General features: G+C 34.2%; 46 protein-coding genes and 2 pseudogenes (1 of these 48 cut by a window edge). 19 read left to right on the plus strand and 29 right to left on the minus strand.

Going from position 1 to position 52,119, the window contains the following annotated elements; all coding sequences use genetic code 11:
• The 5 genes from coaBC to EKL98_RS11030 form a co-directional block, all read right to left on the minus strand.
• Positions 1-154 carry the 5' portion of a bifunctional phosphopantothenoylcysteine decarboxylase/phosphopantothenate--cysteine ligase CoaBC gene (coaBC, locus tag EKL98_RS11010; RefSeq protein WP_126462930.1) on the minus strand. 1,064 nt of this gene lie to the left of the window's left edge, so only the first 154 of its 1,218 coding nucleotides appear in the window; the start codon lies at positions 152-154; the stop codon falls past the left edge of the window.
• Between the two features lie 8 nt (positions 155-162).
• Positions 163-480 (minus strand): DNA-directed RNA polymerase subunit omega, encoded by a 318-nt coding sequence (locus tag EKL98_RS11015; protein WP_026709525.1) that lies wholly within the window; start codon positions 478-480, stop codon positions 163-165.
• 8 nt (positions 481-488) lie between these two features.
• Positions 489-1,289 (minus strand): outer membrane protein assembly factor BamD, encoded by an 801-nt coding sequence (locus tag EKL98_RS11020; protein WP_126553631.1) that lies wholly within the window; start codon positions 1,287-1,289, stop codon positions 489-491.
• A 175-nt stretch (positions 1,290-1,464) separates the two neighbouring features.
• Complete coding sequence (gene dapA, locus EKL98_RS11025) at positions 1,465-2,346, minus strand: 4-hydroxy-tetrahydrodipicolinate synthase (RefSeq protein ID WP_126462933.1); 882 nt, start codon at positions 2,344-2,346, stop codon at positions 1,465-1,467.
• A gap of 6 nt (positions 2,347-2,352) precedes the next feature.
• Positions 2,353-2,871 carry a DUF6913 domain-containing protein gene (locus EKL98_RS11030; protein ID WP_126562408.1) on the minus strand — a complete coding sequence of 173 codons (519 nt, stop codon included), beginning with the start codon at positions 2,869-2,871 and terminating at the stop codon, positions 2,353-2,355.
• A gap of 47 nt (positions 2,872-2,918) precedes the next feature.
• On the opposite strand from EKL98_RS11030, the gene EKL98_RS11035 reads away from it, so the two are divergent.
• Both EKL98_RS11035 and EKL98_RS11040 read left to right on the plus strand, forming a co-directional pair.
• Positions 2,919-3,728 carry a 5'-nucleotidase C-terminal domain-containing protein gene (locus EKL98_RS11035; RefSeq protein ID WP_126462935.1) on the plus strand — a complete coding sequence of 270 codons (810 nt, stop codon included), beginning with the start codon at positions 2,919-2,921 and terminating at the stop codon, positions 3,726-3,728.
• 139 nt (positions 3,729-3,867) lie between these two features.
• Positions 3,868-4,779, plus strand: a complete 912-nt coding sequence (locus EKL98_RS11040; RefSeq protein WP_126462937.1) for a bifunctional metallophosphatase/5'-nucleotidase — start codon at positions 3,868-3,870, stop codon at positions 4,777-4,779.
• Between the two features lie 268 nt (positions 4,780-5,047).
• On the opposite strand, the gene ligA is transcribed toward EKL98_RS11040, so the two are convergent.
• From ligA to rpsF, 6 genes are all read right to left on the minus strand, one after another.
• Positions 5,048-7,066 carry an NAD-dependent DNA ligase LigA gene (gene ligA / locus EKL98_RS11045; RefSeq protein WP_126562461.1) on the minus strand — a complete coding sequence of 673 codons (2,019 nt, stop codon included), beginning with the start codon at positions 7,064-7,066 and terminating at the stop codon, positions 5,048-5,050.
• A gap of 73 nt (positions 7,067-7,139) precedes the next feature.
• Positions 7,140-7,613: a DUF6495 family protein gene (locus EKL98_RS11050; protein WP_126452452.1), complete on the minus strand. Its 474-nt coding sequence runs from the start codon at positions 7,611-7,613 to the stop codon at positions 7,140-7,142.
• 110 nt (positions 7,614-7,723) lie between these two features.
• A complete protein-coding gene (locus EKL98_RS11055) occupies positions 7,724-10,888 on the minus strand; it encodes a TonB-dependent receptor (protein WP_126562410.1) in 3,165 nt (1,054 codons plus the stop codon).
• Positions 10,889-10,982: 94 nt separating this feature from the next.
• Positions 10,983-11,426, minus strand: a complete 444-nt coding sequence (rplI, locus tag EKL98_RS11060; protein WP_126462941.1) for a 50S ribosomal protein L9 — start codon at positions 11,424-11,426, stop codon at positions 10,983-10,985.
• Positions 11,427-11,492: 66 nt separating this feature from the next.
• Entirely contained in the window at positions 11,493-11,789 is a 297-nt protein-coding gene (gene rpsR, locus EKL98_RS11065; RefSeq protein WP_007138295.1) for a 30S ribosomal protein S18, read from the minus strand.
• A 5-nt stretch (positions 11,790-11,794) separates the two neighbouring features.
• Complete coding sequence (gene rpsF / locus EKL98_RS11070; protein ID WP_035671622.1) at positions 11,795-12,136, minus strand: 30S ribosomal protein S6; 342 nt, start codon at positions 12,134-12,136, stop codon at positions 11,795-11,797.
• A gap of 166 nt (positions 12,137-12,302) precedes the next feature.
• On the opposite strand from rpsF, the gene EKL98_RS11075 reads away from it, so the two are divergent.
• The gene (locus tag EKL98_RS11075) at positions 12,303-12,998 is read left to right on the plus strand and encodes a LytR/AlgR family response regulator transcription factor (RefSeq protein ID WP_126553621.1); all 696 of its coding nucleotides are present in this window, start codon (positions 12,303-12,305) and stop codon (positions 12,996-12,998) included.
• 10 nt (positions 12,999-13,008) lie between these two features.
• On the opposite strand, the gene priA is transcribed toward EKL98_RS11075, so the two are convergent.
• From priA to nadC, 4 genes are all read right to left on the minus strand, one after another.
• On the minus strand, positions 13,009-15,489 hold the full coding sequence (priA, locus tag EKL98_RS11080; protein ID WP_126562413.1) for a replication restart helicase PriA: 2,481 nt from the start codon (positions 15,487-15,489) through the stop codon (positions 13,009-13,011).
• A gap of 77 nt (positions 15,490-15,566) precedes the next feature.
• Positions 15,567-15,995, minus strand: coding sequence for a DUF2147 domain-containing protein (locus EKL98_RS11085; protein ID WP_126553617.1), 429 nt, complete (start codon positions 15,993-15,995; stop codon positions 15,567-15,569).
• A gap of 101 nt (positions 15,996-16,096) precedes the next feature.
• Complete coding sequence (locus tag EKL98_RS11090) at positions 16,097-17,005, minus strand: YihY/virulence factor BrkB family protein (protein ID WP_126462949.1); 909 nt, start codon at positions 17,003-17,005, stop codon at positions 16,097-16,099.
• Positions 17,002-17,859 (minus strand): carboxylating nicotinate-nucleotide diphosphorylase, encoded by an 858-nt coding sequence (nadC, locus tag EKL98_RS11095; protein ID WP_126562415.1) that lies wholly within the window; start codon positions 17,857-17,859, stop codon positions 17,002-17,004. Before nadC ends, EKL98_RS11090 begins: the two co-directional genes overlap by 4 nt.
• A 284-nt stretch (positions 17,860-18,143) precedes the next feature.
• On the opposite strand from nadC, the gene EKL98_RS11100 reads away from it, so the two are divergent.
• The 3 genes and pseudogenes from EKL98_RS11100 (at position 18,144) to rlmH (ending at position 19,794) form a co-directional block, all read left to right on the plus strand.
• Positions 18,144-18,578 carry a hypothetical protein gene (locus EKL98_RS11100; protein WP_126553613.1) on the plus strand — a complete coding sequence of 145 codons (435 nt, stop codon included), beginning with the start codon at positions 18,144-18,146 and terminating at the stop codon, positions 18,576-18,578.
• 204 nt (positions 18,579-18,782) lie between these two features.
• A pseudogene (locus EKL98_RS18575) lies at positions 18,783-19,109 on the plus strand (CIA30 family protein).
• A 211-nt stretch (positions 19,110-19,320) separates the two neighbouring features.
• Positions 19,321-19,794 (plus strand): 23S rRNA (pseudouridine(1915)-N(3))-methyltransferase RlmH, encoded by a 474-nt coding sequence (gene rlmH / locus EKL98_RS11110; RefSeq protein WP_126462955.1) that lies wholly within the window; start codon positions 19,321-19,323, stop codon positions 19,792-19,794.
• Between the two features lie 463 nt (positions 19,795-20,257).
• Here rlmH and EKL98_RS18075 read toward each other — a convergent pair whose 3' ends face one another.
• Together EKL98_RS18075 and folP are read right to left on the minus strand one after the other, a co-directional pair.
• Complete coding sequence (locus tag EKL98_RS18075; protein ID WP_233589320.1) at positions 20,258-20,446, minus strand: hypothetical protein; 189 nt, start codon at positions 20,444-20,446, stop codon at positions 20,258-20,260.
• A 2-nt stretch (positions 20,447-20,448) separates the two neighbouring features.
• On the minus strand, positions 20,449-21,273 hold the full coding sequence (gene folP / locus EKL98_RS11120) for a dihydropteroate synthase (RefSeq protein WP_126562418.1): 825 nt from the start codon (positions 21,271-21,273) through the stop codon (positions 20,449-20,451).
• 109 nt (positions 21,274-21,382) lie between these two features.
• Here folP and EKL98_RS11125 point away from each other — a divergent pair, with 109 nt between their 5' ends.
• The 5 genes and pseudogenes from EKL98_RS11125 (at position 21,383) to tpiA (ending at position 25,426) form a co-directional block, all read left to right on the plus strand.
• Positions 21,383-21,928, plus strand: coding sequence for a DUF1599 domain-containing protein (locus EKL98_RS11125; protein ID WP_126562421.1), 546 nt, complete (start codon positions 21,383-21,385; stop codon positions 21,926-21,928).
• Between the two features lie 104 nt (positions 21,929-22,032).
• Positions 22,033-23,133, plus strand: a complete 1,101-nt coding sequence (locus EKL98_RS11130; protein WP_126562423.1) for a BT_3928 family protein — start codon at positions 22,033-22,035, stop codon at positions 23,131-23,133.
• Positions 23,134-23,205: 72 nt separating this feature from the next.
• Positions 23,206-23,828: pseudogene (locus EKL98_RS11135) on the plus strand (ABC transporter permease); the annotation flags it as partial.
• 263 nt (positions 23,829-24,091) lie between these two features.
• Positions 24,092-24,586 carry a TlpA family protein disulfide reductase gene (locus EKL98_RS11140; RefSeq protein ID WP_126562426.1) on the plus strand — a complete coding sequence of 165 codons (495 nt, stop codon included), beginning with the start codon at positions 24,092-24,094 and terminating at the stop codon, positions 24,584-24,586.
• 87 nt (positions 24,587-24,673) lie between these two features.
• Positions 24,674-25,426: a triose-phosphate isomerase gene (gene tpiA, locus EKL98_RS11145; RefSeq protein ID WP_126462964.1), complete on the plus strand. Its 753-nt coding sequence runs from the start codon at positions 24,674-24,676 to the stop codon at positions 25,424-25,426.
• Between the two features lie 51 nt (positions 25,427-25,477).
• Here the strand turns inward: tpiA and EKL98_RS11150 are convergent, their stop codons facing one another.
• Positions 25,478-26,701: a porin gene (locus tag EKL98_RS11150; protein WP_126562428.1), complete on the minus strand. Its 1,224-nt coding sequence runs from the start codon at positions 26,699-26,701 to the stop codon at positions 25,478-25,480.
• Positions 26,702-26,796: 95 nt separating this feature from the next.
• On the opposite strand from EKL98_RS11150, the gene prmA reads away from it, so the two are divergent.
• The 4 genes from prmA to EKL98_RS11170 all read left to right on the plus strand — a co-directional run bounded on the left by prmA (position 26,797) and on the right by EKL98_RS11170 (position 29,991).
• Entirely contained in the window at positions 26,797-27,630 is an 834-nt protein-coding gene (gene prmA / locus EKL98_RS11155; RefSeq protein WP_126462968.1) for a 50S ribosomal protein L11 methyltransferase, read from the plus strand.
• 45 nt (positions 27,631-27,675) lie between these two features.
• Positions 27,676-27,951 (plus strand): ATP-dependent Clp protease adaptor ClpS, encoded by a 276-nt coding sequence (locus EKL98_RS11160; protein WP_126553601.1) that lies wholly within the window; start codon positions 27,676-27,678, stop codon positions 27,949-27,951.
• A gap of 92 nt (positions 27,952-28,043) precedes the next feature.
• Positions 28,044-29,315: a sterol desaturase family protein gene (locus EKL98_RS11165; protein WP_126562431.1), complete on the plus strand. Its 1,272-nt coding sequence runs from the start codon at positions 28,044-28,046 to the stop codon at positions 29,313-29,315.
• A gap of 7 nt (positions 29,316-29,322) precedes the next feature.
• Positions 29,323-29,991, plus strand: coding sequence for a lysoplasmalogenase (locus EKL98_RS11170; protein WP_126562433.1), 669 nt, complete (start codon positions 29,323-29,325; stop codon positions 29,989-29,991).
• 44 nt (positions 29,992-30,035) lie between these two features.
• Here EKL98_RS11170 and EKL98_RS11175 read toward each other — a convergent pair whose 3' ends face one another.
• A complete protein-coding gene (locus tag EKL98_RS11175; protein ID WP_126462976.1) occupies positions 30,036-30,452 on the minus strand; it encodes a DUF6691 family protein in 417 nt (138 codons plus the stop codon).
• Positions 30,453-30,489: 37 nt separating this feature from the next.
• Positions 30,490-31,050: a YeeE/YedE family protein gene (locus EKL98_RS11180; protein WP_126463087.1), complete on the minus strand. Its 561-nt coding sequence runs from the start codon at positions 31,048-31,050 to the stop codon at positions 30,490-30,492.
• 192 nt (positions 31,051-31,242) lie between these two features.
• Between EKL98_RS11180 and EKL98_RS11185 the strand changes: the two genes are divergently transcribed.
• The 4 genes from EKL98_RS11185 to EKL98_RS11200 all read left to right on the plus strand — a co-directional run bounded on the left by EKL98_RS11185 (position 31,243) and on the right by EKL98_RS11200 (position 35,526).
• The gene (locus EKL98_RS11185) at positions 31,243-31,695 is read left to right on the plus strand and encodes a 2-dehydro-3-deoxyphosphooctonate aldolase (RefSeq protein ID WP_126562436.1); all 453 of its coding nucleotides are present in this window, start codon (positions 31,243-31,245) and stop codon (positions 31,693-31,695) included.
• Positions 31,696-31,891: 196 nt separating this feature from the next.
• A complete protein-coding gene (gene kdsA, locus EKL98_RS11190; RefSeq protein WP_126562439.1) occupies positions 31,892-32,710 on the plus strand; it encodes a 3-deoxy-8-phosphooctulonate synthase in 819 nt (272 codons plus the stop codon).
• A gap of 18 nt (positions 32,711-32,728) precedes the next feature.
• Entirely contained in the window at positions 32,729-33,571 is an 843-nt protein-coding gene (locus EKL98_RS11195; RefSeq protein WP_126553591.1) for a hypothetical protein, read from the plus strand.
• An 878-nt stretch (positions 33,572-34,449) separates the two neighbouring features.
• Entirely contained in the window at positions 34,450-35,526 is a 1,077-nt protein-coding gene (locus EKL98_RS11200; RefSeq protein WP_126562441.1) for a PAS domain-containing sensor histidine kinase, read from the plus strand.
• A 28-nt stretch (positions 35,527-35,554) separates the two neighbouring features.
• Here the strand turns inward: EKL98_RS11200 and EKL98_RS11205 are convergent, their stop codons facing one another.
• The 9 genes from EKL98_RS11205 to EKL98_RS11245 all read right to left on the minus strand — a co-directional run bounded on the left by EKL98_RS11205 (position 35,555) and on the right by EKL98_RS11245 (position 51,701).
• Positions 35,555-36,934, minus strand: coding sequence for a M28 family peptidase (locus tag EKL98_RS11205; RefSeq protein WP_126562444.1), 1,380 nt, complete (start codon positions 36,932-36,934; stop codon positions 35,555-35,557).
• Between the two features lie 140 nt (positions 36,935-37,074).
• Positions 37,075-39,171 carry a glycoside hydrolase family 97 protein gene (locus tag EKL98_RS11210; protein WP_126562447.1) on the minus strand — a complete coding sequence of 699 codons (2,097 nt, stop codon included), beginning with the start codon at positions 39,169-39,171 and terminating at the stop codon, positions 37,075-37,077.
• A gap of 142 nt (positions 39,172-39,313) precedes the next feature.
• Positions 39,314-41,614 (minus strand): beta-glucosidase BglX, encoded by a 2,301-nt coding sequence (gene bglX, locus EKL98_RS11215; RefSeq protein ID WP_126562449.1) that lies wholly within the window; start codon positions 41,612-41,614, stop codon positions 39,314-39,316.
• Positions 41,604-41,864 carry a hypothetical protein gene (locus EKL98_RS18080; RefSeq protein WP_233579310.1) on the minus strand — a complete coding sequence of 87 codons (261 nt, stop codon included), beginning with the start codon at positions 41,862-41,864 and terminating at the stop codon, positions 41,604-41,606. Before EKL98_RS18080 ends, bglX begins: the two co-directional genes overlap by 11 nt.
• 3 nt (positions 41,865-41,867) lie before the next feature.
• Entirely contained in the window at positions 41,868-43,256 is a 1,389-nt protein-coding gene (locus tag EKL98_RS11225; RefSeq protein WP_126462991.1) for a glucoamylase family protein, read from the minus strand.
• A gap of 73 nt (positions 43,257-43,329) precedes the next feature.
• Positions 43,330-44,232 (minus strand): LamG domain-containing protein, encoded by a 903-nt coding sequence (locus tag EKL98_RS11230; protein WP_126562451.1) that lies wholly within the window; start codon positions 44,230-44,232, stop codon positions 43,330-43,332.
• Between the two features lie 17 nt (positions 44,233-44,249).
• Entirely contained in the window at positions 44,250-45,704 is a 1,455-nt protein-coding gene (locus EKL98_RS11235; protein ID WP_126562453.1) for a RagB/SusD family nutrient uptake outer membrane protein, read from the minus strand.
• A gap of 4 nt (positions 45,705-45,708) precedes the next feature.
• The gene (locus EKL98_RS11240) at positions 45,709-48,717 is read right to left on the minus strand and encodes a SusC/RagA family TonB-linked outer membrane protein (RefSeq protein ID WP_126562456.1); all 3,009 of its coding nucleotides are present in this window, start codon (positions 48,715-48,717) and stop codon (positions 45,709-45,711) included.
• A gap of 239 nt (positions 48,718-48,956) precedes the next feature.
• Positions 48,957-51,701 carry a helix-turn-helix and ligand-binding sensor domain-containing protein gene (locus EKL98_RS11245; protein ID WP_126562458.1) on the minus strand — a complete coding sequence of 915 codons (2,745 nt, stop codon included), beginning with the start codon at positions 51,699-51,701 and terminating at the stop codon, positions 48,957-48,959.
• Positions 51,702-52,119 lie beyond the last annotated feature (418 nt).

Here is a 52,119-nt window from a genome sequence, read left to right on the forward strand (position 1 = left end):
TAAGAGGGGTTACAAAATCCTTAGAAGCAGGTGTCATTATCACTTGGACATGTGCACCTGCTTTTATGAAAAGTCGTACTAATGAAGCGGTTTTATAGGCTGCAATTCCACCAGAAATTCCTAGTAAAATTTTCTTACCGTTTAAAACTGACATAGCATTTATTATTTATTAGAGTCTCTGTGGTAAATTTTACCATCTAACCATTCTTGAACTGCTAAAGCGTGTGGTTTAGGCAGTTTTTCGTAAAATTTTGAAACCTCAATTTGTTCTTTGTTTTCAAAAACTTCTTCAAGACTATCATTATATGTTGCAAACTCTTCTAATTTCTCTGTCAATTCTTTTTTAATTTCTGAATTGATTTGGTTTGCTCTTTTAGCCATAATGGTTATTGCTTCATACACATTACCAGTAGGTTCTTCAATAACAGTTTTATTATATGTTATTGTATTTACTGGAGCATTCGTCTTTTTTAAATCCATGACTTTATTTATTTAGTAAATTTTTGTAAATCTTTTTCTATTTGAGCTAACATTTGGTTCGCTACTTTTATATATTTCGTTTCAGCATTAAATTTTATCAAATTTGCTTGCGCTGTTTTTGCAACATTCAAACGTTCTTCCATTTTTGCAGGAACACTATTTATTGCCAGTTGGTAAGCTGAATCTAATTTAAAAAACAATGCGTCCTCTTTTAGTGGTGTTCCTGGATAATCTGCAACAAAATTATCTAAAGCAATTATCGCTGATTTAAAATCAGAAATCGTATGGTATCCTTTAGCATTTTCAAAGACTTTTTTTTGTATTTTCTCGCTAAGCATTTTAACGGAAGCATTGGCATCAGCCAGATATTCTGAGTTTGGATAACTATCAATAAACAGTTGTAATTTATCCAATGCTTTGTTCGTGTCCGTTTGATCTAGACTATAAGAAGGAGAAAGCATCGAGTAACTTTTTGCCCCTAAATAAGCTGCTTCTTGTATTTTTTCGCTTTTAGGATATCCTGAAACAAAGCTTTCAAATTGATATCCTGCTAAATAATATTGCTTTGTCTTGTAATAGGATTGCGCAAACATATAAAACAATTTTTCTGCTTGAGGCTTTCCTCTGTATGCTGGGCCAATCTGCTCAAAAATACGAATTGCTTTAGAAAATTTTCCTGTATCGTATAATTTAGTCGCCATTTCAAACTTGACAGCTACATCTTCGGTTTTTAGTGCTCTTTGGTATTCGTTACAAGAACTAAAAAAAACTACAAGAAGCAATAGAGATATTATTTTTTTACTCAACATTTAATATTGTTTTTTAGATTTCGTGAATCTTTGATTTCATTTTTTTGCTTTTTTCATGATTCCTTTGGCTGAAACAACCTAGCAAATCATACCGAAGTTTCGGTGGCAAATTTAGTTATTAATTTAGCGACTTCAAAATATATTTTTTGTTTAAAAAAATGCTACTTTTTCATCCTTATTTATTCATTTTTTTTACAAACTGATCAATTCTATTTGCTAGTGAATCATCTACTTTTACCAGTGGCAAACGCACTGTATTTTCAGAAATCCCTAGTGATAGAAAGACTTGTTTAATTCCTGCTGGATTTCCCTGCTCAAAAATCATGTCAATACAATCTGATAAAAGATACTGTGTTTTGAACGCTTCATCTGTCTTTCTGTTTAAGCCCAATCGAATCATTTCAGAAAATTCTTTAGGGAAACCTTGACCAATAACTGATATCACACCTGCTCCACCTGCTAAAACCATTGGTAAAGCTATCATATCATCACCAGAAATTACAAGAAAATCTTTTGGTTTGTTTTTCAATAATTGCATTGCCTGAACAAGATCTCCTGCTGCTTCCTTTATGGCTACGATATTTTCGAAATCATTTGCCAAACGCAGAACAGTCGAAGGCAACATATTACTTGCCGTTCTTCCCGGAACATTATATAAAATCACTGGAATGGGAGAGGCTTCAGCAACAGCCTTGAAATGCTGGTAAATCCCTTCCTGAGTAGGTTTGTTATAGTACGGAGAAACGGAAAGTATTGCCGTAAACGCAGTTAAATCTCTTGTTTTTAACTCTTCAACAACTTTTAAGGTATTATTACCTCCTACTCCAAGCACTAAGGGCAAAGTGCCATTATTAGCTTCGATTACAGTACGGATGACCAATTCTTTTTCCTCTGGAGACAAAGTTGCATTTTCTGCAGTGGTACCCAATACTACCAAATATTCAATTCCTCCATCGATAGAAAAATGTACAATTCTTTTTAAAGCTTCGGTATCTATTGAAAAATCTTGTTTAAAAGGAGTTACAAGAGCAACACCTGTTCCTATTAATAATTGCATATTATTTTATATTTTGTTTAATAATTTTAAATATTTGAATAACTCACTTGAAAAAATACGGTAACTATTAACCTCTGTTTTAATCATGAAATGATTTAATCTTTGGTCTATGGATGAAAAACCAACCTTGAATTGTGCTTTTGAATTATGGGTAACTTGCAATAAAATTGCTTTTTCTATATCGTAATAGCTTATTAATAAATCGGATTTTTCATTGCTAAAAGCATTAACCTCCGTGGATGCAATTTGTCCTTTCCAATTGAGATCTCGAGCACTAAATATAGGATATTTTTTTTCGCTAATTCGTTTTAATTTATCGTTATAAACAATAATTTTGATATTTTCAGGCAAAATTCCATAGGATAAAATTTCCTTTACCAGCAATTCAGTCTCAGCAAAACCAGTAGTATCAACGACTAAACCAATTGTTTGCACACCAGCCACAGATCCATTACTTTTTAAATTCTGAAAGCTGTTTTTTAATGTTTTTTTTACAAAAAAATTCTTTATATAATTTAAAAACATAGTACTTTTACTTGATTACAAAATTAATTAATTAAGTTGCATTTAAAATGGTAAATCTAAAAAAGTATAACGACGTTTCTAAACTTTTTGTTATATTCTTAACATTTTTATTTGTTGCTTCGTGCAGCAAACAAAATTACTATGTTACTAAAATTGAAGGAAAACGAATTCCTGTCACTGAAAAAGAAAATCAAGTCTCTACTACAGACCCCATAGGAAAACAAGCCCTGCAAATTGAAAATTTCATCAAACCGTATCGGGAACACATCAATAAAGATTTAGATAGTGTCCTTGCGTATTGTCCGGAAACATTAGACAAGAGTTCTGGAAAATGGCAAACTACAATTGGTAATCTGATGGCCGATGTCACATTAAAACGAGGTAATGTTGTGTTTCAAGCTAGAGAAAAAAAGAATATCGACATTTGTTTGCTGAATAGCGGAGGGATTCGCTCTATACTTCCAAAAGGGAATGTCACCGCCCGAACGGCTTTTGAAATTATGCCTTTTGAAAACAGTCTGGTCGTTATTGCGCTAAAAGGAGAACAAATCCTTGAAATCGTTTCCTACTTTATTGCTGAAAAAAAACCGCATCCATTAGCTGGATTAACCTTTACTATTGACAAAAACAATCTTCCAAAAAATATATTGGTTCAAGGAAACCCTGTTCAGCAAGAAACTATTTATTATGTAGGAACCAATGATTATTTATCAAATGGTGGTGACAATATGAATTTCTTTAAAAAAGGAGTTCAAAAATTTGATTTAGAGTACAAACTACGAAATATACTGATTGATTATTTTAAAGAAGTGGATACTATTCCTGTGATAAATGATGTTCGGATTACGGTTGAATAAAAAAGGGTAATAAACAATCCAAAGTAATTTTGAAAACATAAAGCATAGCCCCGATTAAAGTGAAAATCCTTTTTTATCGTTTTTTAACGATAAAAAAGATTGCAACGAAAAGCGGGAAATAGCTCCAAAAAAATATAAAATGAAAAGAAGAGAATTTATTGAGAAAACAGCTGCTGGATCAGCTTTATTAGGTTTAGGTGTATCCTTGAGCAGTTTTGAGTGGTCTAAAACCAAACAACTAACAATTTTACACACCAATGATGTACACAGTTATATTGATCCTTTCCCAGCAGATCATCCCAGAAATGCTAATATGGGCGGTGTGGCCCGAAGAGCCGCTTTGATTGAAACGATTCGGAAAGAAAATCCAAATGTATTATTGCTGGATGCAGGCGATATTTTTCAGGGAACCCCTTATTTTAATTATTACGGAGGTGAATTAGAATTCAAATTGATGAGCATGATGGAGTACGACGCTTCTGCAATAGGGAATCATGATTTTGACAATGGTGTAGAAGGTTTGCATGCGCAAATGCCACACGCTAAATTTGAGTTCCTATCTGCCAATTATGATTTTAAAAACACGGTGATGGATGGTTTTGTAAAACCCTATAAAATATTCAACAAAAACGGAATAAAAGTAGGTGTTTTTGGACTCGGGATAGAGCTTGCTGGCTTAGTAGACAAGGCAATGTATAAGGAAACGGTGTACAATGATCCGATTGAAACGGCTCAAGATATGGTTCGGATTTTAAAGAAAGAACAGCAATGTGATATCATAATTTGTTTGTCTCATTTAGGGTATAAATACAGAGACGAACCTGCCAAAATATCTGATTTAAAATTGGCCGAGCTGACTCAGGATATAGATTTGATTATTGGTGGACATACCCATACTTTTCTGGACAAACCAACGGTTATAAAAAATCTTGTAGGCAAAGAAGTTTTAGTAAATCAGGTAGGTTGCTATGGTATAAATCTGGGTAGAATTGATTTTTATTTGGATAACAATAAAGCAAAAGCTTTTGAAGGAAAATCGATCATAGTGTAACTGTAATCGATTTTTTCGATGAAATTAAACCATTTTATACCAATTATTTTTTGAACAAAACCAACCGTTATTCTATTCATTGTTTATTTTTAAGTCCGGATTTAAACTTTGGGCATTAATTCCAAATTTATAAAAACAGATTAGCGTGCTATAAATAAGACCAATTGTTTAATAACATAGAACATTACTATGTAAAAACACCTTTACAAGAATTTCAAACAATACATCAAAAAACAGACAATTAATATTCTGGCAAAAAAATATATTTTTAATCAGTCTCTGCAGTAGAACTATGAATTAAATTGATAAAATCATCTTCTGAAATTATTGGGACATTTAGTTTATTGGCTTTATCTAATTTAGCAGGCCCCATATTGTCTCCAGCTACAACATAATCCGTTTTTGCTGAAATAGAATTCCCTATTTTGCCTCCATTATCTTCAATTGCTTTTTTCAAATCGTCTCTGGAAAATTTCTCAAAAACTCCTGAAACTACAAAAGTCTTTCCTGAAAGTTTATCCGTGGCATTTGGATTTATTTTTTCAAAAATTTCAAATTGTACGCCATGTTTTTTTATTCTCTCAATGATACTTCTATTTTCTTGATTTTCGAAAAAATCAATTACGCTTTGTGCAATTCGGTCTCCAATTTCATCCACTAAAATCAAATCCATCAAAGTCGCCTGACCCAAGGTATCAATGTTTTTATAATGTTTAGCCAATTTCTTCGCTACTGTTTCTCCTACAAAGCGAATTCCAAGTGCGAACAAAACGCGTTCGAAAGGAATATTTTTCGAATTAGCAACACCATTCACTAAATTTTCAGCTGATTTTTGTGCCATTCGCTCCAATGGTAAAATCTGATCTACCGTCAATTCATACAAATCGGCATAATTATGCACTAATCCATTATTAAAAAGTAAAGCTATCGTTTCTCCGCCAAGACCTTCAATATCCATGGCTTTTCTAGAAATAAAATGCTGAATTCTTCCAATGATCTGCGGTGGGCAACCATAAAAATTTGGACAATAATGATTGGCTTCACCTTCACTTCTCACTAATTTTGTATTGCATTCCGGACAATGCGTGATGTATTTTGTAGGCTCCGAGACATCGGATCGTTTTGTTAAATCGACTGCTATAATTTTGGGAATAATCTCTCCTCCTTTTTCTACAAAAACAGTATCTCCTTCACGAATATCTAGCTTTTCTATTTGATCTGCATTGTGTAAAGAAGCCCTTTTTACAATGGTTCCAGCTAATTGAACGGGTTCAAGGTTAGCCACGGGAGTTATAGAACCAGTGCGTCCTACCTGATACGAAATAGAATTTAATTTTGTTGAAACTTGTTCTGATTTGAATTTATAAGCGATGGCCCAACGAGGCGATTTAGCAGTAAAACCCAGTTCCTCTTGATAATGAAAAGAATTTATTTTAACTACTACGCCATCCGTTTCATAAGGAAGAGTATGTCTATGAGTGTCCCAATGATTAATGAATTCAAAAACTTCTTCTAGATTACGAGCCAGTTTTGCTTCTTTGGGTGCTTTAAAACCCCAATTTCTTGCCGTTTCTAATCCTTCAAATTGCGATTTAAAAGGCAAATTATTGCCAATTAAAAAATACAACAAACAATCCAAAGGTCGTTTTGCCACTTCAGCACTATCTTGCAATTTTAGACTTCCTGAAGCCGTATTTCGAGGATTTGAATAGGGAGTTTCTCCAATTTCTATTAGTTCCTGATTCATTTTATCGAACCCGGCAAAGGGCAAAATGATTTCACCGCGAATATCAAATGTCGCAGGGAAATTTCCTTTCAACTTAAGCGGAATTGATTTTATGGTTTTAATATTATTAGTCACATCGTCCCCTTGAAAACCATCGCCACGCGTAACAGCACGTTTTAATTTTCCGTTTTCATACGTAATACTGATAGAAGCTCCATCGTATTTTAGTTCACAAGTATATTCTAATGGAACATCTCCTAAAACCTTCTGAACACGTTTTTCCCAATCGATTAATTCTTCTTTGGAATAGGAATTATCCAAAGAATACATTCTATATTCATGCGGAACGGTTTGGAAGTTTTTTGTTATTGTTCCCCCAACTCGTTGCGAAGGTGAATTCTCATCAAAATATTCCGGATACTGGCCTTCAAGTTCTTGTAGTTTTTTTAATTTCAAATCAAAGTCATAATCAGAAATTATTGCATTATCTAACACATAATAATTATAGTTGTGCTGATTTAATTCCTCCCTTAATTTTTGAATTGTATTCTGAATATCCATAGAAAATAAATTGGCCATTTTAGTTTTGAAAAAGTGTACTAAAATAACCAATTAAAAATAAATAGCAATACAATTACGATGCTATAATAGTATTTATTTGTTGGTACAATAGACCATCACTCAAAAACGAACCTTGCTGTATTAATTCAAAAATTGAAGAATTTCGTTCTTCTGTAAACTCTTTTTTACCCACTTTCATTTCAATAGTATCCGTAAACATATTATCGCTAAGCCATTGCAATCCTTGTTTGGTCAAGAAATCAGTTTCTGGAACTAAAGATTTCAAGACAATTGATTGCACATGAGTATCAAAACAATGAAAAAGGAAAATATGATTTTTAGAAAAATGTTCTAAGTAGGTTGCTTTTGAAAGTACTCCTTCCCAAACCAAATCAGAAAACACATCTAATTCTTGTTCGGCAACTTCCGGTTTTTCTGCTTTTATTTTATCCCACTCGGCTTTATCGATAGTCTGCGTTGCTAAAAAAGTACTGAATTCCTGATTCAATTCCTCAAATTGTTCTTTTGTTAATCTTGAGTATTTCATTATTGCGTTTTAATATTTAACTTTTGTTTTTTAGCTGTTTTTTGAATTTATAAAACAAAAAAAGCCCTCTCAAACGAGAGGGCAAATTTAATCTATATTTTTATCTTTTTTTAGAAAATATATCTAATTCCAAACTGTGCCTGCCATCTTGATAATAAACTTGCATCATAGTTGAAGGTTTTGGTTTGAGTACCGTTAAAAGTATAGGTTGGTATTTTTGTAGTTTTATCAACAGATACTCCAATTGGCTGTACACTTGTTGGTACTTGAACCAATCCCCAATCCGAATTAATCAAATTACCCAAGTTCAGTACATCAATACTAAATTGAATGGTATTCGTTTTATTAGAAGCTGAAGAAATTTTAAAATTATAATCTTGCATTATTTTAAAATCCCATTTTCCTCTCCATGGAGACAGCGCACCATAACGCGCTGCGTACTGACCTCTTCTATCACTCAAATAGTTATCCTGCTTGATAAAGGCATCAAATGCGGCACCTTGACTAACTCCTCCTGTAAATAGCATAGTACTTATTTCGGCTGAAGTTGGTATATAAATTAAATCATTTCCAGTTGCCCCATCATTGTTAATATCTCCACCATACGTATAATTAAAACGGCCTCCTTGTGCGTATTCAAAGAAAGTCGATACAGTAGTGGCCCATTTGTCATTAGTACCGTACTTCCATTTTTTTGAAGCTACGCCTATAAAACGGTGCGTATCGCCATACTTAGAATCAGATAAAACCGCATCATTCACATTCCCCAAAGCCGGATTAAAAGCAAAAGCATCACCCGTAATTTCTGCTTCAATAGAATTAACATCCTGTGACTTCAAATAGTTGTAAGCTAAACTTGCGAACAATCCATTGTCAAAAGTCTTTTGTACTTTGACAGAAGAGTTGAATGCACTTCCTTTATTGGTATTCGTCAATACATATCCATTAGTTCTCGCCGGAAAACCATAATCTGTCCAAGTACCATAATCCGCACTACCGTATATTGCTCTATTATCAACACCTGTCAATTGACTTGTTGGTCTTTTTAATCCCCAATTTTGTATATGAACCCCATTTAAATCTTTATTATAAGACATGTCTATGGTTACAATATAATCATTTTCGAATTTGTGATCAAATCCTAAACTCGTTCTCCAAACCTGTGGAAATTTAAAATCTTCGTCTACTACTTGATAGAAAAATGGGTCTATACCACCTACTTGATTTCCAATCCATACAAAAGGAAGCTTACCGGTAAAGATTCCAGTACCTCCGCGTAACTGTTGTTTTTTATCTCCATTAATATCCCAATTGAAGCCAACTCTTGGCGACCAAAGTAAATTATTATTAGGTAATTTAGTTGAATCAAAATTCTTTATACTTCCATCAGCTGGGTTGTAATAATCAATATTTGGCAAATATCCTTCTGAATTATCTGTGTCAATAAATTTTTGAGCTAATTCAGATGTATTGAAATACAATGGTTTATCAGCTCTTAATCCATAGATTAATTTGAAATTATCACTGATATTCCATTCATCCTGAACGTAAAAAGCTAATTGTCCTACTGTCGTTTCAGCTAAATTCCAACCCCCATCAACACCGTCTTTCAATGCATTTTTTGTATCAAAAGTTGTTTGTGCGTTTTTTATTGCAGTGCTGTAATAACCATTTGCAATATTCGCATCAAAACCTGCCATATTTGTACTTCCAAAAACATCAAAACCATACCCTTTTAGGTTAAATGAATTTTTGAAAATGAACTTTTCGAATGAGAAGCCTACTGTATAGGTATGATTTCCTCTGACAATATTTAAATTATCAGTAATTTGAATTACTTTTTGATCTAATTTATTATTGATAGAGAAAGGCTCATGACCTGCTATAATGTAAGGCGAACCATCTTTAGTAATTGTAATTACAGGCGCAGGAGTAGAAAAAGGATTTCTAAAATCATTAAAATGAGTATAACCTGCTTGTAATTTATTAGAAACCGTCTCACTAAATTTAGAATTTAATTCTACTAAAAAAGAGCTAATTTGGTTGTTAATTTGGTACCCTGAATTTTCAAATTGTAACGTATTTACATCAATTCCTCTACGAATAATAGCGGTAGGATGTGCAGGCTTATCTTTTGAAGCATCTAAAAAATTATAAATAACAGCTAGTTTATGGTTGTCATTAATATTCCAATCCAACTTTACAATTCCTTTACTTGAATTAGAATTATGTGTAAATCCTTGATAAGCTCCCGTATTATAACCTAGCTTTCCTAACTCAGTAGATACATGCATTAAATCAGTTTCTAATACTCTGGATTCATTCACTCCAGTAGTTCCATTTCCATCATTAGCAACAAAATTTGATCCTGAATCGCTTCTTTTATCAATTTCAAAATTGGTAAAGAAAAACAATTTGTTTTTAACAATTGGACCACCAAGACTAAAACCGGTTTGTGTTTGCTCTAATGAGGGCACAAATATTTTTTCTCCTTTAATTTTATTACCTGTCATATCCTGATTTCTATAAAAACTATAGGCAGTACCATGGAATTCATTTGACCCTGATTTAGTGACTGCATTTACAGAAGCTCCAGTAAAACCAGATAATGTAACATCATAAGGAGCAGTGGCAACTTGAATTTGTTCGATTGCATCCAATGAAATAGGCTGAGAGCCAGTTTGTCCACCCGGAGTTGCTGCATCTAAACCAAAAGGATTATTAAAAACGGCACCATTAAGCGAGTAACTATTGTATTGATCGTTTCTACCTCCAAAAGAGCCTCCACTTGCTGTTGGTTCTAAACGGGTAAAATCATCAGCTGATCTAGAAATTGAAGGCAGCGCTGATAATTCTCTTCTACCGATAGTGGTTTCTGCACCAGTTCTTCCACTTTGAAAAACTCTATTTTTAGAACCTACTACTTTTACTTCCGCTAATTTCTGACTTTCATCTTTCAAGACAACATCTAAACTGAATACTTTACCTAAATCAAGGTAAACATCATTATATTCTTCACTTCTATACCCTACATAGGATACGACAATTTTGTAAGGACCACCAATTCTCATATTCAACATACTGATTCTTCCATCCGCATTAGATAACGCAGAATACTTAGAACCTGTTGGAATATGTATTGCCTGAACCGTCGCTCCAGGAAGCGTCTCATTGCCTGAACCTCGCACAATCCCTTTGATGCTAGAAGTTGTAGTTTGCCCAATGACAGCACTGAAACTACATAAAATTAATAATAAAGTAATGATTTTTTTCATTTGTGTAAATGTGTTATTTTGGGTGCAAAAATAAACAAAAAAAAATCACTCCTAAGAGTGATTTTAATAATTTATTAACAATATGTTAACAAATTTATGCTTTTTCAGCAACAATTTCATAATCCAATTCAACTATTACATCTCTATGCAAACGAACGTTGGCAGTATATTTACCAGTACGTTTAACAATTCCGCTTGTGATGAATTTTCTATCAATTTGTTGTCCACCTTTAGCTAAAGCTTCAGCGATATCAATATTCGTGATTGAACCGAATAATTTTTCACCACCTGCTTTTGCAAAGATTTTAATTTCGATAGCTTTCAATGCTTCAGCCAATGTTTTTGCATCATTAACTACTTTAGCTTCTTTATGAGCTCTTTGTTTTAGGTTTTCAGCTAATACTTTCTTTGCAGAAGATGTTGCTAAATGAGCGTGTCCTTGTGGAATTAGAAAATTACGTCCGTATCCGTTTTTTACAGAAACGATATCATCTTTAAATCCTAAATTTTGAACGTCTTGTCTTAAAATAAGTTCCATGTTGTTGTCCTTTTATATAGAAGTTAGGTTTCGTATTTCAGAAAACCAACAACTGTTAATTTTTTATTATTTTAGTAAATCAGCCACATATGGCATTAATGCTAAGTGACGTGCTCTTTTTACAGCAACAGACACTTTTCTTTGGTACTTCAATGAAGTTCCTGTTAAACGACGAGGAAGTATTTTTCCTTGCTCATTAACAAATTTCAATAAGAAATCAGCATCTTTATAATCAATATATTTGATACCTGATTTTTTGAAACGACAATACTTTTTAGTTTTGTTTGTTTCTATATTTAAAGGCGTAAGATATCTGATATCTCCGTCTTTTTTTCCTGAAGCCGATTGTTGTAGTGTAGCCATGATAATTAAGCTTTTGTAGATTTTAATTTAGTTCTTCTTCTTTCAGCCCAAGAAATAGCGTGTTTGTCAAGACTTACAGTCAAGAAACGCATTACTCTTTCATCACGTCTAAATTCAGTTTCAAAAGCAATAAGGACTTCTCCTGCTACTTTGAATTCGAATAAATGGTAAAAACCACTTTTTTTGTTTTGAATTTCGTACGCCATTTTTTTAAGGCCCCAGTCTTCTTTCGACACCATTTCTGCTCCTCTACTAGTAAGAAAATCTTCAAATTTGCTTACTGTTTCCTTTACCTGAACTTCAGATAAAACGGGATTTAAAATGAAAACAGTTTCATAATGATTCATAAATATATATTTATTTGTTATTTGGGTGCAAAAGTAATCAATATTTCTTATCTCACAAACCTTATTTCGTTTTTTTGCTCTAAATTTAAAAAAATCGATGATATTATTTTTATTTCTAAATAAAAAAGTAGTAAATTTACTTAACCATATCTAATACTGAAATTTTATGAAACTAAACTGTGTTGTAGTTGATGATAGTTCTATCCAGAGGATAATTATTGCAAAGTTAGTTAATAATAATCAAAATTTACACCTAATAGGGGATTTTTCTAACGCTATAGAAGCAAAAAGTTGCATGGCTATTCACAATGTAGACTTAATATTTCTAGACATAGAAATGCCTGTCATCAGTGGTTTTGATTTTCTAGATGGCTTAAAAGTAAAACCCCAAATTATTTTCATTACTTCCAAGGCAGAATACGCCATGAAAGCGTTTGATTATGACGCAACAGACTACCTTCAAAAACCAATCGCAATTGATCGATTTAACGCCTCTGTAAAAAGAGCTATTGATTTTCATTTACTTAAAAAAGAAAATAAAGAAAATGAAGGCGAGCATATTTTCATTAAAAGTAATTTGAAAAAATTGAAAATTTTCACTTCTAAAATAAAATGGATTGAAGCCTTTGGAGATTATGTCAGAGTCGTTACTGAAGAGGACACTAATCTGGTACTCTCTACAATGAAATCTTTTGAAAATGATCTGTCAAAAGATAAATTTATCAGAGTTCATAAGTCCTATATTATTAATATCGATAAAGTAGAGCGCTTCAATAGCAAATATGCCGAAATTGGGATGACAAAAATTCCTTTAAGCCGACACAAAAAAGAAGATTTAGTACGAGCCCTTTCCTTTTCTTAATTTCCATTTATCAATAAAAATCTACATTTGAAGTTACTTTTATAGCTCTGAACTGAGCAACAGCCTCAAAACTATTTAGCATTTTCTGAATCGTTTTTTTTGTGTTCCCAATAGACACATTTTGAGGTATTTTGATAATAATCATACGAATGTATTCGTTTCTAATCCTGCTGATAGCTGGTTCTTCCGGACCCAATACTGGCATATTTAAGTTTTGACTTATCACTTGATACAGCCACATAGCACCTTCCTTTAACTTATCAAAATCACGTTGTTTTAGCGTTAGTTTTATAAGCCTGAAATACGGTGGATATTTATAAATTTGTCGGTCATACAATTGTTCGTTATACATTCCAAAATAATCGTTCTTAGTCACTTGTTGTATTGTATTGTGATTGGGATTGTAGGTTTGTATGATCACTTTCCCTTGTTTTTGAGAACGTCCTGCTCTACCGGCAACTTGAGTCATCATCTGAAAACTTCTCTCAAAAGCTCTAAAATCAGGATGATATAACATATTATCCGCATTCATTATTCCTACTAAACTCACGTTGTCAAAATCCAACCCTTTGGCCAGCATTTGGGTTCCTACTAATATGTCCATTTCTCTGTTCTTAAAACTATCAATGATTTTTTCGAAACCAAATTTTCCTCGGGTCGTATCCTGATCCATTCTCCCTATTTTTGAATTTGGAAAAATAGACAGTAATTCTTGTTCAATTTGTTCGGTTCCAAAGCCTTTTGTAGTCAAATCAACACTAGAACATTCGTGACAATGTGTAGGTTTAGCCATGGTGTATCCACAATAATGACAACGCAACTGGTTTTTATGCTTGTGATAAGTCAAACTTACGTCGCACTGTTGGCATTGAGGTACATGACCGCAAGTGATACATTCAATTACAGGAGAATATCCTCTGCGGTTTTGAAACAAAATCACTTGCTCTCCTAAAGACAACGCGTTTGTAATTTCTTCAATTAAAACGTCACTAAAATGTCCTGTCATTTTTTTTCGAAAGTATTTGTCTTTCAAATCCACCAATTCAATATTGGGCATCCTGACATTCCCGAAACGTTCCGAAATTTCGACCAGACCAAATTTATCTGATTTGGCATTAAAATACGTTTCTATACTTGGCGTAGCCGAACCCAAAAGCACTTTTGCCTTGTGCGAATGTGCTAAAACTATAGCCGCATCCCGGGCGTGATACCGCGGAGCCGGATCTGCCTGCTTGAAGGTTTGCTCGTGTTCTTCATCTACAATTATGAACCCTAAATTATGAAAAGGCAAAAACAAAGCGGACCTCGCTCCAATTACCACTTGCGCTTTCTCAGAATTTTGCAAAACTTGATTCCACACCTCAATCCGTTCATTATTGTTATATTTCGAATGAAAAACCGCTACTTTATTTCCAAAATAACTTCTTAATCGACCTACTAATTGAGTCGTCAAGGCAATTTCAGGCAGTAAATACAGGATTTGTTTTCCCGTTGCCAAATATTCTTCGATGAGTTTGATGTAAATTTCCGTTTTTCCACTGGATGTTACTCCGTGTAATAAACAGACTTCTTTTAGAATAAAACGATCTTTAATTTCTTCGAAAGCAGCTTGTTGCGCCTGACTCAACTGTAATTCTTCATCACGAATTTTTCCGTTGAAATGTACTCTGTCTTCCTGCAAAAAATAATCTTCGAATATTTCTTTCTCGATTAAAGCTTTAACAATTGCCGAAGAAGAATTAGCTTGCTCAACTAATTTTTTTACGGTAATGGGTTTAGCTCCGTTCCTTTCAGCCTCGCCTTGGGACTTTTGCGTTGCGCTCAATTGAAAATAGTGCATTACGATTTCCTTTTGTTTGTTGGCATTTTTCAGCGTCTCAAGTAATTCGCTTAAGCCTTGATTGGATTCGTATTTAGGGTGCAGCCGCACGTAGCGAACTAATTTAGGTTTGTAGCTTTCCTGTATTTCTTCCTGAAGCACCAAGATGTTCTTATCAACTAGTTTTTGAATAACAGGAAAGATATTTTTCTTGTTTAAAATAGCAATAATATCTTGAATTTTTAGCGAATTCTGCTGTTGCAAAGCTTCGTAAACCAGGAACTCATCATCCGAAAGAAGATTGGTATCCACAAATAAATTCGTTTTTTGAGAAATCAGGGTTTCGCTTTCCAGCAAAAGAGCACTTGGCATGGCACCACGATACACATCTCCAATGGCACACATATAATAGGAAGCGATCCACTGCCAATGTGCAATCTGGATTTCAGTTACGATGGGCTTTTCATCCAGAATTTGATGGATTTCCTTCGCATCATACAACTCTGGTTTGTTTTGATGAGTTTCAATAACTAAAGCCGTAAAAATTTTACTTTTCCCAAAAGGAACAGCTACCCGCATTCCTTTTTTGATGTATAAAAACTCCGTTTCGGAAACGCTATACGTGAATGTTTTAGCTAAGGAAAGAGGTAAAATTACTTCTGCAAAATACATTTATTATCAATTATGAGTTATCAATTTGAGTGATGTGTTGAATTTTTACTTTGAACCCATAACTCCTAATTTCACACTTATTTTACTCTGTTCCAAGTTTGTGTTCTTCCAAATAAGGCCACACCAATATATCCTCGAACGTTCAGTTTATCAGTACCATTCAAAACCAAAGAACATTTGTAGAGCTTCCCCGTAGTTGGATCCAAAATTTTTCCTGAATTGTATTCTTTACCATCTTTAGTAAGGCCTTTGATAATCACAAGCCCCATAATAGGCTTATTTTTTTCATCACCGGAACATGCTGTACATACACTTTTTTTCTTTTCGGTATCTAATATGTCAACGATTTTTCCGTAAATTTTACCGGAACGTTCGTAGATTTCGACTATTGATTTGGCTTTGCCTGTTTCGTCATCAATGGTTTTCCATTTTCCGATAACGCTATGCGTTTGTCCATAAAAGGCCATCGAAATAAATAATACCAGAATTGTAATTGTATTTTTCATCTTTTTCTTTTTAGAGCCCTGATAGCCTTGAAAATCCTGTCATGGCAAGAAACGAATAGCAGGAAATAACCCTTGATTTTGAGACTATTTTGGTTTAAAAATTATATTTTTTTTGCTTTCAGTTTATTTACTGTGGCATTCAATTCAAAACCCAACAGTAATATCATGCAGTTGATCCAAATATAAAACATCAAAACCAATAATGTTCCTATTGAGCCATATAATTCATTGTATTGTGAAAATTTTGTGACCCAAATTCCAAAACCGTATGAATCCAGCAGAATCAATATTGTTGTAAATACAGAGCCAATAGAGATAAAAGCTCTGTTTTTATAATACTTAGTTCCAAACTTAAAAAGTATAGAAGTAGTAGCTAAAATCATCAAAATCACGAATGCATAGCGTCCTAAAATAATTAGTTGCAGCTGATCGCTAAATACTGTTTTCTGTATAAATACCTCAAAAACAACAATTATTGCAACCGTTACAATTAAAAGTAAAGACAGCAATAATGACATTCCTAATGCGACTAAATACTGACGGATAAACCCTCGTTTGATCAGGACGTGTCTGGAAGATTCAAAACCTCCCAGAATTCCATTTAATCCATTTGCCATTAATAAAATGGAGAGCAAAAACCCATAGGAAACTAATCCTGAATGGCTGTTATTAAGAATATCATTGATGATTTTATAAATAGCATCATAGGTATTGGGCGGAACTCCATCCTTTACAAATTGAAGAAAATCATTCTGAAAACCTTCAATAGGTATGTAAGGAATAAGATTTAAGATGAACAGCGCAAAAGGAAATAAGGCCATGAAAAAACTAAATGCAATTGCACTGGCATGATAGGTTACCGCACTCTCCACAATCCCAAGTCCGTAAAGTTCTAACAAATCGTATAAGGACAAGCCTTCTAGCCAAGGAAGCTTGATCTTTTTTAGCACATGAACCAGATTGCGAATTATCGGGATTTTTTCGAGCTTAACCTCTATCTCTTTACTCATATTGCTTTTAAACTCAAATCCATGTTGTAAACGGAATGCGTCAAGGAACCTGACGAAATATAATCTACTCCACATTCTGCATACTTGCGAATGGTATTTTCATTTATATTTCCGGAAGATTCAGTCCGGCATTTATCCCCAATCAAAGCTACTGCTTTTATCGTATCCTCATAATTAAAATTATCAATCAAAATCCGGGATATTCCTTCACTTTCGAGAATTTCTTTTATTTCGGCTAAATTTCTGGCTTCGACAATGATTTTAAGATCCAGATTATTTTCCTTGAGGTAGGCTTTGGTTTTGGCAATGGCCAAGGTAATTCCGCCCGCAAAATCATTATGATTGTCCTTGAGCATTATCATATCATACAAAGCATACCGGTGGTTTTCACCGCCACCAATTTTGACTGCCCATTTCTCACAGGCCCTGAATCCCGGTGTTGTTTTGCGGGTATCGAGAATTTTTGTATTTAGCCCTGTTACTAAACGAACGTATTCTTTGGTTTTAGTTGCTATAGCTGACATTCTTTGCATTGAATTCAAAACTACACGTTCTGATTTTAAAATAGATTGTGAACTTCCCGAAACATGAAAAACAACATCTCCCTTTTTTACTGAAGTTCCGTCCTTAATAAAAGTCTCTATTTGTAAATTAGGGTCTACATACTCAAAAATCATTTTGGCAAAAGCCACGCCTGCAATAATACCGTCTTCTTTTACCAATAATTTTGCTTTTCCTGTGGCCGATGCCGGAATACAAGCCAAAGAGCTATAATCTCCAGGGCCCACATCCTCCCTAATGGCGTTTTGTATTAGTATTTGTAACTCGTTATTGAATTGTGCTTCGCTAATCATTTTATAGAAAATTTATGGAATGCTAAAGTAGCATATATTTTGTGGATTTGAAAATTTGAGAGTTGGCTTCTTTGGATAAAGAAACAAATGAATCTATTTTATCAAGAAAAAACTAGACATATTAAAGATCTAATTGTAGAAAACAACACAGTTACCATACGCAATTACAGCTTTACACATTGACTTTAGGCGCTCTAGCTATTTAAACCCATAAATCAATTGTTTATTTAGGGCAGTACTATTTAAAATCCTATATTTGGATTTAGTAACTAAATCACTATTTTATGAAATCTTATTTTAGCCTGCTTTTTGTATCGTCACTACTTTTTATTTCTTGTAAAAAGGAAGTAGACATACAAAATACTACTCCGACAAATATCGTTCCTTTTACTGAAGTTGGCAGACAAATGCAGAACCAATCGCAAACTACCACTCAGCAACAACAAAATACGGATCCTACTGCTGTTGCCACTGGCGCAAATCCAGCTCATGGTCAACCTGGTCACCGATGTGATATAGCCGTTGGTGCTCCTTTGAACTCCCCGGCTGCTACAAATGCTTCTGCTACGCCACAACAAAACGCGCCTGTTCAGGCTAATACAGTCTCAACTGCAACAACGCAAGACCAGGGAACTCCTACGGCTGAAGGAATGAATCCGCCACACGGACAAACCAATCACCGCTGTGATATTGCTGTGGGTGCTCCGTTGCCTAAATAGGAATTTGAATGCTCCTCAAAAATAAAAAATGGGCGCAAATCCCCAAGTGTTTAGGCCCGTTTTAGTTTTTGAATCCTACCGCGTGATAGTAATTTGTTCAGCGAAAAGATGTTACAATACCAACCAACAATGACACCTGTACTAATTTTTGATTTTAATTTAAATAGCGATCTAAGCAATTGGAAAATTGTAAATGATGCTGTGATGGGAGGAATATCCAAAAGTACATCTTATTTAGAACTCAAATGGAAAGGGAACCTTTGAAGGTACTGTTTCATTAGAAAACAATGGCGGATTTTGTGCTGTGAAATATGTTTTTGAACCAATGTATCTAAAACCTGCTAAACATATTGCATCCACATTAAAGGAGACGGCAAACAATACCAATTTAGAGTGAAGATAAATCGTACAGACCCACATTCGTGTGTATTCCCTTTTCAAACTACCACTGATTGGCAAACAATTGAAATTCCATTCACCCAGTTGTATCCAGCTTTCAGAGGACGAAAATTAGATCAGCCTAATCATTGACGGTTCTAAATTAGAGGAAAATGCTTTCCTGATAGGCAATAAGAAAGAAGAGTCATTTCAATTGCTAATTGATCGCATTGAGGTAAAATAAATAGCATCTTAGCTTTCGTAATTTTATAAATTTAAAAATCAGATTATTAATTTCCATTAAAGAGAATGTAATTTAAAACTGCTAATTTTTCTATCTTTGCATCTCTGAAATCTAACAAAAATGAACATCAAATTGATTGCTATCGGTAAAACTGATAACAAAGCGCTACAATCCTTGATCGACGATTACACCAAGCGTTTGTCTTTTTACATTAAATTCGATTTAGATATTATTCCTGATATCAAGAACGTAAAAAACTTATCGGAAAGTCAACAAAAAGAGAAGGAAGGCGAATTAATTTTAGCAAAAATCACACCAACGGACCAACTTATTTTGTTGGATGAAAACGGGAAAAATTTTTCCAGCGTTGGCTTCTCAGAAGAATTACAAAAGAAAATGAATTCCGGAGTAAAGACTTTAGTTTTTGTTATTGGCGGTCCTTATGGGTTTTCGGATACGGTTTATGCTAAAGCACAAGGAAAAATATCGTTGTCTTTAATGACTTTTTCGCATCAGATGGTTCGGTTGTTCTTTATCGAACAATTGTATCGTGGATTCACGATCTTGAAAAACGAACCGTATCATCATCAGTAATTATTTCGTTTGAAGTGTTCTTTTTTTAAAGTTTAGTAAATAAATTCTTGATTACTTTTCATTTGTACTTTTAAACTTTCAATAAAAATTTTGTTTTGTATATAACTTCCAAAGCTTAAATTTTCATCAAACCTAAATAAAAAAGTAGTTGCAACGTCTTTGGGTAAAACAGTATTAATTAAATCTTGAAGCTTTTCTTTTTTGAAAACTTGATTCTCAATTAAAATCTCATTATTCTTATTGAAAATATGATGGTTCCAATTGGTTTTTCCAATTTATAAAACACATTGGTAAAAGGTATAAAAACTAAATTTTTTCCGATTGTATTAGCATAAGAATAATAATTTTCGGTCTTTTCATTCTTGTGTGCTTTTTCTTAGCGCTTCTTTTGTTGCAACCTCATAATATCCGGAATAGCAAGTCGTAACGGTTAACGTTTGTCTACATTGAGAATCCAATTGGTCTAAATAATACTGTTTTTACGGTTTACTTCAGCCAGCGTATCCAAGCCTTTTGTTCTAAAAAAAATATAGATTGGCGAAAGATCCTCTACAACTTTGACAATTGAAATATTTGATTTTGGCAATAAAACCGCTTCTTTATTTCCACAGGAAAAAAGAGTAAAAAGAACAATCAACATAAAATATTTCATCGTTATAAATTGATTTTATTGAATAATGTAACGCATTCCACAGCTTCTTTTACATCGTGAACACGAAGGATTTTTGCGTCTTTGGTCAATGCCAAAGTATTTAAAACTGTAGTTCCATTTAATGCATTTTCGATTGAAGTATCTAGGGTTTTATAAATCATGGATTTTCTGGAAACTCCTACAAGAAGTGGTAATTTCAAGATGTTAAACAAGTCCATTTTTTGAAAAACTTCATAATTTTGTGCTATTGTTTTGGCAAAGCCAAAGCCCGGATCAATAATTAAATCATTGATTCCAAAACTTCTGGCCATAGCTACTTTTTCAGAAAAATAGAACACCATTTCTTTTACAATATCATCGTAATCCGTAAGTGTTTGCATCGTTTGCGGATTGCCTCGCATGTGCATCATAATATACGGAACATTGTATTTTGCAATTATCTCCAGCATTTTGTCGTCTAGATTTCCGGCTGCAATATCATTGATGATAGCCGCACCACTTTCAATCGATGCTCTTGCTACTTCGCTTCTAAAGGTATCAATAGAGATTATTGTTTCTGGAAACTGCTTTAGAATCAAATCAATAACAGGAACAATTCTGGAAATTTCATCTTGTTCCGAAACGAATTCTGCATTTGGTTTGCTCGAATAAGTACCTACATCTATAAAAGTTGCGCCATCAAGCAGCATTTTTTCAGTATGAGAAAGGATTTCGGTTTCATTCTTATACTTTCCTCCATCAAAAAAAGAGTTGGGTGTCACATTCAAAATTCCCATTACTTTGGGAGTTGATAGATCAATGAGTATTCCTTTACAATTAATTGTCATTCTTTTTTAGTTTTAAAACTACTACTTTCAACATTATTTACCCTTCATTCTGCATTCAAAAAAATTATTCTTATTTTTGAAAAAATTTGAATACAAATATACACCAATAATGAAGAATACTTCAAAGGAATATGATGCTGTGATTGCGACTTGTCGGGCACTGTATATCAACAAAATGAAAGATTACGGATGTGCTTGGCGCATTTTGAGACTGCCTTCATTAACGGATCAAATCTATATTAAGGCCCAAAGAATCCGAAGTTTACAAGAAAATGAAATCCGCAAAATTGATGAAGATGAAACGGGTGAATTCATTGGGATCATCAATTATGCTCTCATGGCGTTGATTCAATTGGAATTAGGCGTTGCAGATCAGCCTGATTTAAGTGTGGAAAAGGCAACCAAATTATACGATGCCAAAATCAAACTAACCAAGGAATTAATGGAAGACAAAAATCATGATTACGGGGAAGCTTGGCGCGAAATGCGTGTAAGTTCACTAACAGATTTAATTTTGCAAAAACTACTTCGTGTCAAACAAATTGAAGACAACAAAGGAAAAACATTAGTTTCTGAAGGAATCGATGCTAATTATCAGGACATGATAAATTATTCGATTTTTGCCTTGATTCTAATGGGTTTTGGAAACAAATAATAAAAAGCAATAACTAAACATGAAATTGCCAAGGTTTTAAAATCACAAACTGTAATCCAGAATGGCGATACCATATTCCATTAAAACATAAATATTATCTTCATATGAAAAATATAATTACTCAATTTTCTAGAATTTTCGTGGGAATCCTATTCATAATCTCCGGATTAATCAAACTGAATGACCCTGTTGGTTTTTCTTATAAATTGGCGGAGTATTTCAGTGAACCCGTATTCAACATGCCCTTTTTTGTTCCGTTTGCACTGGGAATCTCCCTATTTTTAGTAATTCTTGAAGTGGTTTTGGGGATTATGTTACTCATTGGATACAAGACTAAAGTCACGGTTTGGAGTTTATTGGTTTTGATTGTAATGTTTACCTTCCTAACTTTTTATTCCGCTTATTTCAATGTAGTAAAAGATTGTGGCTGTTTTGGCGATGCGCTAAAACTAACACCATGGCAATCGTTTACAAAAGACATTGTGTTGTTGTTCTTTATTTTGGTGTTGTTCTTTAACAAAAAATTAATCCAACCCTTATTTAGAACTACCGTTCAAAACATAATTATTTATGCCAGTATCGTTTTATCAGCCTTTATGGGCGTTATCGTTTTAAACCATTTGCCATTAATAGATTTTAGACCATTCAAGGTAGGAAATAATATTCAACAAGGAATGCAAATCCCTGACGGCGCTGATAAATCAGTGGTAGAAATGGTGTTTATATACAAAGTGAATGGTGTAGACAAAGAATTTACCGAAAAAGACCTAATGTCGATTCCGGAAGGCGCCGTATTTGTAGACCGAAAAGACAAAGTCATCACAGAAGGATATGTTCCTCCTATTCATGACTTCACGATGGAAAAAGACGGTTCGGATTATAAAGATCAGTTCTTGCGAGAGCCAAAATTGATGTTGATTGTAGCCTATAATTTAGTGAATGCCGATAAAGCGGGAATGGGCAAAATGGAAAAACTGTATTTAGATGCAAAAACAAAAGGATACAAGGTAATTGGAATGACATCTTCCTTACCGGAAGAGATAGCTGCAGCAAAAAAACAATATGGATTGACATTTGACTTTTATTTTTGTGATGCCATCACATTAAAAACAATTGAAAGAGCCAATCCAAGTATTGTATTGCTCGAGAAAGGAACAATCACACAAAAACTTCATCATAACGACGTCAAAGACTTAAGATTATAAGAATAGGACGGTTCTGATTTACGGTATTGCAGAACTTTAACCGCTAATTATTTTTACCCATTAAAAGCATTTATGTTAAAATGTTTTCTTAGTAAAATTGGATCTGCACTGCTTACTCTTTTTGGAGTGTTTACAGTGATATTATTTTTGTTTACTGTTTTGCCTGGGGATCCTGCACGCATGATGCTGGATCAAAATGAAAATTCAGAACAACTGGCCATTGTAAAAAAGAAATATGGTTATGATAAACCTATTGCTACTCAATACTTGTATTATCTGAATGACCTGTTGCCTATTTCTTTGCACAGTGATACCCAATCCGATTATACTTTCTGAGCGAGGGAAAATACAATGCGGTACCCCTTTTTGGAATTGGTACAAATGAATTGGTTTTGAAAACCCCCTATTTAAGAGAAAGTTTTCAAAAAAGCGGAAAAAAAGTTTCTCAAATTATTGGACATACATTGCCAAGCACATCCGTATTAGCCATATTTGCCATAGGTATCGCTATTGTTTTTGGAATTGTTTTTGGTATTATTTCTGTCTTATACAAAGATACCTGGATCGATCGCCTAATTGCTTTAATCAGTACTTTAGGGATGAGCATTCCTTCCTTTTTCAGTGCAATCCTATTTGCCAGGCTCTTTGGATTTGTATTACAAAAATAAACGCAGTTTAATATGCCCGGAAGCCTATAAGAAGTACATAATTTCGGTGAAGGAAGTTATATTCAATGGATTTTGTATATGCATATTTAGATCCCAAAATAAGACTGGGATAATCACTGTATTTTGACAAGAAATAGCATTTCCAAAGTAACAACAGGTTTGATGTTGTCTAAATCTCATCAACTATAACGATATTGCTGAAGCATTTTTGAATTCCGCTTTCAAAATATGGTATTCTGCACAACTCAATCCAATTGTTTGTTTAACTTTGTTTAAAAAACAACTCTATAATGAAACAAATACTATTACTTCTAATATCTATTGTAACCTTTTCTTGCGCAAAAGAGGGAAAAACTGAATTTTCTAAAACGGCTTTGTCTGAAACTCTACTAGCCACTGACGGAAGTCAAGTTGCTTTTCAGGATATTTTAAAAAAACACAAAGGCAAAACCATAGTAATTGAAGTTTGGGCTTCTTGGTGTGGGGATTGTGTCAAAGCAATGCCAAAAATCAAAGAATTACAAGCGAACAATCCTGATGTTGCTTATTTATTTATTTCAATGGACAAAACTGCCGATAAATGGAAAGTTGGAATTGAAAAACACGAATTGAAAGGAGATCATTTCATGGCAAATGACCAAATGGGAGGTGTATTTGCAAAAGCCATTGACCTAGATTGGATTCCAAGATATATCATTGTGGACAAAACCGGAAAAATTGCTTTATACCGCGCTATTGAAACTGATTTTGACACGATTAACGAGACTTTAGAAAATTTAAAATAAAGCATTCAAACACCATTTGAGATGCAGTTCTTATCATTTGAAAAACTTCAAAAAAACGAAACCAAAAACTAAATATAACACGACAAAATGAGAAAGAAGATTGTTGCAGGAAACTGGAAAATGCATAAAAATGCAGAGCAAACAGAAGATTTATTAAATGAATTAATAGCGAAAATCCCTACAGATACTGCTGTGCAAATAATTGTAGCGCCAACATTTGTAAACCTGGCTTCTGCTGTAGATCATTTAGAATTTACCAATATAGATGTTGCTGCACAAAACGTTCATCAAGCAGAAAGCGGTGCTTTCACGGGTGAAATTTCGGCAGATATGTTAAAAAGTGTAGGTGTAGACATTGTCATTTTAGGACACTCCGAACGCAGAGCCATTTTTCAGGAAACAGATGCTTTAATTGCGAATAAAGTAAATACGGCTTTGGAACATGACATAAGAGTTATTTTTTGTTTTGGTGAAGAATTAAAAGACCGCCAATCAAAAAATCATTTTAATGTAGTTGAAAACCAATTGCGAGATGGTTTATTTCATATTGAGGCTAAAGACTGGGACAGTATCGTTTTAGCCTATGAGCCAGTTTGGGCAATAGGAACAGGAGAAACAGCTTCTCCGGAGCAAGCACAGGAAATGCATGAATTTATAAGAGAAACCGTTCGTAAAGCTTTTGGAAGCGATATTGCTGAAAACGTATCTATCCTATATGGAGGAAGCGTGAAACCGGATAATGCTAAAGAAATTTTCTCAAAACCAGATGTAGATGGAGGCCTCATTGGGGGTGCCGCACTAAAAGCTGATGATTTTGTAGCAATTGTAAAGGCTATCTAAATTTCAATTTTAAACGTCATAAAAAAGCGGTGATTCATTTTACCGTTTTTTTTATATTCCTATTTCAACCTGAAAACGCAGGTGCCAGTTGTTCTTTGTATTACCGTCAAAATAATGTAGGGTATCAAAAGTCAATTCCGTTTGCAATTTAAAAGTGTGTTCCCAAATATATTTCGTCAAACCAATGGTATACTGTTTTGTGTTTGGTGCTAAAAGCTTAATGTCCTCGCCCACTTTTTGAGTAGAATACCGTCCGATAATCTCATAATTTGATAACAAATTATAACTCAATTGATGATCAAATCCGTTACCAACGTAAGCAAAATTAGATTGTGAAATATCATCCGGATTTATTGTAACTGCATTTCTTGGAGTAATTCTGGACATATAACTTGACATAGCGGCCCATCCGTTGTATTTAATCAAAACATCAAGCATCACTGATTTCATAGTGCGAGCTTCAAATAAATCATTTCCTAATTGACCTTGGGTTCTTTTGGCATGATTATTTTGCTGAAAAGCACCCGAAAGCATTAATTTCGGCTTTTTTTCTCTTACAATATCCCCTTCAAAATAGGTTCCGTCTCTTGAAAATGCCCCAAACGGTAACAACTCTACCTTCCCTGTTAAGGCAACACCTTCATCTGTATTCCCCGTGATATTTCGACCTTCTCCTGTTGAAATAGCTGTTTTGAAATTATAGGAAAATTTATCCCGAAATTCATTCATATTGTGAACTTGAAAACCAAAATCCCTGTCAATTGTAAATCTGGCATTGTTAATCGATCGGTCCGTTAACTGTAATCCGCCTGAAGAATTCACACGTTGGCGATTTCCTGGTAATTTTGTTTGTCCAAAACTGATATTCCAGTGTCTATTAGGTCTGTAAAAAACAACTGCATCTCTGATAATATTTATGTTCTCACCTTCTCTAATTTCACCAACATCGCCCGGAGCAAATGACAATTGAACTGCATATAAAAATTTTGGATTTCCCACATATCCGTCAAATCGCAAACGTAATCTTCGGATTTGCCCGTCATATCCCCTTTTTTCATCTTCATTTTCAATATAAGTCACCCTATTTTGCATTCGGAACCGAATATTCAATTGGTATAAACTATCCGGAGAAGTGATTCCAATTCCTTTACCAAAACTATAGTACGGAAGCGCCGATAATCTTAAGTCATTATCTTGTTTGCTTTGCTTGATATTCACCTGCGCATTGCTGGAAATGCAACTTACAAAGATCCAAAATAAAATTATTTTTTTCATGGTGTACTACTGTGTTTTGGGTACAAATGTAAAATAAAATTTGATTTACAAATACTCTTTAATATGCGATTGTTACCTTTGCAAAAAAAACAAGCATGTCAAATATTTATATAGCGTACCATTTTACTATTGAACCTAAAGAATTGGGGTCTGAAATCTTAATCGCGGAATTGGGAGAAAGAGCTTTTGAGAGTTTTACAGAAACTGAAACCGGGATTTCAGCTTTTGTGCAAAAGGATTTATGGAATGAAACCATCTTAGCGGATATCCATATTTTACAATCCGAAGAATTTACGATTGATTATACATTTGAAGAAATCGAACAAGTCAACTGGAATGAGGAATGGGAAAAGAATTTTGAAGCCATTGATGTCGACGGAAACTGTCATGTACGAGCACCATTCCATCCAAAAACAGATGCCGAATTTGATATTATAATTGAACCAAAAATGAGTTTTGGAACAGGGCACCATGAGACCACTCACATGATGATTCAACATTTATTAGAAATAGATGTAACCGGAATGAAAACACTCGATATGGGATGTGGAACCGCAATATTAGCAATTCTTGCCGAAATGAAAGGAGCGCAACCAATTGACGCTATTGATATTGACAATTGGTGTTACTTGAATTCTATAGAAAATGCAGCACGTAATAACTGCAAACACATTACCGTTTATGAAGGGGAAGCCTCTTTATTAGAAGGTAAAAAATACGATTTGATTATAGCCAACATCAATAGGAATATTTTGTTGAACGATATGCAGAGTTACATAGACAGTTTAAACCCTAATGGAACGCTACTTTTAAGCGGTTTCTATCATGAAGATATACCATTTATAGATGCCTCTTGTACCGAAAAAGGACTGATTTATGTTAAAAAACTTGAAAGAAACAATTGGGTATCTTTAAAATATGTAAATTAGTAGTATTATTTTTTTATTAATTACGAAAGTACAAAAACCTATAAAATGAGTACTAAAGAAAAAGTAAGAGAAAGAGTCCATGTCAAAGAAGCAACCCAGCTGGACAACGAAATCATCGTTTATAATGATGATGTAAATACATTTGACCATGTCATTGACACCTTAATTCGCGTATGCAATCACACACCGGAACAAGCAGAACAATGTTCATTAATCGTACATTATAACGGAAAATGTACTGTAAAAACAGGGCCTTACGACAAATTAAAACCACAATGCACGCAATTATTAGAAGCAGGATTAAATGCAGAAATAATTTAAGAATAATAAAAATTCCCTTTGACAAATAAATTACTGTGAATAATTAAAAAACATTCTCTTTTATTCTATATTTGAATAAAAAAAGTGTTCTTATGGAAGAATATGGTAAAATTTTAGTTTTTGTAATGCCCATTTTTTTGATATTAATTAGCATCGAAAAAATTTATGGGCATTACAAAGGGGAAGATACCGCACCTAATATGGATGCTGTTTCAAGCGTGAGCTCTGGAATGGTCAACTCCCTAAAAGATGTTTTAGGACTTAGTATCACACTGGTTTCTTACGATTGGATCGTATCTAAAATAGCTTTATTCAATCTTGAAGCTACCTTTTTAACCTATTTTATTGGATTTATAGCTATTGATTTTTATGGCTATTGGAGTCATCGTTTGTCGCATCAAATTAACTTTTTATGGAACAAACATGCTATACATCATAGCAGTGAAGAATTCAATTTGGCCTGTGCCCTACGCCAGCCCGTTTCCAGTTTTGTAAATCTGTTTACCTTTTTATTGATTCCAGCCGCACTTTTAGGAGTTCCCTCCAAAGTGATTGCGATAACCTTACCAATTCATTTATTCCTTCAATTTTGGTACCATACTAAGCACATCAAGAAAATTGGTTTTCTGGAAAGGATATTGGTTTCACCATCCCATCATAGGGTGCATCATGCCATCAATCCAGAATACATGGACAAGAACCATTCGCAAATATTCATCATTTGGGATAAATTGTTTGGTACTTTTCAAGCGGAATTAGAAAGCGTTCCACCTGTTTTTGGAATCACAAGACCAGCCAGAACCTGGAATCCGATCCGGATAAATTTTCAGCATTTATGGCTATTGATTACAGATGCTTGGCGCGCCGAAAACTGGAAAGATAAGTTTATCATTTGGTTTAAACCAACAGGCTGGCGTCCGGAAAATTTTGAAGAAAAATATCCCGTTGTCAAAATTACCAATGTATATGATTTTGAAAAATACGGCGTTCAACATTCTAAAAAACTAATGTACTGGTCCTTATTTCAAGCAATTATAACGTTGTTACTTATTAGTTATATGTATAATTCTATCGTGGTGATAGGGTTGCCAAATGTATTTATTTACGGCGCATTCATCTTCCTGACCGTTTACAGTTACACGGAATTAATGGATACCCGCAAAATTTCCATCTTCTGGGAAAGTATCCGTTTTGTTTTTGGAATTGGACTAATTTTCTATTTTGGCGATTGGTTTGGAATGAATCAACTTTTTCCTTTTGCGAGTTATATTATTGGTGGTTATCTCCTTTTATCCTTGGCTGTAACTGTATATTTTGTCAGCACTAATTTTGAAAAAGATGCCATGATTACCGTTCAATCTTAAAAAAAATATGAAACACAACATTAAAGTAAAGAGTTTTATTGGGTTTAGTCTTGTTTATCTATTGCTAATTCTTTTTGGTTGGGAAACTATAGCTTGGTTTTTGAAACCATTTTTATTGCCGTTTTTAATTCTGACAGTTTATTTACACGAAAGATTTAGTACTAAAAAAGTTCTTATAACTGCTTTGACTTTGTCGTGGATAGGGGACATTATTTTGATGTTTGCTGACAAAGGAGAGTTGTATTTTATTGCAGGGCTGATTGCCTTTCTACTTTCGCACATTTCGTATATCATACTATTTAACAAACAATTGAAAATTTATTTAAAGAATAGTAAAATTATTTTCTGGGTAGGAGTTACAGTAATCGTAGTTTATTTAATCGTAATGATGTTGCTTTTATTGCCAAGTTTAGGGGACTTAAAAATTCCTGTTCTATTATATGCCCTTACTATTTCAATTATGTTGTTATTTGCGCTCAAGGGTTTTTTAAACTGGCAAAAACCTGCCAACAGCTATATATTAATTGGCGCTATTGTTTTTGTAGCTTCAGATAGTCTTTTGGCCTTTGATAAATTCTATGCGCCATTGCAATACAGCTCCTTTTTGATTATGGCAACCTATTTACTTGCGCAATATTTGATTGTTTCCGGCATTTTAAAATTAAAAAAAAAATAGCATTCCCACAAGAGAATGCTATTTTGATGTCAAGTGTTTTTCGATTAATGAGGTAATTTATTTTTCAATAGTCCATATAGATAAGTCCCTAAAAGAGACCCGAAAAGCACTATCAAAATGGTCCAAAAACCAGCCCCAAGCAAGATGAATATTGGTCCCGGACAAGAACCTACCAATGCCCAACCCAATCCAAAAAACAATCCGCCAATCCAGTATCTGGCAGAGCCTTTTTCTTTATCCGGAATTTCTATAGATTCTCCCTTGATGTCTTTTATATTGTTTCGTTTAATGATTTGAATGCCAATAATTCCCGTCAAGATAGCCACCGAAATAATTCCGTACATGTGAAACGACTGAAATTGAAACATTTCATAAATGCGATACCAGGAAACGGCTTCAGATTTAGTCAAAACAATTCCGAAAACAAATCCAACCAATAGATATTTTAGTATATTTTTCATTCTTTTTATTTTATATTATGAGTCAATGATTGCTTATCTACTTTACAATTAATGGCAATAAAAAATGCGCCATTATCAATCCACCAATGAAGAATCCAATTACGGCTTTCAACGAAGGAATTTGTAAATTACTCAAGCCTGAAATGGCATGTCCTGAAGTACAACCTCCTGCATAACGAGAGCCAAAACCTACCAAAACACCACCAATAAGCAGTATAAAAATATGCTTTGGGGATTCTAAAATGGAGATTCCAAAAAGCGCATCCGGCATTAATTTTCCGTTTGGAGCTTCAATACCAAGTTGTGCTAATTGTGCAATTGTTTTAGGATTAATAGTTACATTTGAAGCATCACTCATAAAATGAACGGCAACAAAACCACCTAACATTGCGCCAAGAACAACCACTAAATTCCAGCGTTGTGCTTTCCAGTCAAAATCAAAAAAAGAAACTCGTTTTCCTAAACCAGCCATCGAACAAAGCGAACGCAAATTAGAAGACATTCCAAAAGACTTTCCGAAATAAATAAGTGCCAGCATAATCAAGCCGATCAAAAAACCGGAAACAGACCAAGACCAGGTTTTAAAAATAATATCCATATTGTTTTTTTGTACAAAGATAAGAAGCATTTTACGAGATTTTAAGACAAATGTTATATTCCACAATAGACACTTGTAAATTATTCAGGGAACTCGCAATAAGGTCTGAAGTTCTGGTTATATTTGTCTCGAAGTACTTCCTTGCAATTAAAAGTGCCGTTTAAATTTTGACATTATAAATCTACCTTAAACATGAAAAAATCGATCCTTTTTATTGCTTTGCTAATAGGTACTACTTCTTGTATAAGTACACAATCTACTTTGAAAAACACGGACGATAATGCTCCCGATTTATTGCTGTCACAAGACTATACTTTTGTGATTACTCAGTACAGTACAAACAAAAAATATGGATATGATAAGGATTATCCCGTCAATATATTCTTTAATAACACAAAAAACGAAACGATCAACCAAGAACGGTTTTTGAACGCATTAGCGGGACCAAATGGTGAAAAAATAACGTATACCAAACAAGAAAGTTGCTGTCCGTTTCCAACCAAAAGAAGTGACATGGGTGCTGGATTTCTGGACATTTATGAATTAAAATGGAACGGTCAGAAAGAACCGCTACTACTCTACCTGAACATCTATGAAAAAGGAATATTGATGGTTCCGGTGGGACTTACATTGAAAAAAAAATAGTTTTTAAAATCCCAAAAGTCCCTATAAACCAAATCCTTAGCCCTGATGGCAGTAAAAATCCTCCCGTTTTTCAGGGAGATTGCAACATACAGCAGGAAATAGCTCCTAAAAAAAAGTTAATGCCCGAAATTAATTGGGAAACGTAAATTGGAAATCGCAAATCATAACTACCTTTGCACCTTTAAAAAATCATACTATGAACTTACAACATATTCCACAAATAAAATATACAGACAGTGGTAATTTCTTTCTACTTGCTGGTCCTTGTGCTATTGAGGGAGAAGAAATGGCGATGCGAATTGCCGAAAAACTAGTTGGTATTACTGATAATTTACAAATTCCTTTCGTTTTCAAAGGTTCCTTCAAGAAAGCAAACCGCTCTAGAATTGACAGTTTTTCAGGAATCGGTGACGAGAAAGCATTGAAAATCCTCAGAAAAGTTTCAGAAACATTTAAAGTTCCTACCGTTACGGATATTCATACAAATGAAGATGCGGATATGGCTTCTCAATATGTTGATGTATTGCAAATTCCAGCTTTTTTAGTGCGTCAAACGGATTTAGTAATGGCTGCTGCCAATACCGGAAAGGTAGTCAACTTGAAAAAAGGACAATTCATGAGTCCGGAAAGCATGAAACATGCGGTTCAAAAAGTATTGGATTGTAACAATGAAAAAGTGATGATTACCGATAGAGGAACGATGTTTGGCTACCAGGACATGATTGTTGATTTTAGAGGAATCCCTACAATGCAACAATATGCTACTACCGTTCTTGACGTTACCCATTCGCTACAACAACCCAACCAAACAGCTGGCGTAACTGGCGGAAGACCTGATATGATTGAAACTATAGCCAAAGCTGGTATCGCTGTAGGCGTAGATGGAATCTTTATAGAAACCCATTTTGATCCTGCCAATGCAAAAAGCGATGGTGCTAATATGTTGCATTTGGATTATTTTGAATCCTTAATGACCAAGTTAGTTGCCATCAGAAAAACAATACACACATTTTAAATTTAGGCCCCAAATACATTGAAATATCTTTTATATTACGCATCCCTTATTATTTTATTTACCAATAGTATAATTGCACAGGAAATTACAGAAATTCAAACTAAATATACAACTCATAACAAAGGAAAATTTTTCATCTCATGGGGAGGAAACAGAGATACTTACTCCAAGTCGGACATAACCTTTCGAGGTAAAGATTACAATTTTACCTTAGAAAATGTCCAAGCGCAGGACAAACCAAAAGGGTGGCATGTAGATTATATCAATCCAGCAAAAATGACAATTCCTCAAACTAATTTCAGAATGGGGTATTTCATAAGTGACCACTACAGCGTTGCTATAGGTGTAGATCACATGAAATATGTAATGCTACAAGACAAGGCGGTAACGATCAATGGGCATTATCCCAATCCGGGATCTTATGATGAGCTATTAGCCAATAATCAAGTTCTTTTGACAGCAAAATTTCTCAAATATGAACATACCGATGGTTTAAATTATGTGAATACTGAGTTTTCTCGACATGATGATATCTCGTCATTATTCAAAATTAGAAATACGGATAAAATTCAAGTTAATTTAACCGAGGGAGTTGGTTTTGGTCTCTTATATCCAAAAACTAACACCACTTTATTAGGAAAAGATCGTCATGATGATTTTCATGTTTCAGGGTATGGAACTTCTTTGAAAGCAGGATTGAATGTTACTTTTTTTAAACATTTTTATATCCAAGGAGAACTCAAAGGAGGGTATATTAACATGCAAGACATTCGAACTACACAAAGCACCGAAGACAGTGCTTCACAAGATTTTTTCTTTTTTCAGAGAATTATTGCTGTAGGAGGAATATTCAAAATATAAATACTTTACACACAATAAAAAAACGAGGCTGTCTGGATATGACAGCCTTCTTTTGTTTACCAAAATTTTATTTGAATGATCGTGATGTGTTTTGATTTAATTGAAATTGTTTATCCTATTTCTTTAATTATAAGCCGTTGGGTGCAATTATTCAAAACGTCAGTTCGAGTGTTTTTTGTGTAGTAAAACGGAACAAAACTTCTCAATACGCTTCGCACTCGAAGTGACGTGTATCGAGAACCGTTTTTAATACTAATTTTCTAGTTCTCGATATAATCCCGCCCAAAAGCGGGATCACTCGAACTGACGAAAATTATCATCAAAAATTAATTGCACCCAACGGGTTAATTATAACATATTATTAGCTAAATGTGGTGTACTATTTTCTTCCATAATAATAAAAATTTTATCTATCCAAAACTTGAATGGTAAATACCCTTCAAACTTAATTAAAATCACGTAAAAACACCTATAGCCAGACGAATTACTATTTCTAAATTTGCATGTATAACCTAATTTACATTAAATGAAAAATTCAGCACTAAATTCAGAGGAAAACACTAACCATTTTAATTTTAAAACTATTTTAAAAAAAATTGGATTTTATTTGTTAATTGTGCTTGTTTTTTTACACTTTAAGTTTTAATTATTTTCTTTTATGATGCTAAGTCGAGACCAGGAGACACCACAACCAATTGTTTCAAAAAATTATTATGCCGCTTTATCAGAAGAAATTCTATCAACTGCAAAATTAGGAAAGATATGACTTTTCTTATAATATAATTTTTTATATCAGACAACAAAAATCAAAAAGAGTCTGGACACTGATGCTTTAAAAAAAACTTTTTAGATTAATAAATATAATGAATGTAACAAAGATGAATACTGATTCACATGGGCCATATAACTTTGATAATTTTTTTAATATATCTGCTGATTTTATATGTATTGCGGGATTTGACGGCTATTTTAGAAGAATAAATCCGGCTGTTTCAAAATTATTAGGATTTTCAGAAGAGGAATTGTATGCTAGACCCATCAGTAGTTTTGTGTATGCATCTGACCTTAAAATTACTATTGAAACCAGAGAAAAAGTATATAAAAACAAGCCTCTTTTGAATTTTGAAAATCGGTATTTAACAAAAACCGGGGAAATTATATGGCTGTCCTGGACATCGATGCCTGTCGAGTCCGAAAGATTAGTGTATGCGATTGCCAAAAACATTACCCATAAAAAAAGAATCGAAGAAGAACGCAATTTACTTCTTGCCAATCTTACCCAAATTAATAAGGAGCTTACGGTTTTGTCACATAAAACATCCCATGATTTAAAGTCTCCCATTAACAATATGCTTTCGGTCTTCAGTTTGATAGACAGCACTAAAATTCATGATCCGGAAACACTGGAATTGATCAGCACTCTTAAATTGACCAGTGAAAATTTAAAACAAACTTTAAACGATTCGATTGATGAATTAATTGATAATGAAAACATCAACACTCAAATAGAAAAAATAAACCTAAATGAAGCACTCAACGAAGTCTTGATCTCGATAAATTCTTTAGTCCAAGATTCAAAAGCAGAAATTAATATCGACTTTTCAGCTTTTGAAAATGTAACTTTTAACAAAGCGTACATCAAAAGTATTTTTTTAAATTTATTGACTAATTCGATTAAATATGCAAAACCGGATGCCCCTCCAATTATTACTATACAATCTAAAAAGGTAAATGGAATCAATCAATTAATTTTTTCTGATAATGGGCTGGGTTTTGATTTAGACAAAGTAAAAAACAGGATTTTTGGATTGTATGAAAAATTTCACAGCAACAACGACAGCAACGGTATAGGGCTGTATTTAGTGTACAACTACATCACAAGCTTAGGCGGGCGAATTGCGGTTGAGAGTAAAATAAATGAGGGTGCTACATTCACTATTTCTTTCAAATATTGAATGTAGCACCTTCTAAGATTTTGGATTTTTAATTGACAATCCCTTGCTGATCTACCAGATAAAGTAAGGAAGCCATAGCCGCTGCTCCTAGTTCCAACTCTCTTTTATTGACAGCATCAAATGTGTCATTAGCGGCATGATGGTAATCAAAATAACGTTGCGAATCCGGTTGCAATCCCACCTTTACGATATGATTGGATTGCAGTGGACCAATATCAACACCGGAATGTCCTTTTACAAATTTGTGGATTAGGTATGGTTCAAATAACGTTGCCCAACTACTGATTTTGTTAAAATTTGCTTCATCAGCATCAATTGAAAATCCTCTTGGGGAAAATCCTCCCGAATCGCTTTCTAAAGCAAAAATATGGTTTTCATTATTTTTATTGGACTGTACTTCATATTCTTTGCCGCCTCGAACTCCGTTTTCTTCGTTCATAAACAATACCACACGCAACGTATTTTTAGGTTTATACCCAATGTTTTTGAAGATATTTAATACCTCCATACTTTGAACACATCCAGCACCATCATCATGAGATCCGTCTCCTAAATCCCAGGAATCAAGGTGGCCGCCAACGACCATTATCCTTTCAGGATGTTCAGAACCTGTTATTTCACCAACCACATTGTAGGATAAAACATCATCAAATGTTTCACAAGATTGTTTGAAATAGAATAGCGAATTTGGATTTTGTTTTAAACTTTTGCTCAACAGTTCGGCTCCATTTGTACTAATGGCAGCAGCTGGAATTCGTTGTTCTTTGGAAATTTCTCCATAATTAGTTGCACCGGTATGCGGTAAATCATCCAATCGCAAATTCATGGATCTTACAATTACAGCTAAAGCACCAAGTTTTCCAGCTTCTCTGGCTCCTGATGATCTTTGGTCAACACAACTCCCATAGGCTTTGAAAGTTTCGATAAATTCAGGATTCATCGCTCTGTTGAAGAAAATGATTTTCCCTTTTACTTTTGCTTCCCCTAATGCGGTTAATTCTTCCAGGCTGTTTACTTCAATTATAGTTGCTTGTACTCCTTTTTTTGGAGTGGCCACTGAACCTCCCAGCGCGCAAATGGGGAAATTAATTTTTTGTTTTCCTACTTGTAAATATGCGATTTCTTTTTCGCCACGAACCCATTTTGGCACCATTACTTCCTGGAGATAGACTTTATCTAAACCCAGGGTTTCTAATTGTGCTTTGGTATACAAAACTGCTTTTTCAGCTCCTATAGAACCTGATAATCGGGATCCAATGGTATTGGATAAATGGTCCAGCCAAGGATAACATTTGGCATTGGTTAAGGATAATTTGTAAATTTCTTTTAACATTTGTTCCTCCTTAGCTTGCGCAAAAGCAGTAATTCCACCAAAGAAAAGTGCGGCTAAAACAATTGATTTTTTCATAATAAATTTGGGCTTTTTTGGGTATTCTTCTTTATAATTTTGGTTTTGGTTGCCGTCGCAATTTCGTAATTCTTACTGAATATTTTATGCTAGATTCAAAAAAAATCCTGCAAGTTATATTTTCTTGCAGGATATCCTATTTATTTTATTGGTTCAAAACTGATTGCCGTTCCACCTCCGGGAGCTAAATTCAATTTGATTTTTGATTTGCTGGTTACTGTTATCGTTCTTATTTTATAAGCGATAGGATTCTTTTTCCAATCGGCATCTTTAGCATCTTCATAAATGATGGCTTTGTATTTCATTCCTTTGGTCAGGAAATCTAATTTAATTTCTGATTTTCTGGCATTCTCATCTGTTATTGCACCCAAAAACCAGGTTTCTTTTCCTTTTGTTTTTCGAGCAACCGTAACGTAATCGCCTGGTTCAGCTTCTAAATACTTACTTTCATCCCAATCCGTTTCAACGTCTTTGACAAACTGAAAAGCATCCGGATATTTCTCGTAATTTTCTAATAAATCGGCCGCCATTTGCAACGGAGAATACATCGTTACATACAAAGCCAGTTGCTTGGCTAAAGTCGTGTGTACCTGCTCCGTTTTATTTTTATCATAATAACTCATTTTAATTTCAAATATGCCCGGTGTATAATCCATAGGTCCGCCCAGTTGTCTGGTAAACGGCAATATAGTTTCATGCATAGGTGGATTTCCTACGCTCCAAGCATTGAATTCATTCCCGCGAGCCGCTTCGGCAGCGATATAATTAGGATATGTTCTTCCGTAACCGGTAGGTCTTGATGATTCGTGGGAATTAATCATAATCTTGTAATCCGCGGCACGTCTAACAACAAAATTGAAATGATTCACCATAGATTGCCCGTCATGAAATTCGCCACGCGGAATAATTTTACCCACATAACCGGTTTTTACCGCCGGATATTCGTATTTTTTCATCAAATCAAAAGCGCGATCCAAGTGTCTTTCATAATTACTGACAGAACCCGATGTTTCATGATGCATGATCATCTGTACATTTTTTGCTTTGGCATAAGCCGAAATTGCAGCAATATCAAAATCCGGATACGGAGTGGTAAAATCAAAAACTTCCTCTTTCCAGTTTCCGTTCCAATCTTCCCAACCTACATTCCAACCTTCAACAAGTACCCCACCGAAACCATTTTTTGCGGCAAAATCAATGTATCTTTTCGTGTTTTCCGTGGTAGCGCCATGTTTTCCTGAAGCTTTTGGGGCATCTGCAAAATTAGTGGCATTTTGAGAACCGGCATAATCCCAAGTTGATTTCCCAACATGCATTTCCCACCAAATTCCAACATATTTCATGGGTTTTATCCAAGACGTATCGTCTAATTTTGACGGTTCATTGAGATTCAAAATCATTTTAGAAGCCACAATATCTCTGGCATCATCACTAATCATGATTGTTCTCCAAGGTGACACACAGGGTGTTTGCAAATACGCTTTGTCACCAATAGCGTTAGGAACTAATTCGGCTTTTAATTTGTAATTTGTCACATCAGCATTCAGGTGCATGACCGGATAATTGACAACCGCAGCTTCAAAAATATTGAGATACAAACCTGATGGTGCTTTCATCATCAAAGGTGTTTGAACCATATATTTTCCCGGAATAGATTTTACTCCAATTCCATTATTCATATTGATTTTGCTGTTATCAATTTCAGAAAACTTAGTTTCATTGTATTCGTATTCATTACTGTCAAAATCTCCTGGAATCCAGAATACTTTATTATTTTCGGTCAAATTGAATTGCGTAACCTCATCCGAAATGATGAAATAATTCAACTCCGCTTGTCTTGGAAAATTGTATCTGAAAGCTACACCTTCATCAAAAACTCTAAAAATAATGTTAATTTTCACCTTAGTTTCCTTGTTAATCAGCGAAACATTAAGCTCATTATACTGATTTTGAATACTAGTTTGTTCCCCTAAAACGGGTTTCCAAGATTCGCTGAAACTTGAAGTTTTTGAAGTCAGAATTTCAAAATTAGTGTCGAGATCCGGTTTTTCCTTTAATTTTATGCCTAAAAGACTTTCTAAAACAACTGCTTTATTTTTGTAATTTACAGAATATGCCGGTTGACCATTTCCTGCTAATTTAAAATTTAGAGCTATAGTGCCAGATGGAGACTGAACGGTTTGAGCATGTCCAAAACTGAACATAAAGAGTAGAAAAAGAGAAAGTAAATATTTCATTTTTAATGATTTTTTTGAATTGATAAAAGTAAATAAAATAGTCGTGTATCACAGTCTCACATGTACCAAATACCATTATTTTGTTTAAAAAAACCCTTCAGTACAAATACTGAAGGGCCGATCATAAATAAATAAACCAAATCTATTTAATCAACTCAAAACTAACTTTCCGGTCCGTGTTCGAATCTGTTCCTACAAAAACTTGAAAAGTTCCCGGTTCTGCAATAAACTTCAAATCCGAATTATAAAATTTCAATTCTTCTAGGGAAATTTCGAAAGTAACTGTTTGCTTTTCTCCTTTTTTAATTGCTATTTTTTGGAATCCTTTCAATTCTTTTAGCGGTCTTGTAACTGAACCTACTAAATCTCTTATATATAATTGAACGACTTCCTTACCATCAAAATTTCCGGTATTGGTGACATCAACAGTCACATTTAATTTCTCGATGAAACTCATTTTATCTGCTGATATCCTCAAATTCGAATACTCAAAAGTGGTGTAACTCAATCCAAATCCAAAAGGATATAAAGGTTCATTTCTTTCGTCGATATAATTCGATCTGAATTTTTCGAACTTCCCTTCTTTGTTCCCTAAAGGTCTTCCTGTATTTTTTTGGTTGTAATAAATAGGTACCTGCCCTACACTTCTAGGGAAAGTAGCAGTCAATTTTCCCGAAGGATTTTCATCGCCAAACAAAACATCAGCAATTGCACTGCCTGCTTCACTACCGGCAAACCAAGTATTCAAAATAGCAGGAACGGTTTCGTTTTCCTGAACCAAAACCAATGGACGGCCAGTAAATAAAACCAAAACCACCGGTTTTCCCGTTTTCAATAAGGCTTGTAATAAGTCTTTTTGCGCTTGTGGAATTTCTAAGTTCGTTCTGCTACTGCTTTCTCCGGACATTTCTGCTGATTCTCCAAGTGCGGCAACAATTACATCCGATTGATTCGCAATTTTCAAGGCTTCCTCCAATAATTCTTCGGTAGTTCTGTCATCGCGATGTAAGGTTTTGCCAAACATAGTTGCTTTTTCCTCGAAAGCGGCATCATAATCCAGATTGCTTCCTTTGGCGTAAAGCACTTTGGTCGAATTCCCAACCACTTCTTTGATTCCTGCCAAAAGTGAAATGGATTTATCCTGATTTGTGGCTACACTCCAGGTTCCTGCCATATTTTCTTTGGCATCAGCCAAGGGTCCGATTAAGGCAATCGTCCCAGACTTTTTCAAAGGAAGCAACTGATTTTGATTTTTTAATAAAACTAAAGATTGAGCAGCTGTTTTTCTGGCTTCGGCTCTGTTGCTTGCTGTAAAAATTTCCTCTTTTGCTCTTTTAGCATCTGTGTAACGATACGGATCATCAAACAATCCCAGATCATATTTGGCATTCAAAATAAGACGAACCGCATTATCAATTTGTTCGATACTCACTTTCTTTTCGTCTACTGATTTCTTCAAAGTCGTCAAGAATCCCTCGCCCACCATATCCATTTCGATTCCGGCATTTAATGCCAAAGCAGATACGGTTTGCAAATCCCCCATTCCATGATCTATCATTTCCGGAATTCCTGTAAAATCAGTTACTACAAATCCTTTGAAACCCCATTGCTTACGCAACACATCAGTCATTAACCATTTGTTTCCGGTTGCAGGAATCCCGTCTACTTCGTTGAAAGAAGCCATTACAGAACCTACACCCGCATCAACAGCGGCTTTGTAAGGTGGAAAATAATCATTGTACATCCTGATTCGACTCATGTCAACCGTATTGTAATCACGTCCTGCTTCGGGCGCGCCGTATAAAGCAAAATGTTTGACACAAGCCAAAATGGTATTATTAAGGGACAAATCATCTCCCTGATACCCTTGGACCATTGCTTTTGCAATTTGGCTTCCCAAAAACGGATCTTCACCCGAACCTTCGGAAACTCTTCCCCAGCGAGGATCGCGGGAAATATCAACCATTGGGGAGAAAGTCCAGTTGATTCCATCAGCACTGGCTTCTTGTGCCGCAATTTGGGCACTTCTTTCTATCAGTTTCATATCCCATGTACAAGACAATCCAAGCGGAATAGGAAAGGTCGTTTCATACCCGTGAATTACGTCCATTCCAAAAAGCAACGGAATTTTCAATCGGCTTTTTTCGACCGCGATCTTTTGAACTTCATATATTTTTTGAACTGATTTGATGTTGAATAAACCACCCACTTTACCTTCTTCGATATTCTTCGCGACATTGGAACTGTTAGCCTGACCCGTGGTAATATCTCCCGAAGTAGGTAAATTTAATTGCCCTATTTTTTCTTCCAAAGTCATTTTAGAAAGTAACTCTGAAACGAATTCTATTTTCGGTTTAATTTTAACGTTCTTTTTAGTTGTCTTTTTTTGGCTGTAGCCAAAAAGAGAAATTCCAAAAAGTAATATAATAAGTTTAATTTTCATTTTGTCTGTTTTTTGTTTGTTGGAACATCCAATCATAAATTTCTTGGTTGTCATACACGCGCGACCAACTGTCGTGGTTTGCATTATCAAAAATGGTTAATTCCACATTGGAGTTCTTTGGAATGTGCAAAACGTAATTTAGTTCGTAATTTTTAACGACTTCCGTTTTAATTTTCCCCCTCCTCTCAGTTTGAGAAAAAGAATTCCATGACATTAAAAAGGCGAGTATTAAAATTAGACATTTCATCATTCTTTAAAAATTATATTTTGTAGAATTAAAGCCCAATTTTGTCAAACCTGGTTTAATTTCCGGAGCGTTCATAAATAATTTCCATAATAAACCGGAACGGTGATTTTCAATCATAGGTGCAATTGTACCTTGATCAATGGCTAAATATCTTGGCGTTACCCAGTTATAATGCGGGGAAAAGGCATCATAAGGCCCTGCTATTCCAACATATTCTGTTCTTTTTTCATCGTATAAATAATGAAGAAACTTCATGGACTCTACTGGTGTAAAAGGAAACGAAGACAGGGCAGCCGTAGGCGTAATTACCCCTAAATCATTGTTAGGCTGGTGTGCTGAATATCCTGTAGAACCATCACTGTTACGGGAATAACTAGCCGTTAATCCCCAACATTTATCTGAATAACCTTTCCATTGACGTGGATTAGCAATGCAATATTGATTGATGATTTTAGAATGATTTTGGGTCAATGCCCAATAATCGGCATATTGATCCTTCAATGTAGTGGGATCTAATCCTAAATAAGAATATTGCGCCCAGAACAAAGGCCCTACATTTCCTGAAGCTCCGTTATAATTGAAAATCACAGGAATTCCATATTGTGATCCTCCATTTGTAATGCCTCCATTTCTGGCCCAAGCCTGATGATAGGCCTGTTCCGAAATAGGATGCGTAGGAGAAGCAGCACCCAAAACATAGGTAATCAAACATTCGTTGTATCCTTCTAATTTAAAATTCATTTCCCAACCGTATTGCGGAGACCAATGCCAGTAAAGGGCGTTTTCTCCTTTGGTATACCAATCCCATTCTACTCCTTTCCAAAGTGCATCGGCTTTTGCAGCTAATTCTTTTTCTGAGGCAGAACCATTTTTAAAATATTCTCTGATGCTTAATAATCCTTGACAAAGGAAAGATGTCTCTACTAAATCACCTCCATTATCTTTTGTTCCAAATGGAATTACTTTTCCGGTTGAACCATCCATCCAATGGGGCCAAGCACCGTGAAAACGTTCTGCTTTTTCGAGAAAATTCATAGCAGTTGTAAGACGTGAAACTGCTTCTGACCGATTTACAAAACCGCGTTCAATACCTACTATTATTGACATTAACCCAAAACCGGAACCTCCCGTGGTGACAATATTAGCTTCAAAACCAGGATCATTGGTATAATACCGTTCTCTTGCCAGTTTAGAATTAGGCTCTGCATACTCCCAAAAATACTTGATGGCATCTTTTTGAACCTGATCCATAACCTCAATATCCGTCAAAGGAACTGTTGGAGTAACAGGAGTTGTTGGCAATGGAGTTCCAGTACCTCCGTTACTCTCCGGAGTTGAGGAAGAGCAGGAAATAAAAAAACTAATACAAAATAGTAAACTCAGGGAAATCTTCATTTTAATAAAAATAATAGGATTAATAGTTTTAAAATAAACCCCTAGTTTTAGAAATCTAGGGGTTAATAGTCTTTTATCTGTTGTCTTTTTCTAATTTATATAAAGCGACAACTTCATTGTCAGAAAGAGCTGCGTTATAAATTCTAAACTCATCCATTAAACCGGTGTAATTCAACATCCAACCATCTGGAGCGTTCCATGGAGCACCTAAATGTTGCTGGAATCCACCAATAATGAACTTTGAAACATTCGAACTGGCAAGATCACCATACCCAACACCCCCGCTAAGAGGATCACTTGCATATCGCTTGGCAATTGAAGCAGGTAAATTCAGTTTTTGTCCATCAATGTACATACTGTAAGTAGAACTAACTCCACTGTAAGCCCATACAACATGTTTCCATGTTCCAAACATATTTGTTAGAACATTAGCACCACCATGCTCTATAAACTGCCCAGACCATGCAATACTGGGTGTCACATCTTTTTGAAGATGATTTTTCATTAACATAGTAGTTGCCGGACCAGTACCTTCTATTAATGAGAAAATGTTCCCCCAAAAATCTGTTGTTTTTGGCAACATAAATAATGATTGTGCTCCTCCGGAGTGTGGATTTGTATTGATCCACATAGAAACAGTAATACTTTTTAAATCCACCAAAGAACTTGCCACTGCGCTGTAAGCAATAAAAGAATTTGAAGATCCTTGATATGCCTTTCCTTTGATTCCGTTTCCATAGGTCACATTTTTCCCTACCCCGCCTGTTATTCCATTTTTTGAATCTGTAATACTGTTCTCAAAACTAAATTTGGTAACTAAATTAGCGGCAGCAACGTTATCTGAATTTTCATATCCACCAATTGCCTCGTAAGCAATTAGTGTATTGACTTTATCTATACTATCCTCGTTACAGCTCACAAAAAATTGTGAAGCCAAAACAGAAGCAAATAAGAAAATATATTTATTTTTTTTCATTTTACAGTTCTTTAAAATTAATACCCTGGGTTTTGTGTTGACAATCCGCCTGATTGTATAATAAAAGCTTGTGGCAATGGAAACAATTCATGTTTACCTGCAACGAATGTTTTTCCATGAATAGCAAATGCAGTTACTGCTTGTCCCGTACGCACTAAATCAAAAAATCTATCGTGTTCAAATGCCATTTCAACTCTTCTTTCTTTCCAAATTGCAGTTCTCACATCACTTTTAGATAGAGCAATTGTGTTGCTTAATCCAGCTCTTGCTCTAATTTGGTTCAACAAAGAAATCGCTGCAAGAGTTTGATTCAATTCATTTAGCGCTTCGGCTTTCATTAATATAACTTCGGCATATCTCAAATATTTAATATTCACATCGGTTTCCCAACCATCTGTGAAAGCAGATGAATACGCTTTGTAGTTGTATCTTTCATTTTCAACAGTAACTGGTACAACTCTACCATCATATAAAGTGGTACCTCTAAAAATGATTGTTGCATTTTTTCTACTATCGCCTGTTTCATAAGCATTTACTAAACTTTGGGATGGTGTATTGAAGCCCCAACCCCATCCACCATTACCACGAGCTCCTTGCGTATTGGAATATCCTGAGATTCCTTTGGCAGGAACTGAACCTGTGCCTTGAATTTCAAAAATAGATTCAGCATCATTTTCTCCAGCTAATCTAAACATAGAAGCATAATTTGGAACAATAGCATATCCTGTAATCAAATTACAGTTGTCCACTACTTTCTGCCAGTTTTTTTGGTACAAATTTATTTTTGCCAATAAAGCGTAAGCAGCTCCTTTTGAAGCTCTTCCTTTTTCAGCAGCCGCATATTCGGATTTGTTTGGCAATGCCACAATAGCATCATTCAAATCACTTTCAATATAAGCATACACTTCTGCTCTAGATTTTCGTGTTAATTGCATAATTCTATCTTCATCAGAAGAAGGGTTTGGCAAATGATCAATAATTGGAACACCTCCATAGGTTTTCACTAAAGTGAAATACATAAAGGCTCTCAAAAACTTTGCTTCTCCCATTAATCTGGTACGTAAAGCAGGATTAGCTTTGTCTAATTGAGGAATAATACTTAATGCTTGATTGCATCTGTTAATTCCTTCATAATTAGCTGCAAAAACCTCACTTGTTGATGGCGTTGAGGCATTATAGGTTAAGGCATCCATTAAATCTTTATCGGAACCAGTATCTCCTGGAGACGATCCTTTGTCAGCATCATCAGAGGCAATACTTGACAACCCAATCCAAGAAAAGGAAGTCATGTTCCAATCTAAAAACTTACTGTAGATGGCAGTTACAAAAGTGGCAGCTCCTGCATCATTATTGAATAATTCTATGTCTTTTGTAGAAATAGATTCTGTTTGATCTACCTCTAAATAGTCGTTTGAACATCCCGAGAAAAAGTATGCGGATAGCGCAAAAATTGATATATATATCTTTTTCATTGTATTAAAATTTTAAATTAGCACCAATAACTACTGATCTTAATGTTGGATATGCATCCAACTCAATACCTTGCGTTCCATAAGGATCTCCATTACCATTTAATTCAGGGGAGAAACCTGAGAATTTTTGAGTAATAAGTGGATTTATTGCATTTACATATACTCTACAAGAAGTTAAAAATTCTCCTTTCAAAGGAATTTTGTATCCTAGAGTAATATTATTGATTCTAAAGAAATCCCCCGATTCTAAATAATAAGTTGACGCTACCGGAACTTGATTAAACGGTCCAGGATTTGAGGCAGTAGTATTGTTTACTGTCCAAAAATCTGTTGCCAGTGAATCTTCGATATTTTCTCCTGTAAAACGTTGTGCTTTTTTACCGTTATACACTTTTGCTCCAGAGGTACCGTATCCGTCCACTGAGAAATCAAAGTTTTTATAGTTCATCCCTAAAGTAACTCCGTATGTTGAATTAGGTAAAATAGAACCAACGTACTTTTTATCTGCATTAGCATTTAAAGCATCTTGAGTCACTTTGGCTCCTGCTGCAGTGTAGTATAACATTTTACCATTTGTAGCATCAAAACCCGCATATTCATAAATATAAAAACTACCCAATGGTTTTCCTACAGAAGTATTGTCTAATAGTTTTGTCCATTGTCCATTTCCTAAATCTCCACCTGTAATTGGGGCAAGTGTAGCATCTTTTAAACCTGTCAATTCATTTTTGTTGTTAGAAAAATTTCCTCCAACCCAGTAACTCAAATTATCCGTTAGTTTATCATCCCAACGCAAAGCAATCTCATATCCTTTATTAGAAACTTCTCCCACATGTGCCGGTGAAGAATTGCTGATTCCAGAAGTAATATAAGGTCTTGTGTTTAAAATTACATTTGTAGTCGTTTTATCGTACACATCAAATGATCCTTTCAATCTGTTAGTCAATAATTCAAAATCTAATCCTGCAGAAGTTTCTTCGGTGATTTCCCATGATAAACTTGGATCTACTTGTGAATTGATAGTAGTTCCTTCATTCAATAGGGAACCTCCTAAATAATAAGTAAGACCAGAACTATATGCTTGGTTGTTAAGAGGAACATTTTGGTTTCCTAATTTACCCCAACCACCTCTTAATTTCAATAAGTCTATTCCTGTTGCATTGGCCATAAATTCCTCTTTGGTAATAACCCATCCTAAACCAAAGGCTGGAAAGGTTCCCCAACGGTAATCTTTACCAAAATTTGATGAACCATCCCGTCTGATTGTACCTGAAAATAGGTATTTATCCATTAATTTGTATTGAAAACGACCAAAATAAGAAGCTATTTTATTTTCATTAAAAACCTCATCTCTGTAATTAACAACTGTTCCTACATAATCAACACCCGCTAGTGACCAGTAATTTGAATTTGCATTTACATTTTTTCTGGCAACAGTCAATTGCTCTCTAGCACCCCTAACCGAGGTCTCGATACCAGCTGTTAGTTCAATATCATGAATTTCTGCAAAAACTTTATTGTAAGTCAGGTAGTTAGACAGATTCCAATTGAAATATTGATTTCTACCTTTAGTCAATAAATTAATATTTTTATCCGCTGGATAAGTAATACTGCTTAATTGTCCCGGATTATTATTGGATTGCCAAATTGTTTTAGTGTCTTCGAAATTGTAATTTTTCCAAGAATAATATTCCCCGTTAAATTGAGAAGTAAATTTTAATGATTTCAAAATATCATAATCTAATTTCAAACCCCCTTGTAAGGTTATGCTTCTTTGCTCTTCATCAAAATAGTTTAATTGTGCTACAGGATTTCCTACGTTATTAAAAGAAGAACCGGCAGTCCCGGCAAAGCCGTTAGTACCAACATAAGAAACTCCATATTGACCATTTGAAAAACGAACTGGAACGATTGGTGATTGTTTGTAAGCGTTAGTAAAAGCGCTTAATGGTTTTGGAGTAGAATTTGCTGAACCAAAACTAAAATTTTGATTTAAAGTTACTTTTTTAGAAATTTTAATTTCATTATTGTTTCTAAAAGTGGTCCGACTGTAATCCAATCCGTTAAGAATTGCTTTTTCCTGATAATTTCCTAAACTGAAGAAGTATTTAATATTCTCCGTTGCACCAGAAACCGAAACGTTATTTTGAGTATATGAACCTGTTCTGGTAATCGCATCAAACCAATCGGTGTTAATGGGTTGATCTTGTGAAAAAGTAGTGGTTTGCAAAGCAGAATTCGAAAAATGAGAGTACTTATTACTTCCTGCCATTTTTACTTTTTTCAAAGGCTCTCTAAAACCTGTGAAGCTTTCAAATTCTACTGTAACTTTGTCTCCTTTGCCTTTTTTGGTTGTAATAATGATTACACCGTTTGCAGCTCTAGTTCCATAAATTGCTAATGCAGAAGCATCTTTTAAAATTTCGTATGAGGTAATGTCATTCGTATTAATGTTATTGATATTCTCCGTAGGCATACCATCTACAAGATATAAAGGAGTACGTCCGCCTAATGCAGTACCCAAACCCCTAATAATTACGGAAGGAGTGCTTCCCGGTAAATCAGAAGAAATTACCTGAACACCCGCAGCTTTACCTTGAATTGCTTGTGAAGCATTGAGTACTTTAGTTTTAGAAATTTCTTCTGCTTTCAGCGAAATTATTGAGGAAGTATTATCAATAATTTTTCGAGTTCCGTACCCTATAACAACGACTTCATCTAATTGTGTATCCTGATCTTCTTGAAGTACAATACGCATCAGGTTTGATGTAGCTACAGTAGAAGTTGGTTCAAAACCTAACATAGAAATTTGTAAAATTTCACCTATTACAGCTCTAATTTCAAAATTCCCATCAAAATCAGTAATTGCATTCGTTTTAGAATCAACTGCAACTATAATACCACCTGGAATTCCGATGCCATTTTTATCTGCTACTTTTCCCTTAATTACTTGTCCAGACATGTATGCCGGTAGTAAAATAAGTGCTAAAAAGCTAAAAATAATATTTCTCATATATTAATAATTTGTTAAAGTTAGTTGAGCCAAATTAGATAATTACAACGTTATAGTTAGTACAACAGAGTTACTACATAAATACATCAAAAAATAAAAGTAGCGAAACAAATCAATGATTGAAAGCTGTTAATAAGGAAAACGGGTATTGCAATAGATGTATATGATGTAGTAATGATGTATTATGGTTTCTAAAAAAACAATACATTAAATATAGTATCTATAAAAATAGAAGGTATTTATATGTTTAACAAAAATTTAGAAAGGTTTTCTTCCTGATTAAGATTTAATTTTTTTCTTAGGCGATACCGTTGCAACTCAACTCCTCTAAATGAAATGTTCATCATTGGAGCAATTTCTTTAGAAGAAAGATTCATTTTTAAGTAAATACAAAGTTTAATATCCTTAGAGGTAAGGTTGGGATATTTCTTTGCTAGCTTGACAATAAATTCATTGTGAATCTGATTTAGGTTGTTCTCAAAAGTCTCCCATTCATGTTTATTCACGGCATTTATTTTTATGGCTTTTTTGATGTCACTTTTTAGTTTATTAAAGTCCGATTCAGAGTCTAAAATACCTTGAATACGTTCTATCATTTCACTTTGCTTTGCTATAGAAAGTGACTTACCGGCAACCTCAGATGACTTTGTTTGCAATTCAAGTTCCAAAATGTGCTTTTCATATTCTTGAATATTCAACTTGTTTTGGGCTTTTAATTCCATTTCCAGAATTTTATTTTGATGTTTTAACTCCTCATCACGAAACTCTAATTTTTGAACATATCGTATTTTATTCCACTTATAATATAGGTATAATATTGTGCTTATCACAATAAGATACAACGAGATCATCCAAAAAGAAAAATACCAAGGCTTAGCCACAATGAATTGAAAATTAGAAATTGTAGTATAATTCAGTCCATCATTCCCGTAAATAGTAACACTATGGTCGCCACTACTAAGGTTATTCAAAACAATCAATCCCTCCTTGATAGGTATAAAACGAGACGTGTTAGTGGTTTTATAAAATAAATTTGGCTTTGCCGCTCCAAATTTTCCAGATATTACATGTATCTTCAACTCTGAATTATAATTTATCCGCGATTTATTGTGAATCAAACTATCTTCACTAAAAGCTTCTATTTTTATATTCGTATTTTGTTTTTTTTCTTGTTTTAACTGAAGTGAAATAAAACCATCGTCAAGATTTAATAAATAACTTTCTTTATTTTTAAAAATTTTCAAATTGTCATTGATAATCTTTCCTGAGTAATATTTTTCCTGAATAACATTCCAGACAAATTTATTTGCATTGGCATAAATATGATACAAAAGACCACTCTGAAGTACTATAAAATGATTTTCGTCAATAGTGGCAATATTAGAAATATTTTTGAAATTAGAATTGAATAATTTATCTTTCTCGAGTTGATTCGTGATTGAATTATAGGTATACCAAGACTTATTTATCAGAAAAAGAATTTCATTTCGGAATTCAAATATTTTCACGCCAAAATCATTACTAATTTTGCTGCGTTGGGTAACATTTTCAATCGCAGTAGTTTCATAGGCATCATTATACAGAATGCGGTACAAACCTCTGTTGTTATCAGCAGCCCATATTTCATTTTTCCTATTTTGAGCTACATATTTAATTGGTTTTACTAATCCTTTTATACTTTTCTTTTGATTCAAATCATCAATATCATTATAAATAATTACGCCGCTATATGTTGCTTGCAAATACGAATTATTGATACTGCTTTTTGCTACATTCCACCCCCCGTGTACAGCACTTAATTTATAGAACAATCCTTTCTCGTAAACAAAAGTGCCTTCGTTGTGACCTATCAGGTATTTGTTATTAATTTTACTGATATTCCATGCCTGCCCTTCAGTATTGGGAACTATAGAAAATTGATTGCCTTCTAATTTAAAAATACCATGATTGGACGCCATTAGATAACCTTTGTCTATAGTAGCGACAGAATATACAGAGCCTAAAACGCCCGAGTTATCATAGAAAATAGATATTGGCGAATTGACCTCAACATGGGCAATTCCATTATCCAAGCCAAGCCATAAATCATTTTCTTTGTCCAACCCCATACTCAAAATCGAGTTGTTCATCAGGACATTATTTCTATTAATGTTTTTATAGGAATTGGTTTTTAAATCAAACAGATAAACCCCTTTACTGGCAGTTCCAATAACTAATTTATTGTTTTTTATAAACGCAGCTGCATTGATATTAGCCGTTTTCAAAATAGTGTTTAAAGGGTTTTTCCAAGTACTCAAAACGCCTTTATCATCAATGTAAACCCCATTTTTTTTAGTAAAAATATAGGTTTTGTTTTGGAACTTTCCTATAGCATGAATCACATTATTTTCTAATATAGACCATCTTTGAATTTTTTCAAAAGTGGAATTATTCATTTTATAGATTCCGTTTTCTACTGAAGCAACGAGCAACTGATCGTCTACTACGAAACAATAAGAAATCAAAAAAGAGAACTTTTCCTTCTTGATTGCTTTTCCATCATACAGAAAAATCCCATTAAATGATTGAAAATAAATTTTTCCTTTGAACTTAAATATCTTCCAAATTTCTTCATTATCACTATCTTCGAAAACCTTCGTTTTATCAGAAAGTGAGACATACAACATCTTCCCTTTTTTTCTGTACCAATACCCAAATTCTTTATAAGAACCCGAATAAATCCTGTCACCATCTACCAGTATCGAACGGATAATCGTTTTGTTGGGCAGTGTGTATTTCTCCCATTTCACACCATCATATCGCAACAAATAATAATTATTAGCAAAGTACATTGCGTCATCATTTCCTTGGGCTACATTCCAAATCTGGTTGTCGCCTTTATAATCTGATTTGTTATAATTTTCCACAAAAGGAAGTAGCTCCTGAGCAAAAAGTTGGGATGAAATTAAAGATAAAAGGATTATTATTGTAATTTTTACTTTCAAAACGCGGCATTTTTATCTCCAAATATAGATAGATTTCTTAAATAAAAGGCATAAAAAAAGCGTCTGAATACAGACACTTTTTTGTGAACGGCGAATTTTCTTAATTCTTCAATAATTCAAATACCTGATTGGCCAATGACTGTTTCTATGTGATTGTCAATCCACCTTCTTCGAAATCCTCAACAATGGCCTGAAACAACCCCCTTTTGCAGTTTTACCAATCAAAATGCTCATCAAGCCCAAAGTTATAATTTACTTCCCGCTATTTTGTTCCGTTGTTGCAATATAAATGGTTTACTCATTTTTTGATATTTGTATTAATTCCAAAACAAATTGGAGGTCTGGATATGCAAATAAAAACTGCACATTAAGTTAAGCTACATTTTTGTAATTAATTTGATTGTTAAATTCTTCAATA

The organism is Flavobacterium bomense (assembly GCF_003970355.1).

Excerpts from the sequence above, each read along its gene's own strand:
- EKL98_RS11015 (WP_026709525.1), bottom strand. The coding sequence starts at position 480 with ATGGATTTAAAAAAGACGAATGCTCCAGTAAATACAATAACATATAAT.
- EKL98_RS11020 (WP_126553631.1), bottom strand. The coding sequence starts at position 1,289 with ATGTTGAGTAAAAAAATAATATCTCTATTGCTTCTTGTAGTTTTTTTT.
- dapA (WP_126462933.1), bottom strand. The coding sequence starts at position 2,346 with ATGCAATTATTAATAGGAACAGGTGTTGCTCTTGTAACTCCTTTTAAA.
- EKL98_RS11030 (WP_126562408.1), bottom strand. The coding sequence starts at position 2,871 with ATGTTTTTAAATTATATAAAGAATTTTTTTGTAAAAAAAACATTAAAA.
- EKL98_RS11035 (WP_126462935.1), top strand. The coding sequence starts at position 2,919 with ATGGTAAATCTAAAAAAGTATAACGACGTTTCTAAACTTTTTGTTATA.
- EKL98_RS11040 (WP_126462937.1), top strand. The coding sequence starts at position 3,868 with ATGAAAAGAAGAGAATTTATTGAGAAAACAGCTGCTGGATCAGCTTTA.
- ligA (WP_126562461.1), bottom strand. The coding sequence starts at position 7,066 with ATGGATATTCAGAATACAATTCAAAAATTAAGGGAGGAATTAAATCAG.
- EKL98_RS11050 (WP_126452452.1), bottom strand. The coding sequence starts at position 7,613 with ATGAAATACTCAAGATTAACAAAAGAACAATTTGAGGAATTGAATCAG.
- EKL98_RS11055 (WP_126562410.1), bottom strand. The coding sequence starts at position 10,888 with ATGAAAAAAATCATTACTTTATTATTAATTTTATGTAGTTTCAGTGCT.
- rplI (WP_126462941.1), bottom strand. The coding sequence starts at position 11,426 with ATGGAACTTATTTTAAGACAAGACGTTCAAAATTTAGGATTTAAAGAT.
- rpsR (WP_007138295.1), bottom strand. The coding sequence starts at position 11,789 with ATGGCTACACTACAACAATCGGCTTCAGGAAAAAAAGACGGAGATATC.
- rpsF (WP_035671622.1), bottom strand. The coding sequence starts at position 12,136 with ATGAATCATTATGAAACTGTTTTCATTTTAAATCCCGTTTTATCTGAA.
- EKL98_RS11075 (WP_126553621.1), top strand. The coding sequence starts at position 12,303 with ATGAAACTAAACTGTGTTGTAGTTGATGATAGTTCTATCCAGAGGATA.
- priA (WP_126562413.1), bottom strand. The coding sequence starts at position 15,489 with ATGTATTTTGCAGAAGTAATTTTACCTCTTTCCTTAGCTAAAACATTC.
- EKL98_RS11085 (WP_126553617.1), bottom strand. The coding sequence starts at position 15,995 with ATGAAAAATACAATTACAATTCTGGTATTATTTATTTCGATGGCCTTT.
- EKL98_RS11090 (WP_126462949.1), bottom strand. The coding sequence starts at position 17,005 with ATGAGTAAAGAGATAGAGGTTAAGCTCGAAAAAATCCCGATAATTCGC.
- nadC (WP_126562415.1), bottom strand. The coding sequence starts at position 17,859 with ATGATTAGCGAAGCACAATTCAATAACGAGTTACAAATACTAATACAA.
- EKL98_RS11100 (WP_126553613.1), top strand. The coding sequence starts at position 18,144 with ATGAAATCTTATTTTAGCCTGCTTTTTGTATCGTCACTACTTTTTATT.
- rlmH (WP_126462955.1), top strand. The coding sequence starts at position 19,321 with ATGAACATCAAATTGATTGCTATCGGTAAAACTGATAACAAAGCGCTA.
- EKL98_RS18075 (WP_233589320.1), bottom strand. The coding sequence starts at position 20,446 with ATGAAATATTTTATGTTGATTGTTCTTTTTACTCTTTTTTCCTGTGGA.
- folP (WP_126562418.1), bottom strand. The coding sequence starts at position 21,273 with ATGACAATTAATTGTAAAGGAATACTCATTGATCTATCAACTCCCAAA.
- EKL98_RS11125 (WP_126562421.1), top strand. The coding sequence starts at position 21,383 with ATGAAGAATACTTCAAAGGAATATGATGCTGTGATTGCGACTTGTCGG.
- EKL98_RS11130 (WP_126562423.1), top strand. The coding sequence starts at position 22,033 with ATGAAAAATATAATTACTCAATTTTCTAGAATTTTCGTGGGAATCCTA.
- EKL98_RS11140 (WP_126562426.1), top strand. The coding sequence starts at position 24,092 with ATGAAACAAATACTATTACTTCTAATATCTATTGTAACCTTTTCTTGC.
- tpiA (WP_126462964.1), top strand. The coding sequence starts at position 24,674 with ATGAGAAAGAAGATTGTTGCAGGAAACTGGAAAATGCATAAAAATGCA.
- EKL98_RS11150 (WP_126562428.1), bottom strand. The coding sequence starts at position 26,701 with ATGAAAAAAATAATTTTATTTTGGATCTTTGTAAGTTGCATTTCCAGC.
- prmA (WP_126462968.1), top strand. The coding sequence starts at position 26,797 with ATGTCAAATATTTATATAGCGTACCATTTTACTATTGAACCTAAAGAA.
- EKL98_RS11160 (WP_126553601.1), top strand. The coding sequence starts at position 27,676 with ATGAGTACTAAAGAAAAAGTAAGAGAAAGAGTCCATGTCAAAGAAGCA.
- EKL98_RS11165 (WP_126562431.1), top strand. The coding sequence starts at position 28,044 with ATGGAAGAATATGGTAAAATTTTAGTTTTTGTAATGCCCATTTTTTTG.
- EKL98_RS11170 (WP_126562433.1), top strand. The coding sequence starts at position 29,323 with ATGAAACACAACATTAAAGTAAAGAGTTTTATTGGGTTTAGTCTTGTT.
- EKL98_RS11175 (WP_126462976.1), bottom strand. The coding sequence starts at position 30,452 with ATGAAAAATATACTAAAATATCTATTGGTTGGATTTGTTTTCGGAATT.
- EKL98_RS11180 (WP_126463087.1), bottom strand. The coding sequence starts at position 31,050 with ATGGATATTATTTTTAAAACCTGGTCTTGGTCTGTTTCCGGTTTTTTG.
- EKL98_RS11185 (WP_126562436.1), top strand. The coding sequence starts at position 31,243 with ATGAAAAAATCGATCCTTTTTATTGCTTTGCTAATAGGTACTACTTCT.
- kdsA (WP_126562439.1), top strand. The coding sequence starts at position 31,892 with ATGAACTTACAACATATTCCACAAATAAAATATACAGACAGTGGTAAT.
- EKL98_RS11200 (WP_126562441.1), top strand. The coding sequence starts at position 34,450 with ATGAATACTGATTCACATGGGCCATATAACTTTGATAATTTTTTTAAT.
- EKL98_RS11205 (WP_126562444.1), bottom strand. The coding sequence starts at position 36,934 with ATGAAAAAATCAATTGTTTTAGCCGCACTTTTCTTTGGTGGAATTACT.
- EKL98_RS11210 (WP_126562447.1), bottom strand. The coding sequence starts at position 39,171 with ATGAAATATTTACTTTCTCTTTTTCTACTCTTTATGTTCAGTTTTGGA.
- bglX (WP_126562449.1), bottom strand. The coding sequence starts at position 41,614 with ATGAAAATTAAACTTATTATATTACTTTTTGGAATTTCTCTTTTTGGC.
- EKL98_RS18080 (WP_233579310.1), bottom strand. The coding sequence starts at position 41,864 with ATGATGAAATGTCTAATTTTAATACTCGCCTTTTTAATGTCATGGAAT.
- EKL98_RS11225 (WP_126462991.1), bottom strand. The coding sequence starts at position 43,256 with ATGAAGATTTCCCTGAGTTTACTATTTTGTATTAGTTTTTTTATTTCC.
- EKL98_RS11230 (WP_126562451.1), bottom strand. The coding sequence starts at position 44,232 with ATGAAAAAAAATAAATATATTTTCTTATTTGCTTCTGTTTTGGCTTCA.
- EKL98_RS11235 (WP_126562453.1), bottom strand. The coding sequence starts at position 45,704 with ATGAAAAAGATATATATATCAATTTTTGCGCTATCCGCATACTTTTTC.
- EKL98_RS11240 (WP_126562456.1), bottom strand. The coding sequence starts at position 48,717 with ATGAGAAATATTATTTTTAGCTTTTTAGCACTTATTTTACTACCGGCA.